Origin of the sequence: Ideonella aquatica (genome assembly GCF_018069755.1) — a bacterium.
GTDB classification, from domain to species: Bacteria; Pseudomonadota; Gammaproteobacteria; order Burkholderiales; family Burkholderiaceae_C; genus Ideonella; species Ideonella aquatica.
This window is the reverse complement of record NZ_JAGQDE010000005.1, coordinates 113,846-167,499: the sequence shown is the minus strand read 5'-3', so window position 1 is coordinate 167,499 and position 53,654 is coordinate 113,846. Positions and strand designations below refer to the sequence as shown.

Genomic DNA, 53,654 nt, shown 5'->3' with positions numbered 1-53,654 from the left:
GGTCACCGGCCCGTCGATCGAGAAGAGCATCGCGCCGCTGCGCAGCTTTGTGACTGAGCCGCTGCGCTTTGGGCGGATGTTCCTGGCCGGTGACGCCGGCCACATCGTGCCGCCCACCGGTGCCAAGGGCCTGAACCTGGCGGCCACCGATGTGAAATACCTCAGCAGCGCGCTGATCGAGCACTACGCCGAACGCAGCGACGCTGGCATCGACCACTACTCGCAGCGCTGCCTGCGCCGCATCTGGCGCGCCGAGCGCTTCAGCTGGTGGTTCACGCAACTGATGCACCGCTTCCCTGATGAAGGCCCGATCGAGGCCAAGCTCAAGAGCGCGGAGTTGGACTACCTGATGAACTCGGCCAACGGCCTGAAGACCATCGCCGAGAACTATGTGGGGCTGCCGCTGGACTTCGGGGCCTGATCAGCGCCCCAGCGCGCGCAGCGCCTCGGGGTCCAGCAACTCGATCTGGCCGTAGCCGCGCCGCACCCAGCCGCGCGTCTCGAAGTCACGCAGCGTCTCGCTGACGGTCTGGCGGGTCAGCGCCAGCATGGCACCCAGCTGTTCCTGGTTCAGCGCCAGCCGGCGCTGCACCACGCCCGGCGCCAGCATGCCGTGGCCGTCGGCCAGGGCCAGCAGGCGCTGGGCAATGCGCTGAGGCGCCGGCAGCGCAGCGATCTGCTCCAGGCCGGCCAGCAGCGCGCGCGATTTCTCGGCCAGCAGCCGACCCAGGTGGCGCCACCACAGCGGGTCCTCGGTCAGCAGGGTGTGCAGCGCGGTCATCGGCACCCTCAGCAGCCGGCAGTCGCCGCGGGCGCTGACGTCATGGGTGCGCAGGCCGCCGTCGATCACCGCGATCTCGCCGAACCAGTGTGGCGCGCCCAGCACCTGCAGCAGCAGGTCGCGCCCGGCGGCGTCCACCGCACCGATGCGCACCGCGCCGTCGAGCACGGCGTACAGGCCGTCGCAAGCGTCGCCGCGCCGGAACAGCGCCTCGCCAGCGCTCAGCGTCACACAGCGGGCCTCGGCCAGCAGGGCGCGTTGCGCCGCCTCGCCCAGGTCGGCGAACCAGCGGCCGGTCTGCAGCGGGACCAGCCAGTCATCGATCGGGGATTGTCCTGAGGAGGGCATCGCGGAAATTGTCGGCTGCCCGATAGTTGCCAGGCCGGGCCAGGGCGAATACTGCGCCCCCAGCGTCCCTGAGGTGCCACCATGAAAACCCTGAACGAGCAATTGATCCAGTACGCCCGCTACCACCGCGACCCGCGCAACATCGCCACCCACTTCGTCGGCATCCCGATGATCACCTTCGCGATCGCGGTGCTGCTGTCACGGCCCGCCTGGGGCGTGCTGTCGCCTGCGCTGGCGCTGGCGGCGGCTTTTTCGGTCTATTACCTGCGACTGGACGGGCGCTACGGTGTGGCGATGACGGCGCTGCTGGCACTGGCCCTGTGGGGCGCCCAGGGCCTGGCCGCGGGCAGCACCGCCAGCTGGCTGGCCTGGGGCATCGGCCTGTTCGTCGTCGGCTGGGTCTTCCAGTTCGTCGGCCACTGGTGGGAGGGGCGCAAGCCGGCCTTTGTGGATGACCTGGTCGGTCTGGTGATCGGGCCGCTGTTCGTGGCGGCCGAGGCCGGTTTCCGGCTGGGCTGGCGCCGCGAGGTCGAGCAGGCGATCGACGCCGCCGCTGGCCCGGTGGCCCGCCGCGATGCCCAGGCCCTGGCGGCGCAGGCGCGCGGATGAGCCGTCTGCAGTGGCGTGATTTCGAGGCGGTGCTGGCCGGGCTGGAGGCGCTGCCGCGCGCCTCACTGCCGGCGGTGGTGGAGGGCCGCACGCTGGCCCAGGCGCTGCTGCATGGCGCGCAGGGCATCGAGTACTCCATGCGGGGCTTCCCGCAACCCAAGCCGCGCTGGTTCCAGCTGACTCTGGGCGCGCTGGCCTTCTCGGTGTTTCGCCGGCGCGGCTGGATGTCGCACGACCGCCGGGCGCCGGTGCCTGGCGAGCCGGCGCCGCCCGCCGATGCCGACGAAGCCCAGGCCCTGGCCCGGCTGCAGTCGGCCATCGCGGCCTTTCGCGCCTGGCCCGGGCCCTGGTCGCCCCACTTCGCCTACGGCGCGCTCGACCGCGCCGGTCATGAGCAGGCCCACGCGATGCACCTGGCCGACCACGTGCAGGCCTTCCTGGGCGATTGAACGCCGCGGCGGTGCGATGATCGGGCGATGAACCCGATCGTCCCCGTTCCCCTGTCGATGCTGGACCTGGTCGCGGTGCGCGAAGGCCGCAGCGTGGCCGACGCGCTGGCCGTGGCCCGCCGCACCGCGCAGCATGCCGAGCAGCTCGGTTTTGCCCGCTACTGGCTGGCCGAGCACCACAACATGGCCGGCATTGCCAGCTCGGCCACCGCGGTGCTGGTGGGCCACATCGCTGGGGCCACGCAGCGCATCCGGGTGGGCTCGGGCGGCGTGATGCTGCCCAACCACGCGCCGCTGGTGGTGGCCGAGGCCTTCGGCACGCTGGCCGAGCTCTACCCCGGCCGCATCGACCTGGGCCTGGGCCGCGCGCCCGGCACCGACCGCGAGACCATGCGCGCGCTGCGCCGTGACCGGGTCGAGTCGGAAGACGATTTCCCACGCGATGTGGCCGCGCTGCAGCGCCTGTTGGGCGAACCCGACCCGGGCCAGCGCGTGGTGGCCATGCCCGGTGCCGGCACCCGCGTGCCGATCTGGCTGCTGGGCTCCAGCCTGTTCTCGGCGCAGTTGGCGGCCGAGCGCGGCCTGCCCTATGCCTTCGCCTCGCATTTCGCCCCGCGCCTGCTGCTGCAGGCGCTGGACCTGTATAGGCGCCTGTTCCGCCCCAGTGCCGAGCTGGCGAACCCCAGGGTGATCATCGGCGTGCCGCTGGTGGCCGCACCCACCGACGAGGAGGCGCAGTTCCTGGCCAGCAGCGTGTACCAGCGGGTGCTGGGCATCCTGCACAACGACCGCCAGCGCCTGCAGCCGCCGCAGGCGGGCTTTGTGGAGTCACTGGCGCCGGGCGAGCGCGCGGGCATCGCCGACTTCCTGGGCTGCGCGGTGGTGGGCGGGCCCGACACCGTACGCCAGGGCTTTGCCGCGCTGCTGGAGGCCACGCAGGCCGACGAGCTGATGCTGGTGTGCGATGTCTACCAGCCCGAACTGCGCTGGCGCGCGCTGGACATCGCGGCTCAGGCGATGGCGGCGCTGGGCTGACGCCCGCCCGCGGCCTGCAGCAGCGCGGCGCAGTCCTCGGCCGGCAGCGGCCGGCTGTGCAGGTAGCCCTGGAACAGGCCGCAGCCCAGGTCGGCCAGGCACTGGCGCTGCTCGGTGGTTTCAACGAACTCGGCCAGCACCCGCACGCCCAGCGCGCGCCCAAGCTGCGCGATGCTGCGCACGATGTCGGCGTCGCTGCGGCTGCTGACGATGTCGCGGGTGATCGAGCCGTCGATCTTGATCGTGTGCACCGGGATGCGGCGCAGCTGCAGCAGCGACGAGTAGCCCATGCCGAAGTCGTCCATCGACAGGCGTACGCCGGTCTGCGCCAGCGCCTGCAGCGTCTCGTCGACCTCGCGCAGCGCCGGCACCGCGTGGGTTTCGGTCAGCTCCAGCTCCAGCTCCTCGGCGCGCAGGCCGTGGCGCTGCAATGCGGCAGCGATGCGCTGGGCCAACTGGCGGTCGCGCAACTGGGTGGGCGAGAGGTTCACCGCCATCACCACCGGCGTCAGGCCCTGGCGGTTCCAGCGGGCCTTGCAGGCCAGCGCGGTGTCCAGTGCCCAATCGCCCAGAGCGTCGATCAGCCCGCCCTGCTCGGCCAGCGCGACCACCGCGGCGGGGGCGATCGGCCCATGGCGCGGGTGATGCCAGCGCAGCAGGGCCTCGACGCCGACGCAATGGCCGACGGTATCGACCTGGGGCTGGTAATGCTGCACCAGCGCGCCGCGCGTCAGGGCCTGGCGCAGGTCGGCCAGCAGTTCGCGTGCGCTGCCGCCCACCTTGTCCTGGCGGCGCAGCGGCGGCACGGTGCCTTCGGTCGTGTCCAGCAGCGCGGCCACCGTGGCGTCCAGGGTCTGCCGGTCCAGGGCTTCGCGGCGGCGTTCCCAGCGGCCCACCAGGGGCCAGTACAGCGCGGTCGACAGCGCCAGCAGCAGCGCCTGGAAGGCTGCGCCCCGCCAGGAGCCGGTGAGCAGCCAGCCGGAAATCAAGGGCGGCGTGGTCCAGGGCACCGAACGGGCATCGCTGATCGCCAGCGCCAGCCAGCCGTGGTCAAAGGCGACCAGGGTCAGCACCGCCATCAGCACCGGCACGCCGATGAAGGCGGGCAGGAAGTGGCGGTTCAGGGCCAGGGGCAGGCCGAAGATCAGGGTCTCGTTGATGTTGAAGCTGCCCGGCAGCAGGGACAGCCAGGCCAGTCGCCGGGTGGCCCCGGGGCGGCTGTTGAACAGCATCGCCAGCATCAGGCCAAAGGTGGCGCCGCTGCCGCCCATCAGGACGAAGCTGTCGAACACCGGCCGCCACATGCGCCCCGGCAGCGGCGGGCCGCCGGACGGTGCGAACAGCGTGGCGGTGTCCATGTCCAGCAGGTGCCCGCCGGGAATGCCGATGCTCCAGGAGAGTTGATTGAGCAGCACCGCGGTCAGCGTCAGCCACTGCTGGGGGTTGCTGCGCGCGTGGAGCCAGGCGAGTGCCGGGTTGACCCACTGGCCGTCCAGCCGCAGCAGTGGTGCCAGCAGCCAGGCGGCGCCCATCAGCACCAGGCTGCACAACACCGCCGCCGGCGTGATGCGCAGCGCATGAAAGAACTGGCCATCGCTGCCGAAGGGCAGCCCGCGCGGCCACAGCCAGCGCCAGTTGCCGCAGCGCTGCAGCAGCTCTGCCGTGGCCACCCCCACCAGCATGCCCTGCAACAGGCTGTCCAGCACTGGCGGCTGGCCTGGGTGGAGCATGCGGCCGCACATCAGGTAGTTCGCCATCGACAAGGTGCCTACGGCCAGCGCCGGCAGGTGCTCGTCCAGCGCGCGCGGCGGCGGCAGCAGACGCGTCAGCCGCACCGCCACCAGGGCCGACAGGGCCAGACCGAAGACGCCCAGGGTCGAGCGCTCAATCGCCTTCAGCGCATGCGCCCAGTCCGGCCCGAACCAGGACTGGGTCAGGTCCCGGTAGGGCGCCCAGGGAAAGTGGTAGAGCAGCACCGCGCCGATGCCCAGCGCCGTCAGCGGCAGCAGCATCACGAAGCTGTCGCGCACGGCGAGCAGCCACAGGCGTGCGCGGTCGATCATGGCCGCCGATGCTACGCCGCCGCGCGGCGCACCTGCAGCACCTTCAGCGCGCGCCGCGGATCAACGTCGGCAAAGGCCGCGGGGTTGGGCAGGCGCGCAACCACTTCCATCGTCGGCGCGGCTTCGGCCAGGGTCTGGCGCAGGACCTCCTCACCCAGTTTGGGCGAGTTCAGGCACAGCAGGGCCTCGCCGCCGGGCGACAGCAGCTCAGGCAGGCGGCGCAGCAGGCGGGCCCAGTCCTTCTCGGCCACAAAGCTGCCCTTCTGGTGGCTGGGCGGGTCCATCACCACCAGGTCGTACGGGCCGTGGCGGGTGATGCGGCCCCAGGAGTTGAAGATGTCGTGGGGCAGGAAGGCCGCACCGGCATCCAGGCCGTTGAGCAGGTGGTTGCGCTTGGCGATGGCCAGCGCGCCGCGCGCCATGTCGTAGTTGTCCACGCGGGCCGCGCCACCGCGCAGCGCCGCCACCGAGAAGGCGCCGGTGTAGGCGAACAGGTTCAGCACCCGCGCGCCGGGGTGGGCCGCTGCCCATTCGCGCACCCAGCGGTGGCCCTCGGCCATGTCCAGGAACAGGCCGTGGTTCTGGCCACGCAGCAGGTGTACCTGCAGGCGGGCGCCGTCCAGCAGCACCACATGGTTGTCCGGGACACCGCCGGCCATCAGCCGGTTGTCGGCACGCATCTCGTCGCGCTGCTGGAAGACCCAGTTCAGCGGCTGCCCCGGCGCCAGTTCACGCCAGCGCGCGGCCAGGGCCTCACCAATGGCGGCCAGGTCCGGGTCGCTGGCGGGCGCAAAGCTGGTGAGCAGCCAGACCGGGTCGTACCAGTCCAGGGTCCAGGCCTCGCAGCCGGGGAACAGGCCACCACGGCCATGAAACACCCGCGCCGCCTCGGTGGGCAGGGGCATCTGGCGCAAGGTGTTCAACAGGGCGTGCATGGCGGGCCGGGCAAAACGGCGACCATACCGCGCCGAGCTCAGATCAGCCCGCGCTCCGCAAAACTGATCACCTGCCCGGTGCCCACCACCAGGTGATCCAGCACACGCACGTCCACCAGGGCCAACGCGCTCTTGAGGGCCTGGGTGAGGTACTCGTCGGCGCGCGAGGGCTCGGCCAGGCCACTGGGGTGGTTGTGGGCCAGGATCACCGCACCGGCGTTCAGCGCCAGCGCCTCCTTGACCACCTCGCGCGGGTAGACGCTGGTCTGGGTCAGCGTGCCCTGGAACAGCTCGCGCCACTCGATCAGCCGGTGCTGGCCGTCCAGGAACAGCACGCCGAAGACCTCGCGCCGCTGGCCGCCCAGCTTCAGCGCGACGAAGTCCTTGACCTTGGCCGGGGCATCGAACACCGGTTCCGCGCGGATCTGCTGGGCCAGCGCGCGCCGCGCCATCTCCATCACCGCGGCCAGTTCGGCCCGCTTGGCCGGCCCCAGGCCCTTGACCTGGCCGAAATCGGCCGGCGTGCCGTGCAGCAGGCCGCCAAAGCCGCCGAAGCGGGCCAGCAGGCTGTCAGCCAGCGCCAGCACGCCCTGGCCGGGCAGGCCGGTGCGCAGCAGCAGGGCCAGCAATTCGGCGTCGGCCAGTGCGGCCGGCCCGCGCGCCAGCAGCTTCTCGCGCGGCCGTGACTCGGCCGGCAGATCCTTGATCGTCATGCCCTTCTCCCTGAGATTCAGGTGCCCTTGCGTGGGGCGACCCGTAAAATCAGCACCCAGACTACCAGTTTTCCCACCGTGAACACCATCCAGCAAGGGTCCTTCCTGACCCTGCATTACCGCCTCGCAGGCCCCGACGGCGCCGACGTGGTCACCACGTTCAACGACAAGCCGGCCACGCTGACGCTGGGCGCCGGCCAGCTGTCGCCGGCCTTCGAGGCGCGCCTGATCGGGCTGGAGGAGGGCGCGCGCCAGGCGTTCACGCTGGCGGCCGGCGAGGCCTTCGGGCCGCGCAAGCCCGAGATGGTGCAGCGCCTGAAGCGCCAGGTGCTCGACGAGATGGGCGATCCCGAGGCCGAGTACGTGGTGGGCGACGTGGTCGAGTTCCCCACCCCCGACAACACCGGCCGCTTCGCCGGTGTGGTGCGGGCCGTGGGCGAGGGCTGGGTTGAGTTTGATTTCAACCACCCGCTGGCTGGCCAGGCCGTGACCTTCGAGGTCCAGGTGATCGGGGTGCTGTGATGGGCGAGATCCTGCTGGCTGAACCGCGCGGCTTTTGTGCCGGGGTGGACCGGGCGATCGAGATCGTCGAGCGCGCGCTCACGCTCTACGGCGCACCGATCTACGTGCGCCACGAGATCGTCCATAACACCTATGTGGTCAACGACCTGAAGGCCAAGGGCGCGATCTTCATCGAGGAACTGGCCGAGGTGCCCCCGGGCGCCACGCTGATCTTCTCGGCGCATGGCGTCAGCAAGGCGGTGCAGGCCGAGGCCGAGGCCCGGGGCTTTCGCGTCTTCGACGCCACGTGCCCGCTGGTCACCAAGGTCCATGTCGAGGTGGCCAAGCTCTCGAAGGAGGGCTATGAGTTCATCATGGTCGGCCACAAGGGGCACCCCGAGGTGGAAGGCACGATGGGCCAGCTGCATGAGGGGATCTATCTGGTCGAGGACGAGGCCGATGTGGCCACCGTGCCGGTCAAGAACCCCGACAAGCTGGCGGTGGTCACGCAGACCACGCTGAGCGTCGACGACGCCGCGGCCATCCACGCGGCGGTGAAGGCGCGCTTTCCCCAGGTGCGCGAGCCCAAGAAGCAGGACATCTGCTACGCCACGCAGAACCGCCAGGACGCCATCAAGGTGCTCGCCCCGGCGGTGGATGTGGTGATCGTGGTGGGCAGCCCCACCAGCTCGAACAGCAACCGCCTGCGCGAGCTGGCCGAGCGCCTGGGCACGCCGGCCTACATGGTCGATGCGGCCGAGGACCTGCAGCCGGCCTGGCTGGCGGGCCGCCCGCGCGTGGGCCTGACGGCCGGCGCCAGCGCGCCCGACGTGCTGGTGCAGCAGGTCATTGCGCGCCTGAAGGCGCTGGGCGCCACCGGCGTGCGCAAGATGCCGGGCGTTGAGGAAACCATCCAGTTTCCGCTGCCCAAGGGCCTGGGCGACAAGTCGATGGCGGCCTTTGCCGCGGAGCGATCCGAGCGCTCCGGCCACTGACTGTGTCCGCTCGCCGGCGCGCTGCGCCGGCCCCGATCCGATTTCGCGAAGAGAGACTTCCATGCTCGACATCACCCAGCTGCGCCGCGACCTGAACGCGGTGGTGGCCAAGCTAGAAACCCGCAAGACCCCGCAGCCCTTCCTGGACGTGCCACGCTTTGGCGCCCTGGAAGCCGAGCGCAAGACGCTGCAGACCCGCACCGAGGAGCTGCAGGCCCAGCGCAACGCGCTGAGCAAGCAGATCGGCCAGCTCAAGGGCAAGGCGGCCAAGGGCGAAGACACGGCCGCCCAGGTCGAGGCGCTGATGGCCCAGGTGGCCGGCATCGCCGACGAGATGACGGCCGGCGCCACCCGCCTGGACGCGCTGCAGGCCGAGCTGCAAGGCCTGCTGCTGGGCGTGCCCAACCTGCCCGACGACAGCGTGCCGGTGGGCCCGGACGAGACCGCCAACCAGGAGGTGCGCCGCTGGGGCACGCCCGGCACCTATGCCTTCCCGGTCAAGGACCATGTGGACCTGGGCGCGCCGCTGGGCCTGGACTTCGAGGCCGGCGTCAAGCTGGCCGGCGCGCGCTTCTCGCTGATGCGCGGCCCGGTGGCGCGTCTGCACCGTGCGCTCGCCCAGTTCATGCTGGACACCCACACCCAGCGCCACGGCTACACCGAGTGCTACACGCCCTACATGGTCAACGCCGCGGCGATGCGCGGCACCGGCCAGCTGCCCAAGTTCGAGCAGGACCTGTTCCATGTCACCTCGGGCGACGGCGACGAGGCGGGCAACAAGTGGTACCTGATCCCCACCTCGGAGGTCACGCTGACCAACACCGTGGCCGACAGCATCCTCAGCGCGGATCAGCTGCCGATCAGGCTGACCGGCCACACGCCCTGCTTCCGCTCGGAAGCGGGCAGTGCCGGCCGCGACACCCGCGGCATGATCCGCCAGCACCAGTTCGACAAGGTCGAGATGGTGCAGATCACCGCGCCCGACCAGAGCTTCGATGCGCTGGACCAGATGGTCGGCCACGCCGAGGCCATCCTGCAGGGGCTGGAGCTGCCATACCGGGTGGTGCTGCTGTGCACTGGCGACATGGGTTTTGGTGCGGTCAAGACCTTTGACCTGGAGGTCTGGCTGCCGGCGCAGAACACCTACCGCGAGATCAGCTCGTGCAGCAACATGGGCGCCTTCCAGGCCCGCCGCATGCAGGCGCGCTTCAAGAACGCCCAGGGCAAGACCGAGCTGGTCCACACCCTCAACGGCTCGGGCCTGGCGGTGGGCCGGGCGCTGGTGGCGGTGCTGGAGAACCACCAGCAAGCCGACGGCCGCATCCGCATCCCGGTGGCGCTGCGGCCCTACCTGGGCGGACTGGAATGCCTGGAGGCCTGATGCAATACCCGCAATTCAACCGCGCCTCGCCCAACACGCCGCTGACCGAGGCCGAGCTGGAGCAGCTGGACCAGTGGCTGCTGCAGCTGGCCCAGTCCGGCCGTGACGGCGTGATGAGCCTGGACGGCCTGGACGGCTACCTCACCGCGCTGGCGGTGGGCCCGGCCAGCGTGCTCGATACCCTGCCCACCGCCGACTGGCTGCCCGCGGTCTGGGGTGGCGACGGTGAGGACGGTGCGCCCTTCGCCAGCAACCAGCAGCGCAAGCGCACCGTGGTGCTGGTGCTGCGTCACCTGCAGGCCATCCTCAGCACCTTGCGCGAGCACCCCACGCTGTGGGAGCCGGTGTTCAGCCTGGCCGAGCAGGGCGAGCACGAGTGGGCCGACGCGGGCGACTGGTGCACCGGCTTCCTGCAGGCCACTGACCTGGACCCGGCGGCCTGGGCGCCGCTGTTCGACGACCCGCAACTGGGCCCGCAACTGGTGCCGATCGCGCTGCTGGGCGGTGACGGCGAGGACGGCAACGAGGACCTGGATGACCCGGCCGTGCGCGAGTCCTTGAGCCGCGCTGCCGCCGAGGCAGCGCTGGCCCTGGCCGAGCGGGGCTGAGCCCTGGATCCGCTGGCCGCCTGTCCGAACTGCGGCCAGCCAACGCACCGGTGCGCCCCCGGGTAGCTTTTGCCGCTGCGCCTGCACCTGAGCGGCAGCGTCGTGTTCGCATGGCCTCTGCACGGTGCCCTGGTCCCTGCGGCGGGTGTTGGCCACGGTGGGCATGCCCGGGCTGGCGATGGGGCCGGTGCGCCGATCGGCGCTCAACATCCCCACAGCTTGGTCGATACCAGGGCTGAACGCAAGCGATGGAGAACCGACCCTTGACCTGGCTCGCCCTGGCCTACAGCAGCACAGCCACCCAGCCGATGAGCGCGGTGGAGATCGGCCAGTTGCTGCTCAAGGCGCGGATGTTCAATGCCAGCGTGGGCGTCAGCGGCGTGCTGCTGCACGACAGCCGGCAGTTCCTGCAGTACCTGGAGGGCCCGCCTGATGCGGTCGAGCGGGTCTGGCAGCGGGTGTCCGCGTCACCGCGCCATCAACAGCTCACCGTGTTGATGCGCGAGCCCACCGAGACTCGCCTGTTTGCCGACTGGCAGATGGGCTGCCTGGAGGCGCCCGCCTCGCTGCTGCAGCGTCTGGCCAATGAGCAGTGGCGCATCGCCATGGCCGTGGCCGAGCGCCGGCAACCGCTGTCACCGGCGCTGGCGCTGCTGCGCCAGTTTGCGCAGGGTGTTCAGCGCGAGGCGTTGGGGAAGAACAGCGGCTCGCCGTTGATCTTGTAGGCGCTGATGCTGGCCTGGCCAGCCGGCGACACCACCCAGTCGGCGAACTGCTGGGCCAGCGCGGTCTTCACGTGCGGGTGCTTGGCAGCGTTCACGACCATCACGCCGTACTGGTTGAACAGCTTCTTGTCGCCCTCGACCAGCACCGCCAGGTCCTGGCGGTTCTTGAAGTTCAGCCAGGTGCCGCGGTCGGTCAGCACATAGGCACCGGTGGAGGCCCCCATGTTCAGCGCCGGACCCATGCCGCAGCCGCATTCCTTGTAGCCGGCCGGCTTGGCCGCGGCCAGGTCGACGCCGGCGCCTTTCCACAGGCGCAGCTCGGCGGCGTGGGTGCCGCTCTTGTCGCCGCGCGAGATGAAGCCGGCGCCCGAGCTCGCCAGCTTGCCGAAGGCGGCGCCGATGTCGCTGCCCTTGACCTTGGCCGGATCGGCGGCCGGGCCGACCACGACGAAGTCGTTGTACATGACGTTGCGGCGCTGGGTGGAGAAGCCGTCGGCGACGAACTTCTCCTCGGCGGCGGTGTCGTGCACGAAGAGCACATCGGCATCGCCGCGGCGGCCCATGTCCAGCGCCTGCCCGGTGCCCACCGCCACCACGCGCACGTCAATCCCGCTGGCCTGCTTGAAGGCCGGCAGCAGGTGGCCGAACAGACCCGACTGCTCGGTGGAGGTGGTGCTGGCCATGACGATGAACTTGTCTTCGGCTTGGCTGGGCAGGCTGAGGGTGGCGACGGCGGCGGCCAGCGCCAGGCCCAGCTGGCGGCGGGTGAAGGGCATCAGGTCCATGGGAGTTCTCCTTTGAGGAACAGGCTCACCTCGGGAGCGAGGTCGGTTCGGTGGAAGAGGTCTTCGGTGGGCAGGTCGGCCAGCACGCGGCCGCGGTCCAGACAGATGACGCGGGTGCTCAGGCGCTTGACCTGGCCCAGGTTGTGGCTGGTCATCACCAAGGTCATGCCGTCGCGGGCGAACTCGTCGATCAGGGCTTCGACCTCGCGCTTGGCGCTGGGGTCCAGGCTGGCCGTGGGTTCGTCCAGAAACAGGATGTCGGGCTGCAGCGCCCAGGCGCGGGCCAGGGCCAGGCGCTGCTGCTGGCCGCCCGACAGCGCCCGCGCAGGGCGCCGGGCCATCTCCGCCAGGCCCACGCGCTCCAGCGCCCGCTGCGCGCGCTCGGCGCGCTGCGGGGCCGGCACCCCCCGCAGCCACAGCGCCAGCGTCAGGTTGCGCCAGGCCGACAGGCGCAGCAGGAAGGGGTGCTGGAACAGCATCGCCGCCACCAGCGGCCGGTGCAGCCTGCGCTGGCCCTGGTGGGCCTGCAGCCCGTGCAGCAGCCGCAGCAGCGTGGTCTTGCCCGAGCCGTTGGGGCCGACCAGCGCCAGGCGCTCGCCGCGTGACAGCGTCAGCCCCAACGGTTGCAGTGCGCAGACGCTGCCAAAGTGCACGCTGGCAGCGTCCAGGCTCAGCAGCGGCTCGGCCAGCGCGGTGGCCAGGTCAGGCCTCATGCCAGGGCCCTCGCGTCGGTGGCGTTCGCTTCGCCGCCGGGCAGCAGGCTGGCCAGGCCGTTGAGCAGCCCCACCACCGCCAGCAGCAGCACGCCCAGCGCCAGCGCCAGCGGCAGGTCGCCCTTGCTGGTTTCCAGGGCGATCGAGGTGGTCATCACCCGCGTCACGCCGTTGATGTTGCCGCCGACGATCATCACCGCACCCACCTCGGCAATCGCCCGGCCGAAGGCGGTGAGCAGGATGGTCAGCACCGCCAGGCGCTCGTGCATCAGCATCAGCGCGGCCGACAGCATCGGGCCGGCCCCCAGCGAGCGCAACTGGTCACCGCCCTCGGCCAGCGCGCCCAGCACCACGCGCCGGGTCAGCGCGGCGATCAGCGGCACCACCAGGATGCTTTGCGCGATCACCATGGCGGTGGGCGTGAACAGCAGGCCCCAGTCGCCCAGCGGCCCGGAGCGCGACAGCAGCAGGTAGACCAGCAGACCCACCACCACCGAGGGCAGGGCCAGCAGCGTGTTCAGCGCCCAGACCAGTGCGCTGTGGCCCGGAAAGCGGGCCACGGCCAGCCAGGCGCCCAGGGTCAGTCCCATCAGCGCGCCGACCACGCAGGCGCTGGCGCTGACGCGCAGCGACAGCAGCACGATGCGCCACAACTCGGGGTCGGCAGCCAGGATCAGTTGCAGGGCGCGCTGCAGGCTCTCGGAGATCGTGTTCATTTCGGCGGCGCGATTCTGGCGGGCCGCAGAGCGCAACGCGATATGCACCGACTTGCATATCATGCGAAGCGTCGCCCGCCGTCGACAATCGCCACCCGCCTTCCAGCTGCTCCCGCGACCCATGCCCGAACTCGGACCCTCCCCGCTGGCCGCCGGCCACGAACTGCCTGTCGATGTGGCCCGCGCCCGGGTGCTGGCCAGTCTGCGACCGATCACCGATCGCGAGACGCTGCCGCTGGGCCGGGCCCTGGGCCGGGTGTTGGCCGAGCCGGTGATCTCGCCGATCGATGTGCCGGCGCACGACAACTCGGCGATGGACGGCTATGCCTTCCGCGGGGCCGATCTGGCGTCTGACCGCGACACCGTGCTGCAGCCGCTGGCCGACACCGTCTTTGCCGGCGCCCCGACGTCACCGCAGGTGCCGCCCGGCCATGCCGTGCGCATCATGACCGGCGCCGTGATGCCCGTCGGCCTGGACACGGTGGTGCCGATCGAGCTGTGCCGTGTCGACGCTGCCGGCGTGCACATCGCTGCCGGCGTGCTGCGCCCTGGCGAGAACCGCCGCCCCCAGGGCGAGGACCTGGCACGCGGCAAGCCGGCCCTGGCGGCCGGCACGGTGCTGGGGCCGGCCGAGATGGGGCTGGTGGCCTCGCTGGGCCTGAGCGAGCTGGCGGTGCTGCGGCGGCTGAAGGTGGCGCTGTTTTCCACCGGCAACGAGCTGCGCACGCTGGGCCAGCCGCTGGATCCCGGCTGCATCTACGACAGCAACCGCTACAGCCTGATGGCCGCGCTGCAGCGCCTGGGGGTGGAGGTGCTGGACCTGGGGCTGGTGCCCGACGACCCGGCGGCACTGAACGCCACGCTGGACCGCGCGATCGCCGAGGCCGACGTGGTGCTGACCAGCGGCGGCGTCAGCATGGGCGACGCCGACTACACCCGCGACCTGCTGGCCGCGCGCGGCCAGGTCGATTTCTGGAAGGTGGCGATGCGCCCGGGCCGGCCCTTCGCCTTCGGCCCGCTGGACGGCCCCGGCGGCCGGCGCGCCTGGTTGTTCGCGCTGCCGGGCAACCCGGTGGCGGCGCTGGTCACCTACTACGTGTTTGCCCGCGAGGCGCTGCTGGTGCTCTCCGGCGCCACGCCGCGCCCGCTGCCGGGCCTGCGCGCGCGCAGCGTGGCCGCGATCCGCAAGCGCCCCGGCCGCAGCGAGTTCCAGCGCGGCATCGTCGAGCCCGCCGAGGGCGGCGGCTGGCAGGTGCGCCTGACTGGCGCCCAGGGCGCTGGCATCCTGCGCAGCATGGCCGAGGCCAACGCGCTGGTCTGCCTGCGCCATGACCAGGGCAGCGTGGCGGCCGGCGACGAGGTCGAGGTGTGGCTGTTCGACGGCCTGCGCTGAGCCGCGTCACACGCGCTAGCACGGGCGCTGACCGGTGTGCGAGGCTGGAGCAATTGCCCCGTGTTTTCCCGGGGACTTGAGCCTGCTGCGTCCGGTCCAACCCTGAGTTTTTGGCCCTGCAGCGACTGGCACGCCACTTGCCGGGAAGAACTCCCGGAACGCCCCGGAAGTGCCAGGGCGTGACAACGCGAAGCCCCCCGCTACAGGAGACAACCCATGCGCATGAAACTGCTTGCCCTGCTGATCACGCTCGGCACGGCCCAGATGGCCCACGCCGTCGTCACCGACCAGATGATCGAGAACGACGCCAAGTCGCCCGGCGACGTGCTGTCGTGGGGCATCGGTACCCAGGGCCAGCGCTTCTCGCCGCTGGCCAAGATCAACACCGGCAACATCGGCAAGCTGGTGCCGGCCTGGTCCTTCTCGTTCGGCGGCGAAAAGCAGCGCGGCCAGGAGTCGCAGCCGGTCATTCACAACGGCAAGATGTTCGTCACCGGCTCGTACTCGCGCATCTACGCGCTGGACGCCGCCACCGGCCAGAAGCTGTGGAAGTACGAGCACCGCCTGCCCGACGGCATCATGCCCTGCTGCGACGTGATCAACCGCGGCGCCGCGCTCTATGACAACCTGGTCATCTTCGCCACGCTGGACGCCCAGCTGGTGGCCCTGAACCAGGACACCGGTGACGTCGTCTGGAAGGAGAAGATCGACAACTACGCCGACGGCTACTCCGCCTCGGCCGCGCCGCTGATCGCTGGCGGCCTGCTGCTGACCGGCGTGTCCGGCGGCGAATTCGGTGTGGTGGGCCGCGTGGAAGCGCGCAACCCCAAGACCGGTGCGCTGGTCTGGGTGCGTCCCACGGTGGAAGGCCACATGGGCTACAAGTTCGACGCCAACGGCAACAAGACCGAGAACGGCGTTTCCGGCACCCAGGGCAAGAGCTGGCCGGGCGACCTGTGGAAGACCGGTGGCGCGGCCACCTGGCTGGGCGGCACCTACAACGCCAAGACCGGCCTGGCCTACTTCGGCACCGGCAACCCGGCCCCCTGGAACAGCCACCTGCGCAAGGGTGACAACCTCTTCAGCTGCTCGACCGTCGCGATCGACGTGAAGACCGGCCAGATCGTCTGGCACTACCAGAACACGCCCAACGACGGCTGGGACTTCGACGGCGTCAACGAGTTCGTCACCTACGACGACGGCAACCAGGTGCTGGGCGGCAAGGCCGACCGCAACGGTTTCTTCTACGTCAACGACGCCAAGACCGGCAAGCTGGTCAACGCCTTCCCCTTCGTCAAGAAGGTCACCTGGGCCACCGGCATCGACCTGAAGACCGGCCGGCCGAACTTCGTGCCTGAGAACCGCCCGGGCGATCCCACCGCCGGTGCCGATGGCAAGAAGGGCCAGAGCGTCTTCGCCGCCCCGTCCTTCCTGGGCGGCAAGAACCAGATGCCGATGGCCTACAGCCCGCAGACCGGCCTGTTCTACGTGCCGGCCAACGAGTGGGGCATGGAGATCTGGAACGAGCCGATCACCTACAAGAAGGGTGCGGCCTACCTGGGCGCCGGCTTCACGATCAAGACGCTGAACGACGGCCCGATCGGCGCGCTGCGCGCGATCGATCCGAAGACCGGCAAGATCGTCTGGGAATCGCCGAACAACGCCCCGCTGTGGGGGGGTGTGCTGACCACCGGCGGCAACCTGGTGTTCTGGGGCACGCCGGAAGGCTACCTGCAGGCCGCCGATGCCAAGACCGGCAAGATCGTCTGGAAGTTCCAGACCGGCTCCGGCGTCGTGGCTCCCCCGGTCACCTGGGAAGACAAGGGCGAGCAGTACGTCGCTGTGGTCTCGGGCTGGGGTGGTGCGGTGCCGCTGTGGGGTGGCGACGTGGCCAAGAAGGTCAACTACCTGGAGCAGGGTGGTTCGGTCTGGGTCTTCAAGATGTTGAAGTGATCCGACGAAGCGCCGTCTGACATGCCGAGGGGCCCCGACCAGGGGCCCCTTTTCTTGGGCGCCGCACTTGACCTGCCGCACAAAGGCCTGGCACGCGGAACGCCGGTCGTACTGCGGTGCGGGACAATTTCCTGGCACCCGGCCGGTTGCCGGGGAAGGAGCCCACCCCATGACACGCAAGCTGATTCTCTCGTCCCTGTGCCTGGCCGCGACGCTGGCCGCTTTCCCTGCGGTGACGCAGGCCAAGGGGGCCGACCTGGCCGCCTGGCTCAAGGCCCAGGACCCGGACAACGACGGCACGCTCGACATGGCCGAAATCAAGAAGGCCGCCGAGGCCAAGTTCGACCGCCTCGAAAAGGACAAGGACGGCACGCTCGACCGCAAGGAGGTGCACGGACTGGGCATTTCCAAGGCCGACTTCGCCAAGGCCGATCCCGACAAGGACGGCACGCTGGACAAGGCCGAGTACCTGACGATCGTCGAGGCGCGCTTCAAGGCCGCCAACCCCGACAACGACGGCACGGTGGACCTCAAGGAACTCCAGAGCCCGGCCGGCCGCGCGCTGCTCAAGCTGATCCGCTGAGGCGCTGTGGCGCTTGAGCGCTTGGTCGCTTGGGCGCTTGGGCGCTTGTGCGCTCAGCGGTCGGGCTCGACCGGCGGCAGGTCCGGCAGCGTCCGCGGTGGCGGCAGCGGCCGTGACTCGGTGAAGCTGCGGATGGCCCAGATCGTCTCCTGCGGCAGCACGCCCTGCCAGGCCGGCATGTGCATCAGGCCGGCCCGGCGCTTGCCCTCGTGGACCGAGCGCAGGAAGTAGGCGTCGACGTCGCGCAGGCAGTGCGCCTGCAAGGCCGCATCGGTCAGTCGCCGGCAGGCGCTGTTGAGCCGGCGCAGGTCGGGGCCCTCGGCCACTGCCCGGCTGGCCTGCTCGCCGTGGCAGGCCGCGCAGTGCTCCTCGTAGGCCGCCTGGCCGGCCTGGATGGCGGCCGGCTGGCCGCGGTAGGGGTTGGGCAGGCGCGCGGCCTCGCCCAGCGGGGTCAGGCCTGGGGGCGGGGCCAGCCGCTCGGCCAGGGCGCCGCTCAGCGGCCCGGCCAGCGCCAGCAGGAGCCCGGCCTGGTGCCAGTGTCGTATGGGCATCACCAATCCTTCGGGCAGCCGCTGCAGCCACCCATCTCGGCATCGGGAAAGATCGTGAACTTCAGGTGGTTGTCCTGGAACACGGCGTCGCGCAGATTGGCGGTCACGAACTTGGCCTCCTGCAACTCGGCCCGCACCAGGCGCGCACCGACGAACTGGGTCATGTTGAGGCGGGCGGCCTCGAAGTCCGTCTCGGTGCAGTCGGTGCCGCTGAGGTCGGCGCGAAACAGCCGGGCCTGCTGCAGCTTCGCCCGGACCAGCCGGGCGCCGCGCATCGACACCCCCGGCGCATTCAGGGCAAAGGCGCTGGCGCCGCTGAGGTCGGCCCGGTCCAGAAAGGCCCCGGCCAAGTTGGCCGAGCGCAGATCCGCTCCGCGCAGGTCGGCGCCGGTGAAATCGACGCCTCGCAGGTCCAGGCCGACCAGATCGGCGCCGCGCAGGTCAGCGCCGGGGCACTGGGCATAGGGCCAGAGGTGGCAGCCGTTGACCACCTTCACCGCCGCGGCCCGCATCAGGGCCGGCGCGCTCACCGCTTGGGCAGCTTGAAGACCCAGTAGCTGCCGCCCTGGGTCACCTGCCTGGTCAGGTCGGCCATGTCACCACCCCACAGCGGCACGGCGCCGCCGTAGCCGCTGGACAGGCCCAGGTACTGCTCGCCGTCCTGCTCCCAGGTGATGGGCACGCTGACCACGCCGGAGCCGGTCTGGAAGTGCCACAGCTCCTCGCCGGTCTTGGCGTCGAAGGCCTTGACGTAGCCGTCGGAGGTGCCGGTGATCAGCAGGCCGCCGGCGGTGGTCAGGGTGCCGGCCCACAGCGGGAACTTCTCCTTCTTCTGCCAGACGATCTTGCCGTTCTTCGGGTCGATCGCACGCAGGATGCCGACATGGTCGTCGTACAGGCGCTTGATGCGGAAGCCCTGGCCCAGGTAGGCGCTGCCGGCCTTGTAGGTGACGTTCTCGGTCCAGTAGTCCATCGCCCAGTGGTTGCCAGGGATGTAGAACAGGCCCGTGTCGGGCGAATAGGACATCGGCATCCAGTTCGTGCCGCCCAGGAAGGGCGGCGAGACGAAGACCGACTTGCCCTTTTCGGCGCCGGCCTCAGGCATGGGCGGGCGGTTGCCTCGCTCGATCGGTTTGCCCGACTTCAGATCGAAGCCGCTGGCCCAGGTGATGCCTTCGACGAAGGGCCAGGCGCCGATCAGACCGGTGGGCTTGCCGGCCATGCCGGCGCCGTTGGCCAGGCGCTCGCGGTCGGTGACGAAGAAGAAGCCGTTGCGGTCGGCGTGCGCGCTGGCCTTGACCAGCTTGCCGTCCTGGTTCTTGTACTCGAACAGCAGCACCGAGTTGTTGCCGCTGAAGTCCCAGGCGTCGTTGGGCGTGTGCTGGAAGAAGCCCTTGAGGTCGCCGGTGGACGCGTCGACATAGGCCTGGCCGCTGGTGAACAGGCTGTCCCAGTTGCGCGGGTCGTCGCCCTCCTTGGTGCGCTTCCAGGTGTTCCAGGGCGCCGGGTTGCCGGTGCCGATGACCACGGTGTTGGTCTCGACGTCGAAGGTGGCGGTCTGCCACGGGGCGCCGCCGCCCTGGTGCCAGGCCTCGACCAGCTTGCCGTCCTTGTCACGCGGCCAGCTGGGCGCCTTGGGGTCGCCCGAGTAGGTGCTGTCCTGACCGTTCAGGCGACCGCGATGGCCCTCGACCATCGGCCGCGCCCAGACCTCGGCCCCGGTGTCGGGGTCGCGGGCGAACAGCCAGCCCACGACGCCGAACTCGTCGCCCGAGCTGCCGTGCACCAGCAGCACCTTGCCGCTCTTGCTGTCCTTGACGATGAAGGGCGCGCCGGTCATGGTGTAGCCCAACTTGTGGTCGGCGAACTTCTCGTTCCACACCACCTTGCCGGTGTCCTTGTCGAGCGCCAGCATGCGCGCATCGAGCGTGCCGAAGTAGACCTTGTTGCCGTAGATCGCCGGGCCGCGGTTGACCACATCGCAGCAGGGACGGATGTCGTCGGGCAGGCGATGCTCGTAGGCCCAGAGCTGCTTGCCGGTCTTGGCGTCGAGCGCATAGAAGCGCGAGTACGAGGCGGTGACATAGATCACGCCGTCATGCACCAGCGCCTGGGCCTCCTGGCCGCGCTGCTTTTCACCGCCGAAGCTGAAGCTCCAGGCCGGCACCAGGTTCTTCACCGTCTTGGTGTTGATTTGCTTGGCCGGGCTGTGGCGTTGCGCCTTCAGGCCCAAGCCGTAGCTGAGCACGTCGCCGGTGGTGGCGTGGTCGTTGGCGATGTCGTCCCAGCTCACCGACTGGCTGGCCAGTGCCGGCGTCGCCGTCAGGCCGGCCAAGGCCAGGGCGATCAGGGTCGGGGTGAAGCGGGGCTGGCGCGGGGCGGCGCCGCGCAGGGGCACGGGGGTCATCGGGGTCTCCTCGTCGTGGGTCAAAAGCAGGCTGGCGGGATGCCAGTGAGCGGGGCGCAGTCTAGGAATCCGAGCACCCGCGGGTGCGGGACCCATTCCTCGCAACGGCGGGACTCTTTCCCGGGTACAACGGGTGTTTCAGGACCGCGCTTTGCAGTACACAGAAGGCGTTGCGCCGTGGAGCATCGGACCCCGCGGCCGCTGGAAAACCCTTTGCCGAATGACGACTGCGATGAACCTGGACCCCGGGCCAACCATGATCCGTGTGCTGCTGCTGGACGACCATGCGGTGGTGCGCGACGGCTACCGGCGCTGGATCGGCAGCGAGCCCGACATGGAGGTGGTGGCCGAGGCGGCCACCTCGGCCCAGGCCTGCGAGGCGCTGCGCCATCACGAGGTGGATGTGGCCGTGGTCGACCTCAGCCTCAAGGGCGACAGCGGCATGGAGGCGATCCGCCGCCTGCGCGAGCGCGATGAGCGCCTGCGCATCCTGGTGTTCACGATGCACGACCAGCCAGCCTTCATGCTGCAGGCCATGCGCCTGGGCGTGCAGGGCTACCTGACCAAGGACTGCGACCCGGCTGCGGTGATCGCGGCGCTGCGGCGCATTGCCGCCGGCCAGCGGGTCTTCAATGCCGAGGTGGCCCAGGCCAGCCTGAACCAGGTCGATGCCGGCCTCGACCCCTTCAGCCATCTGACGCCGCGCGAATTCGAGGTGCTGCGTCTGGCCACCAGCGGCCTGGACCACGAGGCCATCGCACGCTCGCTGCACATCAGCGAGAAGACCGTCTACAACACCATGTCGCGCGTGCGGCAGAAACTCGACGAGCGCAACGACTTTCGTCTGATGCGCCTGGCCACCGAGCGCGGCCTGACCGGCCCGTGACCGGCCGGCCGCCGCCCGGCGCTGGGGGTGGTCAGAACTGCCAGCGCACGCCCACCTGGAAGGCACGCGGTGCACCGGGCGCGACGAACAGCGCCTCGGTCTCGGCCCCCACGTACTGCCCCTGCGCATCGAACTGCGTCGCGGCCAGCGCGCCGAAGCTGGCATAGCGGCGGTTGAAGACGTTGGTGATGCGCCCGAACAGCTCCAGTCCCTTGAACTGGGCCGGCTTCCACGAGGTACGCAGGTTCACCAGCGCGTAGCCCGGCAGGCTCAGGTCGACCCGCTCGTCATCGCCATCCTCCAGCAGACCGTCCTCGTTGCCGGCCACGCTGCGGCCGGACAGGGCCTGCAGGTCGGCGCCCACGCTCCAGCCGCCACCCACTCGCCAGTCGGCACTGAACTTGAACTGGTGGCGCGGCAGACCGGCGATGCGGGTGCCTGGGGTGATCGTCACGTTGCGCTCGCCCATCCGCAAGACGCCATGGGCCTGGTAGGTGGCCTCCAGATGGCTGTAGGCGGCCGTCATCTCCACCGTACCGAGCTTCCACTGGGCCTCGACATCGAGCCCTTGGTGCCGTGTCCGCGGGAAGTTGGCGAAGTAGCCCAGCTGACCCGTCACACTGGTGCTGCGGAACAGGATGTCGTTGCGGTTGTTGGTGCGGTAAGCGGTGATGCTGCCTTTGACGCCGCCTGGCAGCGTGAAGCGCGCGCCGGCCTCGGCGCTGGTGGCGATGACCTGCTTCAGGTACGGATCAGCCTGCAGGCCGGCGGGCAGGCGGCACGGCTCCTCAGGATCGGCGCAGCCCAGCTCGATCACGGTGGGCACGCGGTTGTTGCGGGCCAGGTTGGCGAACACTGTCAACGCCGGGCTCAGTCGATGTGCCACGCCCAGCGCCGGGTTGACACTGGTGTAGCGGAAACGCTCGTGCGGGTGGGCCTCGAACTCGCCGGTGTCGTCATCGACCGAGGACAAGGTGTTGCCCACCTGGGCCCAGTTGATGCGCACGGTGCCGGTCAGGTGGGTGTCCGCGGCCACCTGCCAGGTGTCGCTGGCATACAGGCCGGCACTGGTCGAACTGCCGCTGACCCGCGCGCTGAGCTCGGTGTCCTCGCCTGCCACAGGCAGCACGCCGCGCGTATCGTCGAAAACGCCCGCCTGCTCGGTCTGCTCGTAGCTGACCGAGGCATGGTCGGCCGCCGCACCCACCTGCCACTGGTGGGCGCCCAGCCGGCCTGACAGCGCCATCGCCACTCCCGCTGACTTCTGCCGCGTGGCGGTGCGGTTGAACGAGGCGTTGGGCTCGTCTTCCTCGGCCAGGGGCTGCTGGCGCGCGCCGCCTTCGTCGCCGTCGCCGTCGTCATCATCGGCCTCGTCGCCGTTGATCGTTGTGCGGCGGGAGTCACGCAGGTAGACCAGCGACTCCAGCGTGGTGTGCTCGTCGAGCTGGCGCCGCCACTGGCCGCTGAGCTGCAACAAGCGGTTGCGTGTCAGGTCGGGGTGGGTGTAGACGGCGGCACGGTCCAGGCTGCCGAGGTCCGGCGTGCGGGCGCCGTCCTCATCCAGCGTGACCAGCGGCACCAGGCCGTTGCCCACCAGACGGCTCTGGCCGGCCTGCAGGCTGAGCGTGAAGTCATCGTTGCCCAGTTGCCGGCCGAGCTTGAACAGCCCATTGGCCAGGCGGCCATCGGAGTGGTCACGCCAGCCGGTTTCGTCGAACAGGCCGATGCCGGCGTAGTGGTGCCAGCCATCGGCATGGCTGCCGCCGTGCGACAGCTCGAACTTCTTGCGGCCGAAGCTGCCCAGCGCGGCCTCGCCGCGCAGGCCGGGTGCGGTCAGGCCGGTGGCGGTGGTCAGCGACAGCGCGCCGCCCAGCGTGTTCAGGCCGAAGGCCGGGTTGGCACCGGGCACCAGTGACAGGCTGTGCAGCGCGAACTCGGGCACCATGTCCCAGTTGACGACGTCACCGAAAGGTTCGTTGAAGCGCACACCGTCCACATAGACCGAGACACCTTGTGCCGCGCCCAGAATGCCGGAGGCTCTGTAGCCGCGGAAGGTCAGGTCGCCTTGGAAGGGGCTGCCCTGGATGTCGTTGACCTGGGCGCCGGGCACCCGGCGCGAGAGGAAATCGGTGGCGTTGTCGGCCTGGGCCTCGTCCAGCGCGCCGCGGCGCACGACCTGCGTGCTGTAGGGCAGGGCGTTGCGGTCCACGCCTTGTCCGGGCAGCGGTGACGTGCCGACCACCTCCACCTGCTGCGCCACGGGCTGTGCCCACAGCGGGGTGGCCGAGGCCAGCCAGGCGGCACTGCACAGCGCCAGGCGCACGGACAATGCGCAACGGGTTTCAGGGTGAACCCGGTGGGGAGCGGGCATGGAACTTGTCTCCTTGGAACGCTGATTGGACTGAATACCGATGGAAGCAAGCCAAGTTCCTGATGTCGCGGGAAGAGTTCCCGATTTCCCGTTGACGCTGCCTCGGCTGGTGATGCGTCGCGCGGCCTGGGTGGCGATCGCCGGGATTGTGCTGTGGGCCGTGCTGGGCCTGGCGCGCATGGCCGGCGATGTGGACGAGGAGCTGGAAGGCGCGCGCTCGCTGGCCGGGCTGTTCGAGCGCCTGGCCAGTGCCAGCGCCATGCCCGATGCACAGCGCGCGCGGCGCCTGCTGGCACCCGGCCCGGATGACGGTCCCACCCGCCATCTGCAGCTGCGCGTGACCGATGCGGCCGGCGCCACGCTGCTGCTGGCCGAGCCCGAGGAGCAGTTGCCCGCCGCCGTGCAGCAGATGCTGGCGGCCGGTGAAGCGCTGTTTGGCGACACGCCTTCGTTCACGGTGGCCTGGATCCAGCCGCGCCCGATGGGTGATGCCTGGCATGTGGCGCTGACGGCCCGGCCGCAGAGCGAGCGTGTCGAGGCACTGATCGGTCTGGGCGCCGACACACTGCTGCTGACCCTGGTGGTGCTGGGCATGCTGGCCGCGATCGGCTGGAACACGCGGAAGGCCTTTGCGCCACTGGCCCGACTGGTCTCGGCGATCGGCGAGATGGGCGACGGCGAAGGCCGCCATCCCGGCGTGCGCCGATTGCCGGCAATGCCGGTGGCCGAGCTGGAGACCATCGCCCAGGCACTGCGAGGCCTTGACGGCGACCTGGCCACTGCCCACGCCCAGCGGCGTCAGTTGGCCCGGCAACTGCAGGTGCTGCAGGAGGAAGAGCGCCAACGCCTGGCCCAGGAGCTGCACGACGAGTTCGGCCAGCACTTGACCGCGCTGCGCGCCAACGCAGCCTGGCTGCAGCGCAGGCTGGCCAGCCAGGACGAGTTGGCCGGCGTGGCGCGCGAGATGGCTCAGCAGTGCGAGACGATCCAGCAGGACGTGCGTGGCGTGCTGGCACGTCTGCGCCCGCCCGGCACCGATGACAACCCGACCCTGCTGAGCCTGGGCCACATGCTCGATGCGCTGCAGCGCGCCTGGCCGCGCGGCGCGGCCGATGCCACCCGCCTGAGCCTGGTGCTGCGGCTGGATGACGAGCGCGGCCAGTGCCTGGACTGGGACACTGCGGCCGAAGCGGCGCGGCTCAGCCCGGACACCGCGATGGTGCTGTACCGCATCAGCCAGGAGGCGCTCAGCAATATCGCGCGCCATGCCCACGCCGGCGCGGCGCAGCTGGCGATCCACGCGCGCCTGCGCGCGGGTGGGCGGGCGCTGGCCATCAGCTGGTCGGTGCAGGACGATGGGGTGGGCCTGGCCGACCCGACCGCCGCGATGCAGCGCGGCAGCGGCCTGGCCGGCATCAAGCAGCGGCTGTGGTCGCTGGGCGCCGAGCTGTCGGTACAGGACGGGGCGCCAGGCACCCGACTGTCCGCAGCCATCGAGACCGATCCCCTGGAGCCCGCCGATGCTTGACCTGCCCGCAGCGCCCCCTCCCATCCGGGTGGCCCTGGCCGATGACCACGCGGTGGTGCGCGAAGGCTACCGCCGCCTGCTGATGCTGGAGCCCGACCTGACGATCTGCGGTGAGTTTGCCGACGCCGACGCGGTGTTCGCCGCGCTGCAGCGCGGCACACTGCTGGCCGACGTGCTGGTGCTGGACCTCAGCATGCCCGGGCGCAGCGCGCTGGACCTGCTGCGCCGCATCCAGGCGCACTGGCCTGAGCTGCGCGTGCTGGTGTTCTCGATGCACGAGGACCCGGCGCGGGTGCAGCAGGCGCTGCGCGCCGGCGCGCTGGGCTACATCACCAAGAGCAGTCCGCCCGAGGATCTGGTGGCCGCGGTGCGCCATGTGGCGCGCGGGCAGGCGGTGCTGTCGGCCGACATCGCCTCGCATGCGCAGACCCCGTCGCTGCCGCTGCCCCACCTGTCGCTCACTGCGCGCGAGTTCGAGGTGCTGCGCGGCCTGCTGCAGGGCCAGTCGCTGGAGCAGATCGCCGAGCAACTGCACATCAGCTCGAAGACGGTGTCCAACCTGCAGACCCAGCTGCGCCAGAAGCTGGGGGTGGGCAATGCGGTGGAGCTGCTGCGCTATGCGCAGCAGCATGGGATCAGTCCCTGATCAGGGCTTGGCTGCCAGGCCCAGGCGCTCCACGGTGCGCTTCTCGGCCGCATAGGCCTCACGCAGCGCCGCGCCGTACTCCTCGGGGCCCAGGTACATCGGCTCCTGGTCGTACTTGGCCAGCTCGGCCAGGTGGGCGGGATCGAACAGCGCCGCCTTGAAGGCGTCGTGCAGCAGCTTGACCACCGGCGCGCTCATGCCGCGTGGACCGACCAGGCCGTAGGGCGAGCTGGCCACGATGCCGTGGCCCAGCTCCTTCAGCGTGGGCACCGTGGGCCAGCGCTTGTGGCGGTGCTCGCCGAAAGTGACCAGCAGGCGCAGCTTGCCGTTGTCCACAAAGGGAGCGAAGCCGTTGCTGTTGATGCCCACCTGCACCTGGCCCGAGGCCACGGCCAGCATCTGCTCGGCCGTGCCCTTGTAGGGCACATGGGTGTAGCTCAGGCCGCGGCGGCCCATCAGCTCGTCCATCACCACATGCGGCGTGGTGCCCACGCCATTGGTGGAGACGGTCAGCTCGCCCGGTCGGGCCTTGGCCGCGGCGAACACATCATCGAGCGACTTGAAGGGGCTGGCCGCGGCGACAACGACGCCGAAGGTCACACCGGTGAGCTGGATGATCGGCGTGGTGTCGCGGATCGGGTCCCATTGCACCTTCTGGGTCCAGGGCATGCGCAGCGCCGGCTGCGGCAGCTGGGCCACGGTGTAGCCATCGGGCGCCGCCTGCTGCAGCACCGGCATGGCCAGCGTGCCGCCGGCGCCGGAGCGGTTCTCGGTGATCACCTTCTGGCCCAGGTGGCGGCCGGCCAGCTCGGCCAGCACGCGCATCGTCAGGTCGGTGGCGCCACCGGCGGGCCAGGGCACCCACAGGGTCACCGGTCGGCTCGGGAAGCCATCGGGCGCCTGGGCGCGTGCAGCGGGCCAGGCGGTGCCCAGACCCAGCGCGGCCAACGCCTGGAGCAGGGCGCGGCGGTCGGGGTTCATTGCCATTCGGTCAGTTCCATCGTCAGGGTGCCGCCGGTCAGGAAGGTCGAGTTGGCGGGCTCCTCGCGCACCAGCTTGACCAGGCCGACACCGGGGCAGTACCACTCGCGGGTGGTCAGCGGCATGTCCTTCCAGCCCACCACCGGGTCGGCAAACAGGCGCAGCGTGGCCAGGCCGCGCACACGCAGACAGCCGCTGAACTCGCCCGCTGGGGTCTTCACCGCCTCGCCCACGGCCTCGATGCTGTAGTTCATCGGGATGCTGGGGTGGCTGTGGCGGATCTCGGGCGGAAACTCCTGGCGCCGACGCAGCAGGTAGGCGGTGGTGGTGGCCTGCCAGCCGGTGCCCACGGCCAGCGGCGCCTTCAGCACGTAGCGGGGCAGGGGGTCTTTCTTGGGCTCGTCGTCCAGGTCGGACTTGGTGGCCACGCGGTAGATGCCGGTGTCGTCGCTGCGCAGCCAGTAGTCGACGCCGTCATCGCTGCGGCGGTGCCAGGCGCTGCCGTCGGCCAGGCTGTCGCGGCCCAGGCTGCGCAGCACGCGGGTGTCGGTCTCGAGGGTGTTGTTTTCGTACTCGCTGCGCACCTGATAGGTCCAGCGGTGGCCGTCGTCGAGCGGGAACAGCTCGCTGCCGGGCGGCTTGGAGCAGGCCGCCAGCAGCGCGCAGCAGGTCAGGGGTAGAGCCAGGCGACGCATCACTTCTCGGGCAGCTGAGGCACGGGCATGTCGCGGATCTTCACTTCCTGCTCGTCGCTGCCGGGGCGCAGCCAGGCGAAGCCGCGCTTGCCGGCCTTGGGCGTGGCCGTGCCCATCTGGCTGACGCCCTGGCGGGCTTTCTTCATGCCCTCGTTGAGCAGGCTGTGCAGGTCCTTGGTGTAGGGCAGCTTGTAGGCGCGCGGCTGGGCGCTGGGCTTGCCGTTCTCGATGGCGTTGACCCACACGTAGAGCGCGCCTGCGCTCTTGTTGCTGGGCTCCTCGATCACGGCGGCCAGCAGCGCAAAGCGCTCGGGCAGCGCGTCGGGCGTGGGCCAGCCGCTGAGCTGGTGCACCGCCTCGTCGGCAAAAAAGTAGAACACCGCCACACCGGTGACCAGCAAGGCCTTCAGCCAGGCCGGCCAGCGCGATTGCAGCAGGGCCAGGGCGCACAGCAGCAGCAGCACGCTGAACGAAAGCACGACGGCGAGCGTCATCGGTTCAGATCCTCTCGACCAGGGTCTTGGGCAGGGTGTTGATGTTGGTGACGCTGCCGTCGGGCAGCAGCGTGAAGCGCACGGCGGTGGCCTCGTCACCCTTGCGGGCCACGCTGACCTGGCCGTAGTAGACGACCTCGGCACGGGGGTTGACCTTGATGACCGACACGGTCACCTCGACCGGCTGGCCGTCCTTGGAGTCGTAGTAGTGCACGTTGACCGTGTACTCGCCCGCAGCAATGCCGCGCAGCGTCACCACCTCCTGGTTCAGCGGGTTGCTGATCTGCTTGCCGTTGATGATGATGGTGTCATTGGCCAGGCCGCGGTCGTCGCGGTCCAGGTGCATCATGCCGGCCTCACGGGCGCGGAACCACACTTGGTTGCCGCCCGGGTCCTGGACCCAGGTGTCAATGTCGTTGGGGTTCATGTCCGGCCAGGACACGTTGATGATGTACTCAGCCTTGGCCGGGATGTCACCGGCCTTCAGTGCCTTCGGGTTCATGGCCAGCAGCGCCACGATGAAGCAGAATACGAAGGCGATCAGCATGTTGAACAACATGTCGTAGAACGGATCGACCTCGGGCTCGCGGGCGTGGCGGCGGCTGGGCATGGCGGGGGCCTCAGCGGCTGGACGGGGCGAAGCGGCGCAGTCCCTCGCGCTGGCAGTCGGCGACCAGCGTGTCGGCGAAGCGGTCCAGGCGCGTGAGCTGCAGGCCCAGCAGGATGTTGCCCACCAGGCCCACCATGGTGGTCAGCAGCGCGATGCCCAGGCCGGCGGTCAGGCTCTTGAGCAGGTCCTGCGACTGCGAGGCATCGAAGCTCTGCAGCTGGCCGATGTGCAACGCCAGCACCGAGAAGCCGATCACCTTGCCCAGCAGGCCGAGCTTGAGCTGGATGCCGTTGACCCACCAGGCGGTCTGGTGCGGCCCGTGGCTGTCTTCGAGGAGCAGGTCCAGCGGCGCATTGCTGTCGCGCGGCGCGGCGTCGAGGGCGCGCAGGTAGTCGCCCGCCCAACCCTGCAGTTGCGCCAGGGCCGTGCCGGCGCGGGCGGCCTCCAGGTGGCGGCGCTGGCGTTCCAGCTCGCGGCTGCGTGCGCCGGCCCACAGCGTGGACGTGGCAAAGACCACGATGATCACCAGTGTGAGGCCGGTCGGGTCCGAGGTCAGCAGCAACGCCCAGACGCCGCGCACGCCCAGCAGCCAGCTGCCGAACAGCATCAGGCCGCCCAGCGCCAGCCATTCGAACAGCAGCGGCTCGCTCTCGCGCGGCGCAGCGACCGGCGCTGCGCTGGCGGGGCGGCGCAGCGCACCCAGCAGTTTCATCATCAGGCCGGTCCTCCGGGACCTCGTTTGGTGAGTGCACCGAAGCCACGCTGCGGGTCGTAGCCCCAGGCGGCCAGCGCGAAGCACAGCGCCAGCGTGCCCAGCACCACCAGCGGCGCGATGCCCGGGTCCTTGCCGTACAAGGCAAAGCGCAGCCACTCGACCGCGTGCGTGAAGGGGTTGAAGCGGGCGATCCACCAGACCCACTCGGCGCCCGATTCCTCGAGCTTCCACAGCGGGTACAGCGCGGTGGACATGAAGTACATCGGGAAGATGACAAAGTTCATCGTGCCGGCGAAGTTCTCGAGCTGCTTGATGTGCACGCTCAGCAGCAGGCCCAGCGCGCCCAGCATCAGCGCCGCGCCCACCGCGGCGGCCAGCACCATCGGCGTCTGCGGACCCAGCAGCGGCAGCTCGGTGCCCAGCGCCCAGGCCACCAGCACGAAGGCCAGGGCCTGTAGCAGCGACAGCGCGGCGGTGGCGCACAGCTTGGCCAGCAGGATCCACCAGCGCGGCAGCGGTGCGGTCAGCAGCAGGCGCATCAGACCCATCTCGCGGTCGTAGACCATGGCCAGGCTGGACTGCATGCCGTTGAACAGCAGCACCATGCCCACCAGGCCGGGCGCGATGTAGACGTCGTAGGGGATGTAGGTGTCGTAGGGCTCGTTGACCGCGATGCCGAAGACATTGCGAAAGCCCGCCGCAAACACCGCCAGCCACAGCAGCGGCCGCACCAGGGCCGACGCCAGCCGGCCGTACTGGCGGATGAACTTCAGCACCTCGCGGCGGATGATGGCCCACAGGGCCTGCACGGCGTGACGCACGTTCATCCGCCCCGGGCCTTGCAGAGCTTCTCGGCCTGGTCAGCGCCCAGCGTGTCGAGCACGTTCTTCGGGTGCAGCACGCCGTCGACTGGGGCCATCGCCACCACGCCCTGGCCGTCGGTCATCAGCAGGCGCTGGCGCAGTTGACCGTCCCAGCTGCGAAAGCTCATCGGCACGCCCTTGGAGCCGTCGAGCTCGACCTGGGCCAGCGCGGCCTGCATCTCGGCCAGCTTGCCCTTGGGTGCCGCCAGCACGGCGGCGGCCAGGGCCTTGCCGGCCATCCAGGCGGCCCAGTCCGACGACTGCATCGTGCGACCACTGGCGTTGCGGGCAAAGCGGCGCGAGACCTGCGGCGCGCCAAAGCGCTCGAACTGGGCGTGCCAGCCCAGCGCGGTGAGGCCGGCGTCGCCCACCACCGGGCGCGGCAGCACAGTGCGGTAGGGCAGACTGCGGGCGAATTCGCCGTCGCTGTCGACCACCCAGACCACGTCGTAGCTGCCGCCGGTCAGCAGTCGCGGATTGGCCAGGTCGCGCTCACGCGGATCGGCCGAGAGCTTGAAGGGTTTGCTGCCCGCCAGTTTCAGGCCGTAGCGCTTGATCGCCGCCTGCACCACCGCCGAGCGACGCTGGTCATCGGCCGACGGACCGGTGAGCAGCAGCACCTGCTGCCAGCGCTGGCTGGCCAGGGTCTGGCCGATGGCGTCGGCGCGCATGCGCTCGGAGGGAATCAGGTGGAACAGGCGCGGTCGGCAGTCGGCTTCGCGCAGCCGGTCCTCGGGGTTGCCCACGTTCAGCACCGGCAGCTTGGCGCCGTCGGCGGCGGCCAGGGTCCAGGCGGCGGGCAGGTCGGTCACCAGGGCCAGTGCGCCTGCCTTCTCGGCCTTTTGCGCCGCAGCCTTGGCGGCCTCGGGCGAGGCCACCGACACCACGTCCAGCGCCAGGCTGCTGCCGGCGGCGTCCAGCTCAAGCTGGCTGTCCTTCAGCGCCATCTGCAGGCCGTCCTGGGCCGCCCCGGTGGGGTGGCCAAAGTAGACGCGTTCAACGCGGGCGCGTTCCAGTCGCGGGTCGTCATCGGGCAGCAGCAGCGTCACGCGCTGCGGCGCGGCCCAGGCGCTGGCGGCGGCCAGCGCGAGCAGGCAGGCCAGCGGCTTCATTCGGCCAGCAGCGCGGCGTAGGGCACGCGTCCGACTGGAATGCTCTTGAGCGCCTTGGCGCTGGCGATGTCAACCACGGTGATGTCGTCGGACAGGCCGTTGACCACCCACAGCTTCTGGCCCGACTTGTCGATCGAGACGTTCCAGGCCCGCTTGCCCACCAGCACGGTGTCGGTGACCTTGCGGCTGGCCACGTCGACGAAGGCCACGCGGTTGGCTTGGCCCAGCGTGACGAAGGCGCGGCTGCCGTCCTTGCTCAGCGCAATGCCCACCGGCGTGATGTCGGCAGCGCGCAGGCCCTTGACCTCGAACTTCAGCGTGTGCGCCACGCTGTGGTCCTTGGTGCTGATGATGCTGACGCTGGAACCCAGCTCGTTGGTCACCCACAGCTGGCTGCCGTCGGGCGTGATGACCATGCGGCGGGGGCGCTTGCCCACGGCGATGTTCTTGACCACCTTGCCGGCCACCGGGTCGACCACATGGACCAGACTGGCGACCTCGGAGGTGACATAGACCAGCTTGCCGTCGGGCGAGGTCAGCACGCCCTCGGGCTCCTCACCCACCTTGACGGCCTTGAGCTGCTTGCCGGTGGCGGCATCGAGCACCAGCAGCTCGCCTTCTTCCTCGGCGCTGACGTACATGGTCTTGCCGTCGGGCGAGAGATCGAAGGCCTCGGGGTCGTCGCCCATCGGGATGCGGGCCACCGACTTGCGGCTGGCCAGGTCGATGATGTCGGCCTGCGAGGAGTCGCCGCAGGCGGCCATCAGCCGCTTGCCATCGGGCAGCAGTCGCAGGTGGCGCGGACGCTTGCAGGTGGGCACGGTGGCGCTGACGCTCATCGAGGCCATGTCGATCAGCGTGAGGGCATGGTCCTTCTCGCTGCTGACCCAGGCCGTGCCCTGGGCAGCAGCGCTCAGCGGCAGAACGGCGATGCCGGCCCAGGCCAGCAGGTGTCGGTAAGCCATGTCGTGTCTCCTTCAGGTGGTGGCTTTGATGAAAGCCTCTTCGAGCCGGGGGGCACCGAGTTGTTCCGCGACCCGTGCCGGCGTGCCATCGGCCAGCAGGCGCCCCTTGTGCAGCACCAGCACGCGGTCGGCGGCCTCGGCTTCTTCCACCAGGTGGGTGGCCCACAGCACCGCGGTGCCGCGCGCGGCCACGTCGGCCCGCACCGCGGCCAGCAGATCGCGGCGGGATTTGGGGTCGAGGCCCACGGTGGGCTCGTCCATCAGCAGCAGTTGCGGATGGTGCAGCAGCGCACGCACCAGCTCGACCTTGCGGCGGTTGCCACCCGAGAGTTCGCGCACTGGGCGGTCCAGGTCGGCGGCGGTGCCCAAGGCCTGGCAGCCGGCATCGATGCGCTCGCGTGCCACGGCGCCCGGCAGGCCGTGCAGGTCGGCATGGAACTGCAGGTTGCGCCGCACCGACAGGTCCAGGTCCAGCGACATCTGCTGGAAGACCACGCCGATATGGGCCAGCGCCTTGACCGCATGGCGGTGCAGCGACAGGCCCGCCACCTGGACGTCGCCGCCGTCAGCGACGAACAGGCCGGTGAGCACCTGGAACAGCGTGGACTTGCCGGCGCCATTGGGCCCCAGCAGCGCGACGAATTGACCGGCCGGAAGGGACACGCTGAGTCCGGCCAGAGCAGTGCGTTCTCCGTAGCGTTTGGTCAGTGACTGGATGTCAAGCATGAACGGGGGTGAGGTCAGAGTTCGATCACCATACCGTCATACGCGGGCTCGAAGCCATACCGACCGACCCCACTGGCGTTGCGGGCCAGCAGCACCTTGCGCTGGGCGCGCCAATCGGGCACGGGAAGATCTCCCGACTCGGGCCAGGTGGTGCGGTCATCGAGCAGCACGCAGTCGGCGCTGCTGAGCCAGTCGAGCTGAGGCTCGCCCAGGGCCTGGCCACCGGCGGCGCAGAACAGGCGCTGGCCGGTGCGGTGGTCCAGCACGGCCAGCGCAATGCTGTGGCCCACGGCCACCGGCGCTTCGTGGGGCTCGAGCACCCGCGGCGCCAAGGCATCGGTGGCCAGCGCGGTGAACTCCAGGTCGGGCAGACCCTCGACGCGAAAGCTGGCCGACAGGGTCTCGCCGGCCACCGGGATCACATGCCAATGCACGCCGCAGTAGCGCTGCAGCACCTGCAGCACCGGCATGTCCTGGCTCAGCACCTCGAAGACTGCGGGCGTGGCGTACAGCGCGATCGGCGCGCCGTCGCGCAGGCTCAGCAGGCCGCTGACGTGGTCAACCTGGGCGTCGGTCAGGACGACGGTGCGCACCTCGGCATCGGCCAGGCCGGCGTGGTGACGCAGCGTGGGGTCGGCCACCAATTGGTCGGCCACATTCGGTGCCACGTTCAGCAGCGCCCACTGGTCGCCGCGGTCGGACAGCGCGATCGCGCCGTGCCGGCTGGTGGGCGCTGGCTCCAGGCCAGCGCGCTGCGCATCGGCTGCGCAGCCGCCTCGCAGCACCACGAGCTTCATGGTGTCCTCCCGGGACGGCCTGTCGGTCTTGCGGCAAGATCCATGGAATGAAGCAGATGTCTCCCTGTCAATGGGGTTCTCTGGTGCAAGACACATGCCCGCCTGCCAGGCGACAGTCTGTCGCCCTGGCGGCTCGATTCCGCGGGCTTGCCCGGGGGCTGGTGCGCCGAAGCTGTCACGCGTGGCGGTCGCTTTGTCCGCCCTTGGCACAGGGTTTGTACGGAGTCTTTGGGCTGCTCGCGGCGATGCTGGCGGCACCACCGGCCCAGGCGGCCTGTTCGGGTCCGGGTGGGCGCCTGCACGCGCTGGGCACGGGCGCCTGGTGGATCGAAGCGGCCAGCGGGGACAGCAACGCCAGCAACCGGGGCGCCACCGCCAACCTGTGGGCGGTTCGCCAGGGGCGCGCGCTGTGGTTGGTGGGGGGCGCGGGCACGCCGGTGCTGGCGCGCCAGGCGACCTGCCTGCTGCGCGAGGCCGGCGCCGGCCGCGTCACCGATGTGATCCTGCCCTGGCCACACGCCGAACTGACGCTGGGTGCCAAGGCCTTCGAGGGGGCGCGGCTGTGGGCCCATGCGGACACCGCCGAAGCGATGCGCCAGCGCTGCCCGCGCTGTGTCGAGCGCATGGCGCAGCGCCTGGGCGTGGCGGCGTCCGACCTGGGCGACGACCCGATCCCGCGGCCGACCCAGCTGCTGCGCGGCGCGCAGGGCCGCGTCGGCCCGTTCGACTGGTGGCGGCTGCAGCGCGCCGATGAGACCGCGGTGCTGGCGCTGCGCTGGCGGGGCCATGCGCTGTGGAGTGCCCACGGCCTGGCCTGGGGCGACGGTCCGCCGGACCTGCGCGACGGCGACGCGCTGCACCTGGCGCGCTCGCTGGATCAGTTGCAGGCCGCCATGCCCGGCACCGCGCGCGTGCTGCCCGAGCAGGGGCCGTGGATGGCGCCAGCCCAGTTGCGCGCCCAGCGCGATGAGATGCGCCGGCTGGTGGATGCGGTGGACGCCGCGCTGCGCCGTGGCGACCTGGTCACCGACACACCGCCGCCGGCCTGGGCGGGCGGGCACCCGCGCCAGTCGCTGAACTGGCAGCGCACCTGGTCGCAGCGCGAAGCGGTGGTGTTCTGAGCGGCCGTGCCGCGATCAGCTCTGCCAGCGCAGCTTGCGGTAGATCGTGTTGCGGCTGATGCCCAGGCGCTTGGAGGCCTCTGAGATGTTGCCGCCGGCCTGCTCCACCGCCTGCCGGATGGCCTCGAGTTCCAGGTCCTGCAGTGAGCGTGCCACCGGGCTGGCGGCCTCGGCCGGGGCCGGTGCGGGCGGGGCAAGCGGCAATACCGGCGCCGTCGGCGGGGCGGCAGGGGCTGTTGCGCTCATCGGCACGGCCGCCGGGGTCTCGGCATGGGCCCGTCGGGCCCAGCCGCGTTGGGCGTCGTCGATGAAGTCGTCCGACAGGTGGTCGCGTGTGATCACGCTGTCGCCGGCGGCCATCACCGCGGCGGTGCGCAGCACATTGAACAGCTGGCGCACATTGCCCGGCCAGTCGCAGGACTGGAACAGGTGCAGCACGTCGGGCGCCAGGCTCAGGCGCCGCTGCGGGCTCTGCTGGTCCAGGATGCGCTGCACCAGCGCCAGCAGGTCGGTGCGCTCGCGCAGCGCCGGCAGGCGCACGGCGAGGCCGTTGAGCCGGTAGTAGAGGTCCTCTCGGAACTGCTGGGCGGCAATCATCTCGCGCAGGTTGCGGTGGGTGGCACAGATGATGGCCACGTCCACCGTGACCGACTTGGTGCTGCCCAAGGGCGTGACCTGGCGCTCCTGCAGCACCCGCAGCAGGTGGGCCTGCAGGCCGATCGGCATGTCGCCGATCTCATCGAGGAACAGCGTGCCGCCGTTGGCCTGCACGATCTTGCCCACCGAGCCTTTGCGGCGCGCGCCGGTGAACGCGCCTTCTTCGTAGCCGAAGAGTTCGGCCTCGATCAGCGTATCGGGGATGGAGGCGCAGTTCACCGCCACAAAGGGCTGGCGGGCGCGCTCGGAATCCTGGTGGATGGCGCGCGCCAGCAACTCCTTGCCGGTGCCGGTCTCACCCAGCACCAGGATCGGGATGTCGCGGTTGAGCACGCGGCGGATCTTGCCCACCACCGTCTCGACCTGGGCGTCGCCGGTCAGCAACTGCTTCAAGCCGGTGCCGGCGGCCGGTACGGACACCGGGGGTGCGGCCAGGGTCTCGGGCAGGATCGGCTTGCTGTTGTCGGTGTGGCTGGTGCTGGCCGGCGTGCTGGTATGGGCCGCTTCGGTGACGCTGGTCCAGACGGGCCAGTTGAAGCGGGCATAAATGTGGAAGGGGCGGCCGTCGCTGGTTTCCACCTGCATCGGCAGCGCCAGCGGTGAGCGGAAGCGGTCGACCAGCGTGCTCACCGAGGTGCCGAACAGCGAGCCCAGGCTGTGCATGCGCAAGGCCGCGCCGGACAGGCCCAGCTGTTCCAGCGCGCCACGGTTGGCGCCGACGATCTTGCCGTCGGGCGCCACCGCCAGAATGCCCTCCATCAGCGTGCCGATGAACTCCACCCGGCTGTGCAGGTGCAGGCGCATGACGTTGCGGTAGTCGTCGGTCAGCCAGTGGTTCTCGATCATGCGCGCCGACATCTTCACCAGCGCCATCGTGTGCTGGTGGTAGCTGCGCTGGTCGCCCGAGACATCCAGCACGCCCAGGATGTTGCCGCGCGGATCGAGGATGGGCGCCGCCGAGCAGGTGAGGAAATGGTTGGCGTGCATGAAGTGCTCGTCCGCGTGGACCAGCGTGGGCACTTCATCGATCAGCGCCGTGCCGACGGCATTGGTGCCCTTGCTGGACTCCGACCAATTGGCGCCCGGGGCCAGCGCCACCTTGGCGGCGCGACCCAGGAACTCGTCGTCGCCGATCGAGTGCAGGATGGTGCCGGTGGCGTCGGTCAGCACCACCATGCTCTCCGAGTTGATGATCTGCTCGAAGAGCATTTCCATCACCGGCGCCGCATGCGAATACAGACGCAGATTGCGCTCGCGCGCAACGGTCAGGTCGGAGCGGCCCAGCGGGGAGTGGTCGGGGCGCTCGATGCGCGACAGGCCCAGCGCGGCGCAGCGCTCATGCGAATGCTCGATCGCCGACTCGTGCGCCGGATTGCGGCTGTTGCTGCGCGTCGCCGTCGCTGTGCGCGCGGCGGATTCCAGGCCGCGACGCTGTCGGCCGCCGCTGGCTGGGGGGTAATAACCGCTCATGGGCCTTGTCTCCACCAACGTGTGTGGCACGCTGGATGTTCTTGCTGTGCTCTGAAATCTAACAGTTTTGCCTGCCGCCGTGGGACTGGATCCTGTTCGATGCGTCACATCGCGTCAGATTGCAGCATCTTCCTGGGGATCTCCCCGATGACGGGGCCCGATTCAGGGGCCCTGGCAGCGTCGGCGGGCTGGTGGCACACGCTTTGCAGTTTTGATGCCCGACCCCCGCCCCTTCAGGGCTACCTACCAGCCCCAAGTCCATCCCTCCAGGAGACAAGCCCCCATGGTCCGTCATGCCCCCCGATTCCGAGCGCCCGCCCGCAGCCTGCTGGCCAGCGCCTTGTTCCTGGCCGCCTTCGGCGCCTGGGCCCATGGCGATGTCACGCCGCAGGCGGTCGACACCCGCGAACTGCCGCCACTGGGCGCCGAGTGGCGCACCGAGAATCCGTACCGGGGCAATGAGATTGCCACCCGCATCGGTGCTTCGGCCTACAACCAGAACTGCGCCCGCTGCCATGGCCTGGAAGCGATCTCCGGCGGCATCGCACCCGACCTGCGCAAGCTCGACAACGAGTGCGCCAGCCTGGCCCAGCCGGCCAAGAAGGCCGCCTGCGTCAAGGAGATCGACGAGTTCATGAGCACCACGGTGCGCCGCGGCCGCACCCGCAACGGCGCCGTCTACATGCCGCCCTTCGAAGGTGTGCTGAACCAGGAAGCCGTGTGGGCGATCAAGTCCTACCTGGAAAGCCGTCGCGAGAAGCCGCTCTGATGAGCCGCCGCCAGACCACCCGCCGCCAGTTGCTGGCCGGCTCGGCCGCTGCAGCGCTGTCGATTGCCTCGCCACTGCGCGCCCAGGAGGCCTCGGCGCTGGAGCGCCTGCGCGCCAAGGGCAGCCTGACCGTCGCCGTCTACCAGGACCTGCCGCCCTTCCATGTGGGCGGCCGCGGCATCGAGGTCGACCTGGCCGGGGCCCTGGCCTCGGCGCTGGGCCTGAAGCTCTCGCTGCTGCCCTTCCAGGCCGGCGAGGACATGGGCGATGACCTGCGCAACATGGTGTGGCGCGGCCACTACCTGGGCTTCGGGCCGGCCGACGTGATGCTGCACGTGCCGGTGGACCGCCCGCTGATGGAGAAAAGCCCGCAGGTCAAGATCCTGGCGCCGTACTGGCGCGAGCGGGTGATGATCGCGCGCGACCTGAAGGCGCTGCCCACGCTGGACATGCTGGATCCGCTGCTCGGCAAGGCGGTGGCGGTGCCGGGCCAGTCGCTGGCCGGCTGGCTGCTGATCGGCGCCGAGGGCGGACGCTACCGCGACAGCCTGCGCACCAAGTACGCCGATGGTGTGCAAGCCGCGCAGGCGCTGGCGCGCGGCGAGGTGGTGGCCGCGGCCGGCCACCTGAGCGAGCTGGAATCGACCTTGGGCGGCGACGAGCGCTTCGCGATCGATCCGCTGCCGCTGCCGCGCATGAAGGACGGCTGGGCGGTGGGCATGGCCGTCAAGGCGGCCTCCACCGACCTGGCCCTGGCGCTGCAGGCCGCCGTGAACACGCTGGCCGACAACGGCGAGCTTGCCCGCATCTTTGCGGCCGGCAAGCTGCGCTGGCGCCGGCCCTGAATCACACCCCCGGCAGCTTGTAGTCCTTGAACTGCTCGCGCAGTTTGAGCTTCTGCATCTTGCCGGTGGCGGTGTGCGGGATCTCGTCGACAAAGGCCACGTCGTCCGGGATCTGCCACTTGGCGATGCGGCCGTCGAAGAAAGCCAGCATCTCCTCGCGCGTGAGCGTGGCGCCGGGCTTGCGCACCACCACCAGCAGCGGGCGCTCGTCCCACTTCGGGTGCTTGGCCGAGATAGCTGCGGCTTCATGCACGGCCGGGTGGGCCATGGCGATGTTTTCCAGGTCGATCGAGCTGATCCATTCACCGCCCGACTTGATCACGTCCTTGCTGCGGTCGGTGATCTGCATGAAGCCGTCGGCATCGATCGTGGCCACGTCGCCGGTGGGGAACCAGCCAGGCTCGCCGTCCACCTCCACCAGTGGCGACACGCGCAGGTTGAAATAGCTGTTGATCACCCACTGGCCCTTGACCACCAGGTTGCCCGAGGCCTGGCCGTCCCAGGGCAGGGCGTGGCCGGCCTCGTCGATGATGGCCATGTCGATGCCGTAGATGGCGCGGCCCTGCTTCTCGAGCAGGCGCTGCTGCGACTCGCGGTCCAGGCTGTCGTGCTTGCTCTTGAGCTTGGACAGCGTGCCCAGTGGGCTCAGCTCGGTCATGCCCCAGGCATGCACCACCTCGACGCCGAAGTCCTCCTGCAGCGTCTTCATCATCGCCGGCGGGCAGGCCGAGCCGCCGATCACGGTGCGCTTGAAGCTGCTGAACTTCAGACCGTTGGCCTTCATGAAGGTGATCAGGCCCAGCCACACCGTGGGCACGCCGGCCGAGAAGCTGACCTTCTCGGCCTCGAACAATTCGTACAGCGACTTGCCATCCAGGTGGGGCCCGGGCATCACCAGCTTGGCGCCGACCAGCGCCGCGGTGTAGGGGATGCCCCAGGCGTTGACGTGGAACATCGGCACCACCGGCAGGATGACCTCGCGGCTGGAGCAGTCCATCGCATCGGGCAGCGCGGCGCCATAGGCGTGCAGCACGGTGGAGCGGTGGCTGTAGACCGCGCCCTTGGGGTTGCCGGTGGTGCCCGAGGTGTAGCAGATCGTGCAGGCGGTGTTCTCGTCGAAGACCGGCCACTGGTAGTGACCATCCTCGGCCTCGACCAGCTCCTCGTAGCACAGCAGGTTCGGCACGGTGGTGGCCGCCGGCATGTGGGCGCGGTCGGTCATCAGCACGAAATGGCGCACGGTCTTGAGTTCACCAGCCAGCTTCTCGATCAGCGGCAGGAAGCTGAGGTCAAAGCACAGCACGCCGTCGGCCGCATCGTTGGCGATCCAGGCGATCTGCTCGGGGAACAGGCGCGGGTTGATGGTGTGCGTCACCAACTGCGAGCCGGCGCTGGCGTAGTAGATCTCCAGGTGGCGGTAGCCGTTCCAGGCCAGCGTGCCGATGCGCTCGCCAGGCTGGCAGCCCAGCCGGGCGAAAGCCTGCGCCAGCTGCCGGGCACGCTTTTCCAGCGCCGACCAGGTGGTGCGGTGCAGGTCGCCCTCCACGCGCTTGGAGACGATTTCGGTGTCGGCTGCGTGGCGCGCCGCGTGCTTCAGCAGCGACGAGATCATCAGCGGCATGTTCATCATCTGGCCCATCAAGGCGCTCATGGCGGTCTCCTGTCCTGTCTCGGGGAAATACTCCAAGGCGCATCATAGGCAGCCGGATAGGCGCCGCCGGTCCGGACAGGCCCCAATGTCCTGACGTCGCGCAAGAGACTGCGCCGCTGCCTACACTGTGCTTTTTGCCACGCCCGCGCCATGACCAAGCCGCACGACGATCCTGCGTACCCGGTGCGCCAGTCCGACGAGGAATGGCGTCGCCAGCTCGACCCCACCCAGTACGCGGTGGCGCGCCACGCCGCCACCGAGCGGGCCTTCACCGGCCTGTACTGGAACCACTGGGAGCCCGGTGTGTACCGCTGCGTCGGCTGCCAGGAGCCGCTGTTCGCCTCCGACACCAAGTTCGACGCCGGCTGCGGCTGGCCCAGCTACTGGCAGCCGATCGACCCGGCCCGCATCGAGCGCCTGGAAGACCGTTCGCACGGCATGGTGCGGGTGGAGGTGCGCTGCGCCCGCTGCGGCAGCCACCTGGGCCATGTGTTCGACGACGGCCCGGCGCCCACCGGCGAGCGCTTTTGCATCAATTCGGCGGCGATACACTTCGGCACCGATTCCGATACCGCCCGATGAAGCTGTTGCTCGATTTCCTGCCGCTGATCCTGTTCTTTGCCACCTTCAAGTTCGCGGAAGGCCACAAGGACGCGGCAGCCGAGTTCGCCACCGGCCATGTGGGCATGCTCACCTCCGGCGGTGTGGTCAGCCCCGACCAGGCGCCCATGCTGCTGGCCACGCTGGTGGCGATCGCCGCCACGCTGCTGACCGTCGCCTGGTTGCGCCTGCGCGGCCGGCCGGTCGAGCCGATGACCTGGATCACGCTGGCCATGGTCACGGTGCTGGGCGGCCTGACGGTGTGGTTCCACGACGAGACCTTCATCAAATGGAAACCCACCGGCGTGTATTGGGCGCTGGCGGCCGTTTACTGGGGCAGTGCGGCCTTCGGCAAGAACCTGCTGGAACTGGCGCTGGGCGGCCAGCTGAAGCTGCCGGCCGCCGCCTGGGCGGCCCTGAACCGGGCCTGGATCCTGTTCTTTCTGGCCATGGGCCTGCTCAATATCGCGGTGGCCTACAGCGTGTCCACGCCCACCTGGGTCAACTTCAAGGTGTTCGGCGCCACTGGCCTGATGCTGGCTTTCATCATTGGCCAGACGGTCTGGATCAGCAAGGCCTGGCCCGAGGCCGCCGCCGAGGAGTCTGCCGGTGAACCCCCGACCGCCTGAGCCGGTGCGCGCCGACGAGGTCGACGCGGTGCTGAGCCGGCTGCTGGCCCCCACCGCGCTGGTGGTGCGCGATGACAGCGCCGCCCATGCAGGGCATGCCGGCGCCCGCGAGGGCAGCCACCTGCATGTGCGCATCGTCAGCGAACGCTTCAGCGGCCTAGGGAGGCTGGCCCGTCATCGCCTTGTGTATGATGCCCTGCGCGAGCTGATCCCGCGGGGTATCCACGCCCTGGCCATCGACGCCCGCACCCCCGCCGAGGCCGGCCCCGGCTCTTCCTGATCCCCCCTTCCCCCGAGCTTCATGAAACTCAAGTCCTCCGTCGTGCTGGCCGCTGCGGCCATGATCCTGCCGCTGGCCGCCATGGCGCAGAACGTGGCCATCGTCAATGGCAAGGCCGTGCCCAAGGCCCGTCTGACCACGCTGCTGCAGCAGGCCGCCCGTGCTGGCCAGCCGGTGCCCCCCGAGATGGAAACGCGCGCCCGCGACGAGGTCGTGCTGCGCGAGATCTACGCCCAGGAAGCCGAGAAGCGTGGCGTGGCCGCCAGCGCCGAGTTCAAGGCGCAGATGGAACTGGCCCGCCAGAGCGTGCTGATCCGCGAGCTGTTCGCCGACTTCCAGAAGAAGAACCCGCCCAGCGAGGCCGACGCCAAGGCCGAATACGACCGCGTCAAGGCCCAGCAGTCGGGCACCGAATACCGCGCCCGCCACATCCTGGTCGAGAAGGAAGACGACGCCAAGCGCCTGATCGCCGAGATCAAGGGCGGCGCCAAGTTCGAGGACGTGGCCAAGAAGAACTCCAAGGACCCCGGCTCGGCCGAGAACGGCGGCGACCTGGACTTCGCCAAGCCCGACACCTATGTGCCCGAATTCGGCAAGGCCCTGACCGCGCTGAAGAAGGGCGAGATGACGCCTGAGCCGGTGAAGTCGCAGTTCGGCTGGCACATCATCCGCCTCGAAGACACCCGCGACGCCCAGTTCCCGGCCTTCGACGACGTCAAGGCCCAGCTGATGCAGCGCGCCTCGCAGGTCAAGCTGCAGGCCTACCAGGACCAGCTGCGCAAGGCTGCCAAGACCGACTACAAGTTCTCGCAGGAGTGAGGACTGCGGCGGCGCGCTCAAGGCGCCGCGTCAGCGAACAAGCCGCCCCGCAGGGCGGCTTTTTCATGCCACCAGCGGCTCGGTGCGGGCCATCAGCCAGGCCAGCGCGTCGCCGCTGACGCGCGGCGCCAGACGCTCGCGCACCGTGGCGTGGTAGGCGTTGAGCCAGGCGATCTCGTCGGCGCGCATCAGCGACACTTCGATCAGCCGGGTGTCGATCGGGCACAGCGTCAGCGTCTCGAACTGCAGGAACTCGCCGAACTCGCTGGCCGGCGCCGGCACGGTGAGCAGCAGGTTCTCGATGCGCACGCCCCAGCGACCGGGGCGGTAGATGCCGGGCTCATTCGAGGTGATCATGCCCGCGCGCATGGCCATGTGCGGCGCCACCACCGCCTTGCCGATGGTTTGCGGGCCCTCGTGCACATTGAGGAAGTAGCCCACGCCGTGGCCGGTGCCGTGGAAGTACTCCAGGCTCTCGGCCCACAGCGGTGCGCGTGCCAACGCATCCAGCATCGGGCCCGGCGTGCCGGCCGGGAAGCGCGCGCGCGACAGGTTCATCATGCCCTGCAGCACGCGGGTGAAGTCGCGCCGGTGCTCGGCGGTGGTGGTGCCGATCGGCCAGACGCGGGTGATGTCGGTGGTGCCGCCCAGGTACTGGCCACCCGAGTCGATCAGCAGCAGGCCGTTGCCCTCGACCACGGCATGCGACTCGGGCAGCGCGCGGTAGTGCGGCATCGCGCCGTTGGCGTTGAAGCCGGCGATGGTCGAGAAACTCAAGCCCATGAAGTTCGCGCGCGCGGCGCGCTCGGCGCTGAGTCGGTCGTCGACGGTCAGCTCGGTGATGCGCTCGCCGCGGGCCATGGCGGCTTCGAACCAGGCGTAGAAGGCACACATCGCGGCGCCGTCCTCGGCCATGGCCTCGCGCACCTGGGCGATCTCGGCCTCGGTCTTGCAGCCCTTGGCCATCGTGCTGGGATTGATCGCCTCGACCACCCGCACCGTGCCCGGCACGGCCTCGCGCAGGCCCAGCGTGACGCGCTTGGGATCAACCAGCAGCACGGCCTCGGGCGGCAGCGCGGCCACCTGGGCGGCGGCCTGGGCATAGTCGGCCAGTTGCACGCCATCGGCGGCCAGGCGCTCGGCCAGCTCGGCGGGCACCTTGCCGGCACCGACAAACAGCGTGGCCTGCGCCGGTCCGATCAGCAGGTGGGCCAGCAGGATCGGGTTGTAGTCGACATCCGAGCCGCGCAGGTTGGTGATCCAGGCGATGTCGTCCACCGTGGACACCAGGTGGTGGCTGGCGCCCAGCGCGGCCATGTCGGCACGTACGCGGGCCAGCTTGTCGGCGCGCGCGACCGGCGCGAACGGCGCCGCATGTTCGTACACCGGGGCCGACGGCAGGCCCGGCCGCTCGGGCCAGGCGCCGGCCAGCGGGTCGGTGTCGGTGCGCAGCGTGATGCCGGCCTCGTCGCACACCGTGCGCAGCGCCTTGGCGTCGGCCAGGCCCAGCACCTGGGCATCGACGCCCAGTGCCTCGCCGCGCTGCAGGTGGCGGCGGATCCACTCCAGGTGGTTGGCTGAGGTGCCGGTGGGGATCTTCTCGAGCACGATGCCGCTGCCGGCCAGCTCGCTCTCGGCCTGCTCCCAGTAGCGCGCATCGGCAAACAGGGCTGCTTCACGCACGGTCACCACCAGCGTGCCCATCGAGCCGGTGAAGCCCGAGAACCAGGCGCGGCCTTGCCAGTGCTCGGGCAGGTACTCGCTGAGGTGCGGGTCGCTGGAGGGCACCAGCGCGGCCTGCAGGCCCAGGCGGGCGAGCTGCTCGCGCAGGCGGTCAATGCGCAGGCGCGCGGGCGAGGTTCGGGTGTCCATGGTGTGGCTCCGCAGTCGGGAAGGCCGGGCCCGGGTGGGGCCGCCTCCAAGGGGCAAAACGCCCGATTCTAGGAGGGCCGGTTCAGACCGGCGCCAGCAGGGTCTCGAAGCGGTCGGCTGGCACAGCCGGGCTGCTCAGGAAGCCCTGGTAATGGTGGCAGCCCTGGGCGCGCAGCCAGTCGAGCTGGCCGGTGGTCTCGACGCCCTCGGCAACGATCTGCAACTCCAGCACCTTGCACATCGAGATGATCAGCTCGGCGATGGCCGGGCGGGTCTCGAGCTGGTTGACGAAGCTGCGGTCGATCTTCAGGCAGTCGAGTGGAAAGCGCTCAAGGTAGGCGAGGTTGGAGTAGCCGGTGCCGAAGTCGTCGATGGCGATGCGCAGCCCGCGCTTGTTGAGGGCATCGAGCTGACCCAGCATGGCCGAGTCCTCGCCCAGCAGCAGCGACTCGGTGATCTCCATCTCCAGCGCCTGCGGCGGGCAGCCGGAGTCCAGCAGCACCTGGTCCATGGTCTCGACCAGGGCCTGGGACTGGATCTGCCGGGCCGAGAAGTTGACCGAGACCGTCAGCGCGTGGCCGCGCTGGTGCCACAGCGCCGCCTGGCGGGCCGCCTGCTCCAGCACCCAGCGGCCCAGCGGCAGGATCAGGCCGGTGTCCTCGCAGATCGGGATGAACTCGCCCGGCAGCACCAGGCCGCGGCTGGGATGGCGCCAGCGCACCAGGGCTTCGGCGCCGACCACCTGGCGCGTCCCCGCATCCAGCCGAGGCTGGTAGTGGACGACGAACTCACCGCGGTCAAAGGCCTGCAGCAGCTCGCTCTCCAGCGTCAGGCGCCGGCCGGCCTCAACGGCCAGGTCGGCCGAGTAGAAGGCCATCTGGTCACCGCCCAGCCGCTTGGCGCGGTACATCGCCATGTCGGCGTTGCGCATCAGCGTGGCCACATCGTCGCCATCGGCCGGGAACAGGCTGACACCCAGGCTGGGCGTGACCCGCACCGTCGTGCTGCCCAGGCGGATCACCTGCGACACCGCCTCGCGCAGACGCAGGCCCAGGCGGCGCACATGGGTGACCACATCGTCGTCGCTGACCAGGATCAGGAACTCGTCGCCGCTCAGGCGCACCACCTGGTCGCCCGCACGCAGGGTGTGGCGCAGGCGGCGCGCGACCTCGATCAGCAGGCGGTCACCGGCCTCGTGGCCGAGCGAGTCGTTGACATGCTTGAAGCGGTCCAGGTCCAGAAAGATCATCGCCGCCTGGCGGCCGATGCTGCGGATCTCTTCCAGCAGCGCCGGGAACTGCAGGTTGACGTGGTTGCGGTTGGGCAGGTTGGTCAGGGGGTCGCGCTCGGCCAGGCGCTGCGCCTGGCGCTGCGCGGCCTTGACCGCGCTGACATCGGTCTCGCTGACCAGCCAGGCTTCGCGGCCGGTCACCGCGTCCAGGCAGCGGCGCGCCGTCAGGTCGTGCCAGCGCCGGCCATGGATGGTCTGCACCTGGGCCACCATCTGGTGTTCGCCGCGGCTGCTCAGGGCCTCGCGCAGCGTCAGCTGGTCGGCCGCCGACACCAGGTGCTGGTCCATGGTCTGGCCGGGCGCTGCGGTGGCGGCACGCGAGGCCGGGTTGCGGTAGAGCGCGGCGCCCGAACTGTCGTAGAGGGTGATCTGCACCGAGGTGTGCATCAGGGCGTCGGCACTGCGCAGGGTGTCGACATCCAGCGTGGGCATGGGCAGGGACTCGCACAGGCAGGCCAACTGACCATCATCCAGGCGGATGCCGCTGAAGCGGATCTGCACCGTCACGGGCATGCCCTGCGGGTGCAGGGTCCAGATCTCCTGGAACTGGCGGTTGGGTTCGGCCTCGATGTCGCGCTGGTACTGGCGCAGGCGCTTGTCGACCGCGGGTGACATGTCGGCGCCCAGCGCGCGTGAGCACAGCTCTTCCAGCGACTCGGCGCGCCAGAGCTGCAAGCCCGATGCATTGGCCCAGGCGACCCGCTGACGGTCGAAGTCGTAGAGCCAGATGGGGTGTCCCAGGCGCTCGAAGGCTTCCATCGCGGAGCTGTGCACGCTCAGCGGCGCCTGACCGACGCTGGAGCCGGAGGCGCTCGCTCGATCCTGGAGGGGGCCTGTTGTGTCCATGCAGTGCGGACTGCCGCGAAACTGCTTCGGCCGTCCTCTGCGGGAAGCATAGCCCAGACTGGGTGACCGTATGCCCGAATCAGCGCCTGATTTCAGTCCCTGTCCGGGTGCGCGATCACAGCTCGGTGCGCAAGCGCCAGATTTCCGGGAACAGCACGGTGTCCAGCATCTGGCGCAGGTAGCTGATGCCGCCGGTGCCGCCGGTGCCGCGCTTGAAGCCGATCACCCGCTCCACCGTGGTGAGGTGGCGGAAGCGCCACAGGCGGAAGGCGTCCTCCAGGTCGGTCAGCTCCTCGCCCAGCTGGTACAGGTCCCAGTGGGCGGACGGGTCGCGGTAGACCGTCAGCCAGGCCTGCTGCACCTCCTCTGAGGGACTGTAGGGCAGGGTCCAGTCGCGCTCCAGATGGCTGGCCGGCACCAGGATGCCGCGCCGAGCGATCAGACGCAGGGCCTCGTCGTACAGACCGGGCGCCCGCCAGGCGGTGTCGACGATCGCCAGCAGGTCCGGCCGATGGGCGTGTGGCTTGAGCATGGCCGCGTTCTTGTTGCCCAGCGAGAACTCGATGCAGCGGTACTGCCAGCTCTGGAAGCCGCTGGAATGGCCCAGGTAGGGGCGGATCGCCGAGTACTCAGGCGGCGTCATCGTGGCCAGCACATCCCAGGCGTGGACCAGCTGTTCCATGATCTTCGAGACCCGGGCCAGCATCTTGAAGGCCGGCGGTAGCTCGTCGCGGCCGATCGCGGCCACGGCCGCGCGCAGCTCGTGCAGCATCAACTTCATCCACAGCTCCGAGGTCTGGTGCTGGACGATGAAGAGCATCTCGTTGTGGTCGGGCGAGAGCGGCTTTTGCGCGTTCAGCACCGCGTCGAGCTGCAGGTAGTCCCCGTAGCTCATGTCACCGGCGAAATCGAGCTGCGCGCCCTCGGTGGCGACGATGCCTTCGCCGCGCGGCGCGGCCGGTTCGCTGTGGTAGGGACAGCTCATGTCACGGCTCCCTTGTGCATGAAGTGGGGCTGGCGCCACTGGCCGCTGGCCAGGATGTCGACCAGGGTGTCGATCGCGTCAAAGACATCGACAAACCGGGTGTAGAGGGGGGTGAAACCAAAGCGCAGCAGGTGCGGCTCGGCGGCCGTGCCATCACCGGCGCGGTAGTCGCCAATCACGCCGCGGGCGATCAGCGCCTGCATCACCGCATAGCCGTCGATGCTGCCGTCGGCCGGCACGCCCAGCGAGACCTGGCTGCCGCGCTGCGCCGCGTCCAGCGGCGTGTGGATCGTCAGACCGCTGCCGGCCAGGCGCTGGCCGACCAGCGCCATGAACAGCTCGGACAGCGCCAGCGACTTGGCGCGCAGCGCCGCCATGCCGCCCAGCGGCTCGGCGGCCAGCAGGGTGTCAACGCCGCACTCCAGCGCGCTCATCGCCACCACCGGCGGCGTGCCGCACAGAAAGCGGCCGATGCCCGGCGCGGGCCGGTAGCCGGGCTCGAAGACGAACGGCGCCGCATGGCCCATCCAGCCCGACAGCGGCTGCCAGAAGCGCTCGGCGTGGCGTGGGTGCACCCAGCAGAAGGCGGGGGCGCCGGGGCCGCCGTTGAGGTACTTGTAGCCGCAACCCACCGCAAAGTCGGCGTTGGCAGCGTTGAGGTCCACCGGCACCGCGCCGGCCGAGTGCGCCAGGTCCCACAGCATCAGTGCACCCGCGGCGTGGGCCTGGGCGGTGACAGCGGCCATGTCGGCCATGCGGCCGCTGCGGTAGTTGACCTGGGTGAGCATCAGCACCGCCACATCGGCGCCCAGGCGGGCGGGGATGGCGTCGATGTCCATCAGCTCCAGCGTCATGCCGTGCTGCGCGGCCACCGACTCGGCGATGTACAGGTCGGTGGGGAAGTTGCTGCGCTCGGAGACGATCACCGCGCGCGCCGGGTCGTCGGCACGGGCGATCTGCGCCGCGGCACTGAGCACCTTGAACAGGTTGACCGAGGTGGAATCGGCCACCACCAGCTCGCCGGGCTTCGCCCCCACCAGGCGACCGATCTTGTCGCCCACGCGCTGTGGCAGCGTGATCCAGCCGGCGGTGTTCCAGCTGCGGATCAGGCCGCTGCCCCACTCTTCGGTCACCACTTGCTGCACGCGCGCGGCGGTGGTGACGGGCAGCACGCCCAGCGAGTTGCCGTCCAGGTAGTTGACGCCCTCGGGCAGCGCGAACTGGGCGCGCAGCGGCGCCAGCGGGTCGGCGGCGTCGCGTGCGGCGCAATCGGCGCGGGTGATCGGTTCGGTCATCGGCAGGTCTCCAGGGTCACAGGGGGCGCAGCACGGCACGCACCGGCGAGGCGCAGGCACCGGCCAGCTTCAAGGGCAGGGCGATCAGCTCGTAGTCACCGGCGGGCACGGCATCGAGCACCAGGTTCTCCAGCACGCGCAGGTCGTGCCGGCGCAGGATCTGGTGGGCGTCCAGGGTCTTGCTGTCCGCCGGGTCCACCGAAGGTGTGTCGATGCCCACCAGACGCACGCCCCGCTCGGCCAGCCACTGCAGGGTCTCGGGGGCGTAGGCGCTGAAGAGGGGGTTCCAGGTCGTGTCGGCCTGCTGGCAGGTGCGCACCAGCACGCGCGGCGGCAGGTCGGCCTCGGCGTGCCGCAGGTGATCGATGGTGATCAGCGGCCCGCAGCCGATGGCATGGATCACGCGGCAGGGGCCGATGTAGGCGTCCAGTGGCACCTGGTCGATCGGGGGCGCCTCGCTGGCGTAGTGCAGTGGCGCATCGGCATGGGCGCCGATGTGCGGCGACAGCGTCAGCGCGCTCAGGTTGACCGGGCAGCCGGGGCCCAGGCGGGCGGTCCAGCGCAGCGCGTAGGGCTCATCGCCGGGGAAGATCGGCGCGTCGGCATGGACGGTGGGCGAGATGTCGATCAGGCTCATGGGGGCGGCACGGTCAGGCAATTTGGGGGGGCGCGGTGTCGGTCATTTCCGACGATCACGCGGGGCGTGCCAGATGGTGTCGCATCTGGCCCAGCAACTCATACAGGCGCTGCTGGTCTCGTGGTGGAACGCCATCGAACAGCTCGCGCACCCAGGCCTCGTGCTCGGTGGCCATGGCGGCGAACTCGCGCCGGCCCTGCTCGCTCAGTCGTACGCGCCAGGAGCGGCCATCGTCCGGGTCGGGCTGGCGCTCGACCAGGCCTTCGGCCTCGAGCTGGGTGGTCAGGCCGGTGACGTTGCCGCCGGTGACCATCAGGAAGCGTGACAGCGCGCTCATGCGCAGGCCGTCGGCGTGGCGTTCCAGCTGGGCCAGGTAGTCGAAGCGCGCCAGCGTGGTGCCAAAGCGCTCGCGCAGCCGGGTGCGAATCTCCTGCTCGACCTGGGTGGTCAGCGACAGCAGGCGCAGCCAGGTGCGCACCGCCAGGTGATCGTCGGCGTCGGCGCGGGCTTCCAGACCGATCTGGTGATCGTCGAGGGCGGGGTTCTTCATCGCGGCGTTCCTCTCAGGGTTTCAATTTACTTCAGTTCTCAAGCTTTAGGACTAAACTAAAACCCGAATCCCCGGAGGAACGAGCGCATGAAGATCGTCTGCATCGGTGGCGGCCCGGCCGGCCTGTACTTCGCGCTGCTCATGAAGCAGCTCAACCCGGCGCACCAGATCCAGGTGATCGAGCGCAACCGGCCCTACGACACCTTTGGCTGGGGCGTGGTGTTCTCGGACGCCACCATGGACCGCATGCGCGAGTGGGATGCGGTGACTGCCGACCAGATCCAGCAGGCTTTCAACCACTGGGACGACATCGAGCTGCTGTTCAAGGGCCGCACGATCCGCTCGGGCGGCCATGGCTTCGTGGGCATCGGCCGCAAGAAGTTGCTCAACATCCTGCAGGCGCGCTGCGAGGCGCTGGGGGTGGAGCTGGTGTTCGAGACCGATGCCGAGTCCGACCTCCAATACCCCGACGCCGACCTGGTGATCGCCAGCGACGGCATCAACTCCCGTGTGCGCATGCAGTACGCCCAGACCTTCCGGCCCGACATCGTCACCCGCCCCAACCGCTACATTTGGCTGGGCACCCAGCGCCTGTACGACGCCTTCACCTTCGACTTCCAGCGCACCGAGCACGGTTGGTTCCAGGCCCACATCTACAAGTTCGACGAGAGCACCACCACCTTCATCGTCGAATGCCCGGAGCAGGTCTGGCTGGCGCACGGCCTGGACCAGGCCGATCAGGCCGACTCGATCGCCTTCTGCGAGCGCCTGTTTGCCAACACCTTGCAGGGCGAGAAGCTGATGACCAACGCGCGCCACCTGCGCGGCTCGGCCTGGCTGAACTTCCAGCGCGTGGTCTGCGAGCAGTGGTGGCTGAAGAACGCCCACGGCAGCCATGTGGTGCTGATGGGCGACGCGGTGCACACCGCGCACTTCGCGATCGGCTCGGGCACCAAGCTGGCGCTGGAGGACGCGATCGAGCTGGTGCAGCAGTTCAAGCTGCTGGGCGACGAGCCCGCCCGCCTGGGCGAGGTGCTGGCCTGCTACCAGGCGGCGCGCAGCATCGAGACCCTGCGCATCCAGAACGCCGCCTGGAACGCGATGGAGTGGTTCGAGGTCTGCGGCGCGCGCTACTGCGACCAGCTCGAGCCCGAGCAGTTCATGTACTCGATGCTGACCCGCAGCCAGCGTATCAGCCACGAGAACCTGCGCCTGCGCGACGCCGCCTGGCTGGAGGGCTACGAGCGCTGGTTTGCCCAGCGCGCGCAGGCCGCACTGGCCGGCGGTGCCGCGCAGCCCATGGCCTTGCAGGCGCCAGCGGGCAAGCCCGTGCCGCCGATGTTCACGCCGCTGCGCGTGCGTGATCTGCGGCTGAAGAACCGCGTGGTGGTGTCGCCCATGGCGCAGTACAGCGCGGCAGACGGCGTGGTGGGCGACTACCACCTGGTCCACCTGGGTGCCCGCGCGCTGGGCGGCGCCGCGCTGGTGATGGCCGAGATGACCTGCACCAGCCCCGAGGCGCGCATCACCCCCGGCTGCCCGGGCCTGTGGAACGACACCCAGGCGCAGGCCTGGGGCCGCATCGTGCAGTGGGTGCATGCGAACAGCGATGCCGCGATCGGCGTGCAGATCGGCCACGCCGGCCCCAAGGGATCCACCTGCGTGCCCTGGCAGGGCGGCGGCATGGACCAGGCGCTGCCCGACGGCAACTGGGGTCTGCTGGCCGCCAGCGCGCGCCCCTATCTGGCGGGCGGGCAGGTGCCCCGGGCGATGAGCCGCGCCGACATGGACCGCGTCAAGACCGACTTCATCGCCGCCGCCGGCCGCGCCGCCGAGGCTGGCTTCGACTGGCTGGAGCTGCACTGCGCGCACGGCTACCTGCTGTCCAGCTTCATCTCGCCACTGACCAACCACCGCGAGGACGAGTACGGGGGCTCACTTGAGAACCGGCTGCGCTATCCGCTGGAGGTGTGCGCCGCGGTGCGCGGCGCCTGGCCGGCCGACCGGCCGATGTCGGTGCGCATCTCGGCCCACGACTGGGTGGATGGCGGCCTCACGCCGGCCGATGCGGTGGAGGTGGCGCGCGCCTTCAAGGCGGCCGGCGCCGACCTGATCGACGTGTCCTCCGGCCAGGTCTCGCCCGAGCAGAAGCCCACCTACGGCCGCATGTACCAGACGCCGTTTGCCGACCGCATCCGCCAGGAAGCGGGCATCGCGACGATGGCGGTGGGCGCGATCAGCGAGGCCGACCACGTCAACTCGATCATCGCTGCCGGCCGCGCCGACCTGTGCGCTGTGGGCCGCCCGCACCTGGCCAACCCGGCCTGGACGCTGGCCGAGGCGGCGCGCATCGGCCACACGCCGATCGCCTGGCCCAAGCAGCTGGTGTCGGGCAAGTCGCAGATGGAAGCGCTGGCACAGCGGGCGGCGCAGCAGGCGGTGAAGTGATGACGCAGCACATCGTGGTCACCGGCGCGGCGCGCGGCATCGGCGCGGCCATCGCGCGCGTGCTGGCAGCCGATGGCCACCGCCTGACGCTGCTGGGTCGTCGGCTGGAGGCGCTGCAGACGCTGGCCGCCACCTTGCCGGGCAGGCACCATTGCGCCGCCGCCGATGTGGCCGACGAGGTGCAGGTGCAGGTGGCCTTTGACAGCGCCCGCGCCGCGCTAGGCCCGGTCTGGGGCCTGGTCAACAATGCCGGCCAGGCCGAGAGCGCGCCGCTGCACCGCACCAGCACCGAGCTGTGGCAGCGCATGCTGGCGGTCAACCTGACCGGGACCTTCCTGTGCAGCCGCGCCGCGCTGGCCGACCTGCGCGGCGCTGGCCAGGGGCGCATCGTCAACATCGCCAGCACCGCCGGCCAGCGTGGCTATGCGTACGTGGCCGCCTATGTGGCCGCCAAGCACGGCGTGGTGGGGCTGACGCGCTCGCTGGCGCTGGAGCTGGCAGCCACCGGCATCACCGTCAACGCAGTGTGTCCGGGCTACACCGAGACCGACATCCTGCTGGAGAGCGTGGCCAACGTGGTGGCCAAGACTGGCCGCACACCCGAGCAGGCGATGGCCGAGTTCGCGGCCAGCAACCCGCAGCGCCGCATCGTCCAGCCTGAGCAGGTGGCCGATGCGGTGCGCTGGCTGCTGGGCGAGGGGGCGGCCGCGATCACCGGTCAATGCATTTCCGTCAGCGGCGGCGAGGTCATGTGAGAGAGGCATCATGAGCAACACGACATCCACCGACATCGATCCCGGTCTGCTCGCAGGCAACCGCCGCGCGCTGGCCGGTTACCAGGCCACCCACTTCCGCTGGGACGTGCAAGGCGCCGTGGCCACGATCACGCTGGACCGCCCCGAGCGCAAGAACCCGCTGACCTTCGAGAGCTACGCCGAGCTGCGCGACCTGTTTCGCGCGCTCAAGTACGCCAGCGACATCCACGCCGTGGTGCTGGTGGGCGCGGGCGACAACTTCTGCTCGGGCGGCGATGTGCACGAGATCATCGGCCCGCTGGTCCGCCTGGCCGCGCCCGAGCTGCTGATGTTCACGCGCATGACCGGCGACCTGGTGGCGGCGATGCGCGCCTGCCCGCAGCCGATCGTCGCCGCACTCGATGGTGTGTGCGCCGGTGCCGGCGCCATCATGGCGATGGCCTCCGACCTGCGCCTGGGCACTGCGCGCAGCAAGACCGCCTTCCTGTTCAACCGGGTGGG

The 53,654-nt window shown here is 70.1% G+C and carries 54 protein-coding genes and 1 pseudogene (2 of these 55 running past the window's edge); 25 read left to right on the top strand and 30 right to left on the bottom strand.

The features are described from left to right. Positions 1 to 421, top strand: the final stretch of a protein-coding gene (gene pobA / locus KAK06_RS08195; RefSeq protein ID WP_210801450.1) for a 4-hydroxybenzoate 3-monooxygenase. The gene continues 773 nt to the left of window position 1, outside the view; only the last 421 of its 1,194 coding nucleotides appear in the window; its start codon lies beyond the left edge, outside the window; it ends in the stop codon at positions 419 to 421. Here the strand turns inward: pobA and KAK06_RS24650 are convergent, their stop codons facing one another. After that, a complete protein-coding gene (locus KAK06_RS24650; protein ID WP_375140881.1) occupies positions 422 to 610 on the bottom strand; it encodes a helix-turn-helix domain-containing protein in 189 nt (62 codons plus the stop codon). It abuts the gene before it with no gap. 153 nt (positions 611 to 763) lie between these two features. Further along, positions 764 to 1,129, bottom strand: a pseudogene (locus tag KAK06_RS24645) (Crp/Fnr family transcriptional regulator); the annotation flags it as partial. 81 nt (positions 1,130 to 1,210) lie between these two features. On the opposite strand from KAK06_RS24645, the gene KAK06_RS08185 reads away from it, so the two are divergent. The 3 genes from KAK06_RS08185 to KAK06_RS08175 are packed head-to-tail and all read left to right on the top strand — an operon-like array spanning position 1,211 to position 3,222. Further along, complete coding sequence (locus tag KAK06_RS08185; protein WP_210801448.1) at positions 1,211 to 1,738, top strand: Mpo1 family 2-hydroxy fatty acid dioxygenase; 528 nt, start codon at positions 1,211 to 1,213, stop codon at positions 1,736 to 1,738. Continuing rightward, positions 1,735 to 2,187 carry a DUF1569 domain-containing protein gene (locus KAK06_RS08180; protein ID WP_210801447.1) on the top strand — a complete coding sequence of 151 codons (453 nt, stop codon included), beginning with the start codon at positions 1,735 to 1,737 and terminating at the stop codon, positions 2,185 to 2,187. Before KAK06_RS08185 ends, KAK06_RS08180 begins: the two co-directional genes overlap by 4 nt. A 27-nt stretch (positions 2,188 to 2,214) precedes the next feature. Continuing rightward, entirely contained in the window at positions 2,215 to 3,222 is a 1,008-nt protein-coding gene (locus tag KAK06_RS08175) for an LLM class flavin-dependent oxidoreductase (protein ID WP_210801446.1), read from the top strand. Here the strand turns inward: KAK06_RS08175 and KAK06_RS08170 are convergent. From KAK06_RS08170 to radC, 3 genes are read right to left on the bottom strand one after another with little or no spacing between them, the layout of a single operon-like run. Next, positions 3,198 to 5,285: an EAL domain-containing protein gene (locus tag KAK06_RS08170; protein ID WP_210801445.1), complete on the bottom strand. Its 2,088-nt coding sequence runs from the start codon at positions 5,283 to 5,285 to the stop codon at positions 3,198 to 3,200. The two genes, KAK06_RS08175 and KAK06_RS08170, sit on opposite strands and share 25 nt — an antisense overlap. 11 nt (positions 5,286 to 5,296) lie before the next feature. Further along, positions 5,297 to 6,220 carry a class I SAM-dependent methyltransferase gene (locus KAK06_RS08165; protein ID WP_210801444.1) on the bottom strand — a complete coding sequence of 308 codons (924 nt, stop codon included), beginning with the start codon at positions 6,218 to 6,220 and terminating at the stop codon, positions 5,297 to 5,299. Between the two features lie 38 nt (positions 6,221 to 6,258). After that, positions 6,259 to 6,933, bottom strand: a complete 675-nt coding sequence (radC, locus tag KAK06_RS08160) for a RadC family protein (protein ID WP_210801443.1) — start codon at positions 6,931 to 6,933, stop codon at positions 6,259 to 6,261. A 78-nt stretch (positions 6,934 to 7,011) separates the two neighbouring features. Between radC and KAK06_RS08155 the strand changes: the two genes are divergently transcribed. The 5 genes from KAK06_RS08155 (at position 7,012) to KAK06_RS08135 (ending at position 11,143) form a co-directional block, all read left to right on the top strand. Then, positions 7,012 to 7,455 (top strand): FKBP-type peptidyl-prolyl cis-trans isomerase, encoded by a 444-nt coding sequence (locus KAK06_RS08155; RefSeq protein WP_210801442.1) that lies wholly within the window; start codon positions 7,012 to 7,014, stop codon positions 7,453 to 7,455. Then, positions 7,455 to 8,429, top strand: coding sequence for a 4-hydroxy-3-methylbut-2-enyl diphosphate reductase (gene ispH / locus KAK06_RS08150; RefSeq protein WP_210801441.1), 975 nt, complete (start codon positions 7,455 to 7,457; stop codon positions 8,427 to 8,429). The genes KAK06_RS08155 and ispH overlap by 1 nt, the downstream gene beginning before the upstream one ends. Positions 8,430 to 8,490: 61 nt before the next feature. Beyond that, entirely contained in the window at positions 8,491 to 9,810 is a 1,320-nt protein-coding gene (gene serS, locus KAK06_RS08145; RefSeq protein ID WP_210801440.1) for a serine--tRNA ligase, read from the top strand. Next, entirely contained in the window at positions 9,810 to 10,418 is a 609-nt protein-coding gene (locus KAK06_RS08140) for a UPF0149 family protein (protein WP_210801439.1), read from the top strand. Before serS ends, KAK06_RS08140 begins: the two co-directional genes overlap by 1 nt. 263 nt (positions 10,419 to 10,681) lie before the next feature. Then, entirely contained in the window at positions 10,682 to 11,143 is a 462-nt protein-coding gene (locus tag KAK06_RS08135; RefSeq protein ID WP_210801438.1) for a BLUF domain-containing protein, read from the top strand. Here the strand turns inward: KAK06_RS08135 and KAK06_RS08130 are convergent. The 3 genes from KAK06_RS08130 to KAK06_RS08120 are packed head-to-tail and all read right to left on the bottom strand — an operon-like array spanning position 11,095 to position 13,357. Further along, positions 11,095 to 11,928: an ABC transporter substrate-binding protein gene (locus KAK06_RS08130; protein WP_210801437.1), complete on the bottom strand. Its 834-nt coding sequence runs from the start codon at positions 11,926 to 11,928 to the stop codon at positions 11,095 to 11,097. The two genes, KAK06_RS08135 and KAK06_RS08130, sit on opposite strands and share 49 nt — an antisense overlap. Further along, positions 11,919 to 12,641 carry an ATP-binding cassette domain-containing protein gene (locus KAK06_RS08125; RefSeq protein WP_210801436.1) on the bottom strand — a complete coding sequence of 241 codons (723 nt, stop codon included), beginning with the start codon at positions 12,639 to 12,641 and terminating at the stop codon, positions 11,919 to 11,921. Before KAK06_RS08125 ends, KAK06_RS08130 begins: the two co-directional genes overlap by 10 nt. After that, positions 12,638 to 13,357, bottom strand: a complete 720-nt coding sequence (locus KAK06_RS08120; RefSeq protein WP_210801435.1) for an ABC transporter permease — start codon at positions 13,355 to 13,357, stop codon at positions 12,638 to 12,640. Before KAK06_RS08120 ends, KAK06_RS08125 begins: the two co-directional genes overlap by 4 nt. Before the next feature lie 121 nt (positions 13,358 to 13,478). Between KAK06_RS08120 and moeA the strand changes: the two genes are divergently transcribed. From moeA to lanM, 3 genes are all read left to right on the top strand, one after another. Beyond that, complete coding sequence (gene moeA / locus KAK06_RS08115; protein ID WP_210801434.1) at positions 13,479 to 14,750, top strand: molybdopterin molybdotransferase MoeA; 1,272 nt, start codon at positions 13,479 to 13,481, stop codon at positions 14,748 to 14,750. Between the two features lie 216 nt (positions 14,751 to 14,966). After that, entirely contained in the window at positions 14,967 to 16,703 is a 1,737-nt protein-coding gene (locus KAK06_RS08110) for a PQQ-dependent methanol/ethanol family dehydrogenase (RefSeq protein ID WP_210801433.1), read from the top strand. Positions 16,704 to 16,872: 169 nt separating this feature from the next. Continuing rightward, positions 16,873 to 17,286 carry a lanmodulin LanM gene (gene lanM / locus KAK06_RS08105; RefSeq protein ID WP_210801432.1) on the top strand — a complete coding sequence of 138 codons (414 nt, stop codon included), beginning with the start codon at positions 16,873 to 16,875 and terminating at the stop codon, positions 17,284 to 17,286. 53 nt (positions 17,287 to 17,339) lie between these two features. On the opposite strand, the gene KAK06_RS08100 is transcribed toward lanM, so the two are convergent. Genes KAK06_RS08100 through KAK06_RS08090 form a run of 3 tightly spaced genes read right to left on the bottom strand, consistent with a single transcriptional unit; the run spans position 17,340 to position 20,244 of the window. Beyond that, the gene (locus tag KAK06_RS08100; protein ID WP_210801431.1) at positions 17,340 to 17,837 is read right to left on the bottom strand and encodes a c-type cytochrome; all 498 of its coding nucleotides are present in this window, start codon (positions 17,835 to 17,837) and stop codon (positions 17,340 to 17,342) included. Further along, positions 17,837 to 18,367, bottom strand: coding sequence for a pentapeptide repeat-containing protein (locus KAK06_RS08095; protein ID WP_210801430.1), 531 nt, complete (start codon positions 18,365 to 18,367; stop codon positions 17,837 to 17,839). The genes KAK06_RS08100 and KAK06_RS08095 overlap by 1 nt, the downstream gene beginning before the upstream one ends. After that, entirely contained in the window at positions 18,364 to 20,244 is a 1,881-nt protein-coding gene (locus KAK06_RS08090) for a methanol/ethanol family PQQ-dependent dehydrogenase (protein ID WP_247652723.1), read from the bottom strand. Before KAK06_RS08090 ends, KAK06_RS08095 begins: the two co-directional genes overlap by 4 nt. 220 nt (positions 20,245 to 20,464) lie before the next feature. Here KAK06_RS08090 and KAK06_RS08085 point away from each other — a divergent pair, with 220 nt between their 5' ends. Then, positions 20,465 to 21,130, top strand: coding sequence for a response regulator (locus KAK06_RS08085; protein ID WP_247652722.1), 666 nt, complete (start codon positions 20,465 to 20,467; stop codon positions 21,128 to 21,130). Positions 21,131 to 21,161: 31 nt separating this feature from the next. Here KAK06_RS08085 and KAK06_RS08080 read toward each other — a convergent pair whose 3' ends face one another. Further along, positions 21,162 to 23,501, bottom strand: a complete 2,340-nt coding sequence (locus KAK06_RS08080) for a TonB-dependent receptor (RefSeq protein ID WP_210801429.1) — start codon at positions 23,499 to 23,501, stop codon at positions 21,162 to 21,164. A 91-nt stretch (positions 23,502 to 23,592) separates the two neighbouring features. On the opposite strand from KAK06_RS08080, the gene KAK06_RS08075 reads away from it, so the two are divergent. Both KAK06_RS08075 and KAK06_RS08070 read left to right on the top strand, forming a co-directional pair. Continuing rightward, positions 23,593 to 25,029, top strand: a complete 1,437-nt coding sequence (locus KAK06_RS08075) for a histidine kinase (protein WP_210801428.1) — start codon at positions 23,593 to 23,595, stop codon at positions 25,027 to 25,029. Continuing rightward, positions 25,022 to 25,675, top strand: coding sequence for a response regulator transcription factor (locus KAK06_RS08070; RefSeq protein ID WP_210801427.1), 654 nt, complete (start codon positions 25,022 to 25,024; stop codon positions 25,673 to 25,675). The genes KAK06_RS08075 and KAK06_RS08070 overlap by 8 nt, the downstream gene beginning before the upstream one ends. On the opposite strand, the gene KAK06_RS08065 is transcribed toward KAK06_RS08070, so the two are convergent. The 10 genes from KAK06_RS08065 to KAK06_RS08020 are packed head-to-tail and all read right to left on the bottom strand — an operon-like array spanning position 25,676 to position 33,633. Further along, entirely contained in the window at positions 25,676 to 26,662 is a 987-nt protein-coding gene (locus KAK06_RS08065; protein WP_210801426.1) for a tripartite tricarboxylate transporter substrate binding protein, read from the bottom strand. Further along, the gene (locus KAK06_RS08060) at positions 26,653 to 27,351 is read right to left on the bottom strand and encodes a hypothetical protein (protein ID WP_210801425.1); all 699 of its coding nucleotides are present in this window, start codon (positions 27,349 to 27,351) and stop codon (positions 26,653 to 26,655) included. The genes KAK06_RS08065 and KAK06_RS08060 overlap by 10 nt, the downstream gene beginning before the upstream one ends. Further along, a complete protein-coding gene (locus KAK06_RS08055; RefSeq protein WP_210801424.1) occupies positions 27,351 to 27,845 on the bottom strand; it encodes a hypothetical protein in 495 nt (164 codons plus the stop codon). Before KAK06_RS08055 ends, KAK06_RS08060 begins: the two co-directional genes overlap by 1 nt. Before the next feature lie 4 nt (positions 27,846 to 27,849). Then, the gene (locus KAK06_RS08050; RefSeq protein WP_210801423.1) at positions 27,850 to 28,455 is read right to left on the bottom strand and encodes a hypothetical protein; all 606 of its coding nucleotides are present in this window, start codon (positions 28,453 to 28,455) and stop codon (positions 27,850 to 27,852) included. Positions 28,456 to 28,465: 10 nt separating this feature from the next. Then, positions 28,466 to 29,170 (bottom strand): hypothetical protein, encoded by a 705-nt coding sequence (locus KAK06_RS08045; protein ID WP_247652721.1) that lies wholly within the window; start codon positions 29,168 to 29,170, stop codon positions 28,466 to 28,468. Beyond that, positions 29,170 to 29,997 carry a lanthanide ABC transporter permease protein PedC gene (pedC, locus tag KAK06_RS08040; protein ID WP_210801422.1) on the bottom strand — a complete coding sequence of 276 codons (828 nt, stop codon included), beginning with the start codon at positions 29,995 to 29,997 and terminating at the stop codon, positions 29,170 to 29,172. Before pedC ends, KAK06_RS08045 begins: the two co-directional genes overlap by 1 nt. After that, on the bottom strand, positions 29,994 to 31,145 hold the full coding sequence (locus tag KAK06_RS08035; RefSeq protein WP_210801421.1) for a type 1 periplasmic-binding domain-containing protein: 1,152 nt from the start codon (positions 31,143 to 31,145) through the stop codon (positions 29,994 to 29,996). The genes pedC and KAK06_RS08035 overlap by 4 nt, the downstream gene beginning before the upstream one ends. Continuing rightward, positions 31,142 to 32,110 carry a PQQ-dependent catabolism-associated beta-propeller protein gene (locus tag KAK06_RS08030; protein ID WP_210801420.1) on the bottom strand — a complete coding sequence of 323 codons (969 nt, stop codon included), beginning with the start codon at positions 32,108 to 32,110 and terminating at the stop codon, positions 31,142 to 31,144. The genes KAK06_RS08035 and KAK06_RS08030 overlap by 4 nt, the downstream gene beginning before the upstream one ends. Before the next feature lie 12 nt (positions 32,111 to 32,122). Then, positions 32,123 to 32,836, bottom strand: a complete 714-nt coding sequence (pedB, locus tag KAK06_RS08025; RefSeq protein WP_210801419.1) for a lanthanide ABC transporter ATP-binding protein PedB/LutE — start codon at positions 32,834 to 32,836, stop codon at positions 32,123 to 32,125. A gap of 14 nt (positions 32,837 to 32,850) precedes the next feature. Beyond that, complete coding sequence (locus KAK06_RS08020; RefSeq protein WP_210801418.1) at positions 32,851 to 33,633, bottom strand: MBL fold metallo-hydrolase; 783 nt, start codon at positions 33,631 to 33,633, stop codon at positions 32,851 to 32,853. Positions 33,634 to 33,878: 245 nt separating this feature from the next. Here KAK06_RS08020 and KAK06_RS08015 point away from each other — a divergent pair, with 245 nt between their 5' ends. After that, entirely contained in the window at positions 33,879 to 34,754 is an 876-nt protein-coding gene (locus tag KAK06_RS08015; protein WP_210801417.1) for a hypothetical protein, read from the top strand. A gap of 15 nt (positions 34,755 to 34,769) precedes the next feature. Here KAK06_RS08015 and KAK06_RS08010 read toward each other — a convergent pair whose 3' ends face one another. Next, positions 34,770 to 36,881 carry a sigma-54-dependent Fis family transcriptional regulator gene (locus tag KAK06_RS08010; RefSeq protein ID WP_210801416.1) on the bottom strand — a complete coding sequence of 704 codons (2,112 nt, stop codon included), beginning with the start codon at positions 36,879 to 36,881 and terminating at the stop codon, positions 34,770 to 34,772. A gap of 283 nt (positions 36,882 to 37,164) precedes the next feature. Between KAK06_RS08010 and pedF the strand changes: the two genes are divergently transcribed. Next, positions 37,165 to 37,650: a cytochrome c-550 PedF gene (gene pedF, locus KAK06_RS08005; RefSeq protein ID WP_210801415.1), complete on the top strand. Its 486-nt coding sequence runs from the start codon at positions 37,165 to 37,167 to the stop codon at positions 37,648 to 37,650. Continuing rightward, positions 37,650 to 38,495, top strand: coding sequence for a substrate-binding periplasmic protein (locus tag KAK06_RS08000; protein WP_210801414.1), 846 nt, complete (start codon positions 37,650 to 37,652; stop codon positions 38,493 to 38,495). The genes pedF and KAK06_RS08000 overlap by 1 nt, the downstream gene beginning before the upstream one ends. Position 38,496: 1 nt before the next feature. Here KAK06_RS08000 and KAK06_RS07995 read toward each other — a convergent pair whose 3' ends face one another. Beyond that, positions 38,497 to 40,146: a 3-(methylthio)propionyl-CoA ligase gene (locus KAK06_RS07995; RefSeq protein ID WP_210801413.1), complete on the bottom strand. Its 1,650-nt coding sequence runs from the start codon at positions 40,144 to 40,146 to the stop codon at positions 38,497 to 38,499. Between the two features lie 150 nt (positions 40,147 to 40,296). Here KAK06_RS07995 and msrB point away from each other — a divergent pair, with 150 nt between their 5' ends. Genes msrB through KAK06_RS07975 form a run of 4 tightly spaced genes read left to right on the top strand, consistent with a single transcriptional unit; the run spans position 40,297 to position 42,474 of the window. Continuing rightward, positions 40,297 to 40,728, top strand: coding sequence for a peptide-methionine (R)-S-oxide reductase MsrB (gene msrB, locus KAK06_RS07990; RefSeq protein WP_210801412.1), 432 nt, complete (start codon positions 40,297 to 40,299; stop codon positions 40,726 to 40,728). Continuing rightward, entirely contained in the window at positions 40,725 to 41,375 is a 651-nt protein-coding gene (locus KAK06_RS07985) for a septation protein A (RefSeq protein ID WP_210801411.1), read from the top strand. The genes msrB and KAK06_RS07985 overlap by 4 nt, the downstream gene beginning before the upstream one ends. A 4-nt stretch (positions 41,376 to 41,379) precedes the next feature. Beyond that, the gene (locus KAK06_RS07980) at positions 41,380 to 41,655 is read left to right on the top strand and encodes a BolA family protein (protein ID WP_210801516.1); all 276 of its coding nucleotides are present in this window, start codon (positions 41,380 to 41,382) and stop codon (positions 41,653 to 41,655) included. Positions 41,656 to 41,676: 21 nt separating this feature from the next. After that, positions 41,677 to 42,474 (top strand): peptidylprolyl isomerase, encoded by a 798-nt coding sequence (locus tag KAK06_RS07975; protein WP_210801410.1) that lies wholly within the window; start codon positions 41,677 to 41,679, stop codon positions 42,472 to 42,474. 63 nt (positions 42,475 to 42,537) lie between these two features. On the opposite strand, the gene KAK06_RS07970 is transcribed toward KAK06_RS07975, so the two are convergent. From KAK06_RS07970 to KAK06_RS07945, 6 genes are all read right to left on the bottom strand, one after another. Then, the gene (locus tag KAK06_RS07970; RefSeq protein WP_210801409.1) at positions 42,538 to 44,346 is read right to left on the bottom strand and encodes an aminopeptidase P family protein; all 1,809 of its coding nucleotides are present in this window, start codon (positions 44,344 to 44,346) and stop codon (positions 42,538 to 42,540) included. A gap of 82 nt (positions 44,347 to 44,428) precedes the next feature. Beyond that, positions 44,429 to 46,411 (bottom strand): putative bifunctional diguanylate cyclase/phosphodiesterase, encoded by a 1,983-nt coding sequence (locus KAK06_RS07965; protein WP_210801408.1) that lies wholly within the window; start codon positions 46,409 to 46,411, stop codon positions 44,429 to 44,431. Between the two features lie 187 nt (positions 46,412 to 46,598). Next, complete coding sequence (kynA, locus tag KAK06_RS07960) at positions 46,599 to 47,468, bottom strand: tryptophan 2,3-dioxygenase (protein WP_210801407.1); 870 nt, start codon at positions 47,466 to 47,468, stop codon at positions 46,599 to 46,601. Beyond that, a complete protein-coding gene (gene kynU, locus KAK06_RS07955) occupies positions 47,465 to 48,763 on the bottom strand; it encodes a kynureninase (RefSeq protein ID WP_210801406.1) in 1,299 nt (432 codons plus the stop codon). Before kynU ends, kynA begins: the two co-directional genes overlap by 4 nt. A gap of 16 nt (positions 48,764 to 48,779) precedes the next feature. Further along, complete coding sequence (kynB, locus tag KAK06_RS07950; protein WP_210801405.1) at positions 48,780 to 49,400, bottom strand: arylformamidase; 621 nt, start codon at positions 49,398 to 49,400, stop codon at positions 48,780 to 48,782. 55 nt (positions 49,401 to 49,455) lie between these two features. Beyond that, on the bottom strand, positions 49,456 to 49,950 hold the full coding sequence (locus KAK06_RS07945; protein ID WP_210801404.1) for a MarR family winged helix-turn-helix transcriptional regulator: 495 nt from the start codon (positions 49,948 to 49,950) through the stop codon (positions 49,456 to 49,458). Between the two features lie 87 nt (positions 49,951 to 50,037). Between KAK06_RS07945 and KAK06_RS07940 the strand changes: the two genes are divergently transcribed. The 3 genes in view from KAK06_RS07940 to KAK06_RS07930 are tightly spaced (at most 10 nt apart) and all read left to right on the top strand, a layout consistent with a single transcriptional unit that may run on beyond the window. After that, positions 50,038 to 52,398: a bifunctional salicylyl-CoA 5-hydroxylase/oxidoreductase gene (locus KAK06_RS07940; protein ID WP_210801403.1), complete on the top strand. Its 2,361-nt coding sequence runs from the start codon at positions 50,038 to 50,040 to the stop codon at positions 52,396 to 52,398. After that, a complete protein-coding gene (locus KAK06_RS07935) occupies positions 52,398 to 53,153 on the top strand; it encodes an SDR family NAD(P)-dependent oxidoreductase (RefSeq protein ID WP_210801402.1) in 756 nt (251 codons plus the stop codon). Before KAK06_RS07940 ends, KAK06_RS07935 begins: the two co-directional genes overlap by 1 nt. Positions 53,154 to 53,163: 10 nt before the next feature. Continuing rightward, positions 53,164 to 53,654: the 5' portion of an enoyl-CoA hydratase family protein gene (locus KAK06_RS07930; RefSeq protein WP_210801401.1), read on the top strand. The gene runs 373 nt beyond the window's last position; only the first 491 of its 864 coding nucleotides appear in the window; it begins with the start codon at positions 53,164 to 53,166; its stop codon lies beyond the right edge, outside the window.

What these genes read in the sequence shown, in the direction of transcription:
- KAK06_RS24650 (WP_375140881.1), bottom strand. Translation starts at nt 610, where the DNA reads ATGCTGGCGCCGGGCGTGGTGCAGCGCCGGCTGGCGCTGAACCAGGAA.
- KAK06_RS08185 (WP_210801448.1), top strand. Translation starts at nt 1,211, where the DNA reads ATGAAAACCCTGAACGAGCAATTGATCCAGTACGCCCGCTACCACCGC.
- KAK06_RS08180 (WP_210801447.1), top strand. Translation starts at nt 1,735, where the DNA reads ATGAGCCGTCTGCAGTGGCGTGATTTCGAGGCGGTGCTGGCCGGGCTG.
- KAK06_RS08175 (WP_210801446.1), top strand. Translation starts at nt 2,215, where the DNA reads ATGAACCCGATCGTCCCCGTTCCCCTGTCGATGCTGGACCTGGTCGCG.
- KAK06_RS08170 (WP_210801445.1), bottom strand. Translation starts at nt 5,285, where the DNA reads ATGATCGACCGCGCACGCCTGTGGCTGCTCGCCGTGCGCGACAGCTTC.
- KAK06_RS08165 (WP_210801444.1), bottom strand. Translation starts at nt 6,220, where the DNA reads ATGCACGCCCTGTTGAACACCTTGCGCCAGATGCCCCTGCCCACCGAG.
- radC (WP_210801443.1), bottom strand. Translation starts at nt 6,933, where the DNA reads ATGACGATCAAGGATCTGCCGGCCGAGTCACGGCCGCGCGAGAAGCTG.
- ispH (WP_210801441.1), top strand. Translation starts at nt 7,455, where the DNA reads ATGGGCGAGATCCTGCTGGCTGAACCGCGCGGCTTTTGTGCCGGGGTG.
- serS (WP_210801440.1), top strand. Translation starts at nt 8,491, where the DNA reads ATGCTCGACATCACCCAGCTGCGCCGCGACCTGAACGCGGTGGTGGCC.
- KAK06_RS08140 (WP_210801439.1), top strand. Translation starts at nt 9,810, where the DNA reads ATGCAATACCCGCAATTCAACCGCGCCTCGCCCAACACGCCGCTGACC.
- KAK06_RS08130 (WP_210801437.1), bottom strand. Translation starts at nt 11,928, where the DNA reads ATGGACCTGATGCCCTTCACCCGCCGCCAGCTGGGCCTGGCGCTGGCC.
- KAK06_RS08125 (WP_210801436.1), bottom strand. Translation starts at nt 12,641, where the DNA reads ATGAGGCCTGACCTGGCCACCGCGCTGGCCGAGCCGCTGCTGAGCCTG.
- KAK06_RS08120 (WP_210801435.1), bottom strand. Translation starts at nt 13,357, where the DNA reads ATGAACACGATCTCCGAGAGCCTGCAGCGCGCCCTGCAACTGATCCTG.
- moeA (WP_210801434.1), top strand. Translation starts at nt 13,479, where the DNA reads ATGCCCGAACTCGGACCCTCCCCGCTGGCCGCCGGCCACGAACTGCCT.
- KAK06_RS08110 (WP_210801433.1), top strand. Translation starts at nt 14,967, where the DNA reads ATGCGCATGAAACTGCTTGCCCTGCTGATCACGCTCGGCACGGCCCAG.
- lanM (WP_210801432.1), top strand. Translation starts at nt 16,873, where the DNA reads ATGACACGCAAGCTGATTCTCTCGTCCCTGTGCCTGGCCGCGACGCTG.
- KAK06_RS08100 (WP_210801431.1), bottom strand. Translation starts at nt 17,837, where the DNA reads ATGCCCATACGACACTGGCACCAGGCCGGGCTCCTGCTGGCGCTGGCC.
- KAK06_RS08090 (WP_247652723.1), bottom strand. Translation starts at nt 20,244, where the DNA reads ATGACCCCCGTGCCCCTGCGCGGCGCCGCCCCGCGCCAGCCCCGCTTC.
- KAK06_RS08085 (WP_247652722.1), top strand. Translation starts at nt 20,465, where the DNA reads ATGACGACTGCGATGAACCTGGACCCCGGGCCAACCATGATCCGTGTG.
- KAK06_RS08080 (WP_210801429.1), bottom strand. Translation starts at nt 23,501, where the DNA reads ATGCCCGCTCCCCACCGGGTTCACCCTGAAACCCGTTGCGCATTGTCC.
- KAK06_RS08070 (WP_210801427.1), top strand. Translation starts at nt 25,022, where the DNA reads ATGCTTGACCTGCCCGCAGCGCCCCCTCCCATCCGGGTGGCCCTGGCC.
- KAK06_RS08065 (WP_210801426.1), bottom strand. Translation starts at nt 26,662, where the DNA reads ATGGCAATGAACCCCGACCGCCGCGCCCTGCTCCAGGCGTTGGCCGCG.
- KAK06_RS08060 (WP_210801425.1), bottom strand. Translation starts at nt 27,351, where the DNA reads ATGCGTCGCCTGGCTCTACCCCTGACCTGCTGCGCGCTGCTGGCGGCC.
- KAK06_RS08055 (WP_210801424.1), bottom strand. Translation starts at nt 27,845, where the DNA reads ATGACGCTCGCCGTCGTGCTTTCGTTCAGCGTGCTGCTGCTGCTGTGC.
- KAK06_RS08050 (WP_210801423.1), bottom strand. Translation starts at nt 28,455, where the DNA reads ATGCCCAGCCGCCGCCACGCCCGCGAGCCCGAGGTCGATCCGTTCTAC.
- KAK06_RS08045 (WP_247652721.1), bottom strand. Translation starts at nt 29,170, where the DNA reads ATGATGAAACTGCTGGGTGCGCTGCGCCGCCCCGCCAGCGCAGCGCCG.
- pedC (WP_210801422.1), bottom strand. Translation starts at nt 29,997, where the DNA reads ATGAACGTGCGTCACGCCGTGCAGGCCCTGTGGGCCATCATCCGCCGC.
- KAK06_RS08035 (WP_210801421.1), bottom strand. Translation starts at nt 31,145, where the DNA reads ATGAAGCCGCTGGCCTGCCTGCTCGCGCTGGCCGCCGCCAGCGCCTGG.
- KAK06_RS08030 (WP_210801420.1), bottom strand. Translation starts at nt 32,110, where the DNA reads ATGGCTTACCGACACCTGCTGGCCTGGGCCGGCATCGCCGTTCTGCCG.
- pedB (WP_210801419.1), bottom strand. Translation starts at nt 32,836, where the DNA reads ATGCTTGACATCCAGTCACTGACCAAACGCTACGGAGAACGCACTGCT.
- KAK06_RS08020 (WP_210801418.1), bottom strand. Translation starts at nt 33,633, where the DNA reads ATGAAGCTCGTGGTGCTGCGAGGCGGCTGCGCAGCCGATGCGCAGCGC.
- KAK06_RS08015 (WP_210801417.1), top strand. Translation starts at nt 33,879, where the DNA reads ATGCTGGCGGCACCACCGGCCCAGGCGGCCTGTTCGGGTCCGGGTGGG.
- KAK06_RS08010 (WP_210801416.1), bottom strand. Translation starts at nt 36,881, where the DNA reads ATGAGCGGTTATTACCCCCCAGCCAGCGGCGGCCGACAGCGTCGCGGC.
- pedF (WP_210801415.1), top strand. Translation starts at nt 37,165, where the DNA reads ATGGTCCGTCATGCCCCCCGATTCCGAGCGCCCGCCCGCAGCCTGCTG.
- KAK06_RS08000 (WP_210801414.1), top strand. Translation starts at nt 37,650, where the DNA reads ATGAGCCGCCGCCAGACCACCCGCCGCCAGTTGCTGGCCGGCTCGGCC.
- KAK06_RS07995 (WP_210801413.1), bottom strand. Translation starts at nt 40,146, where the DNA reads ATGAGCGCCTTGATGGGCCAGATGATGAACATGCCGCTGATGATCTCG.
- msrB (WP_210801412.1), top strand. Translation starts at nt 40,297, where the DNA reads ATGACCAAGCCGCACGACGATCCTGCGTACCCGGTGCGCCAGTCCGAC.
- KAK06_RS07985 (WP_210801411.1), top strand. Translation starts at nt 40,725, where the DNA reads ATGAAGCTGTTGCTCGATTTCCTGCCGCTGATCCTGTTCTTTGCCACC.
- KAK06_RS07975 (WP_210801410.1), top strand. Translation starts at nt 41,677, where the DNA reads ATGAAACTCAAGTCCTCCGTCGTGCTGGCCGCTGCGGCCATGATCCTG.
- KAK06_RS07970 (WP_210801409.1), bottom strand. Translation starts at nt 44,346, where the DNA reads ATGGACACCCGAACCTCGCCCGCGCGCCTGCGCATTGACCGCCTGCGC.
- kynA (WP_210801407.1), bottom strand. Translation starts at nt 47,468, where the DNA reads ATGAGCTGTCCCTACCACAGCGAACCGGCCGCGCCGCGCGGCGAAGGC.
- kynU (WP_210801406.1), bottom strand. Translation starts at nt 48,763, where the DNA reads ATGACCGAACCGATCACCCGCGCCGATTGCGCCGCACGCGACGCCGCC.
- kynB (WP_210801405.1), bottom strand. Translation starts at nt 49,400, where the DNA reads ATGAGCCTGATCGACATCTCGCCCACCGTCCATGCCGACGCGCCGATC.
- KAK06_RS07945 (WP_210801404.1), bottom strand. Translation starts at nt 49,950, where the DNA reads ATGAAGAACCCCGCCCTCGACGATCACCAGATCGGTCTGGAAGCCCGC.
- KAK06_RS07940 (WP_210801403.1), top strand. Translation starts at nt 50,038, where the DNA reads ATGAAGATCGTCTGCATCGGTGGCGGCCCGGCCGGCCTGTACTTCGCG.
- KAK06_RS07935 (WP_210801402.1), top strand. Translation starts at nt 52,398, where the DNA reads ATGACGCAGCACATCGTGGTCACCGGCGCGGCGCGCGGCATCGGCGCG.